The sequence below is a fragment of the Microbacterium sp. JB110 genome, from assembly GCF_003335195.1.
Taxonomy (GTDB): domain Bacteria; phylum Actinomycetota; class Actinomycetes; order Actinomycetales; family Microbacteriaceae; genus Microbacterium.
In genome coordinates this window covers 57,672-111,889 of record NZ_QPGM01000011.1, presented here as the reverse complement: position 1 = coordinate 111,889, position 54,218 = coordinate 57,672, and the positions used below count along the sequence as shown (strand labels likewise).

Here is a 54,218-nt window from a genome sequence, read left to right as displayed (position 1 = left end):
CCTGCGTCAGGACGTCGACACCGCCGCGCACCTGGCCGCTGCTCACCGACTCGGTCTCGGCCCCCGCACCACCGCCCTGCTCGCCTGAGGGCTGCGGGCTCGGCTGAGCCCTGCATCACACCTTCGGCGGCCCCTGCTTGGCACGTTCGAGCAGCCGTTCCGGAGTGACGGTCGCAGGATCCCACCACGACTCGATCCACCAGGTCGCGCCCGCGTCAGCCGCGGCCCGTGCCTGGTCGGCTGCGACACCAGGGTCGGTGTCGAGCCGCCCCTGGAACACGATGTCGAACGGCCCCCAGCTGCCGTCTCGGTGCGCGTCGACCCATTCGCCGAGAGCTGCGATGTCGGCGGGCGTCGGCTCGGCATCCTCCGGCGAGCTGCCGCCGCGCACCTGCGGCACGATGCCGTCCCAGCGCAGTGCGCGGTCGAGGCTGCGCCGCGGCGGTCGCTCTGCGTCCCACACGCCGACCGGCCACACGGGAATGTGCCCGTTCACAGGCGCCTGCGGGAACTGGAACTCACCGGTGCGCACGAACTCGCCCCGGAACTCGAAGGTGTCAGTGCTCCACGACCGCTCGAGCCATGCGAGGTGCTCGTCGAGCAGTCGCGCCCTCTCGCGCAATGGCTCGCGCTGCTCGGGAACCGACGTGAACGCCCTGTCGATCGGCACTCCGACGCCGACGGGGAGCACGAGGCGCCCGCCCGAGAGGTGATCGACTGTGAGCGCCTGCTGTGCGAATTCCCACGGCCTGCGCCGCGGCACCGCGAACACCATCGCCCCCAGCGTGATGCGCTCGGTGACGGAGGCGATGGAACCCAGCAGGGCGAATGGATCCCACGTGGGGCCCGCATCGAACTCCCCCGCGTCGAGGCTCATGCCATCCCAGGTGAAGAAGCCGTCCCAGCCGCTGTCCTCGCACTCCCGCGCCAGCCGCACCTGCTGCTGCGGGCTGCCGTAGCTTCCGATGAATCCGTATCTCATGCCTGAGACGGTACTACCGGCCTCGGACATTCTTTCCGATTCTGCTCAGATCGACACCGCAGCTGCCGCTTTTGCCGCGGCGGGAAGCGCGTCGGTGATCCTCGCCAGCGCCGCGTCGTCGTGCATGGCTGTGACGAACCACGCCTCGAAGACGCTCGGCGGCAGGTGCACGCCCTGCTCCAGCATCGAGTGGAAGAACGGCGTGAAGCGGAACGCGTCCTGCGCCTTCGCTGCGGCGTACGAACCCGGCTTCGCCTCGGAGAACGCGACACCGAACAGCGATCCCACCCGCGAGACCGCGTGCGCAACGCCTTCCGCGTCGAGTGCGTCGGTCAGTGCTTCCGTCACGACGTCGGCCGCCGCGTCGAGGCGGCGGTAGACCTCGTCCGTTGCGAGCTCGAGGGTCGCGATGCCCGCGGCCACCGACAGCGGGTTCCCCGACAGCGTGCCCGCCTGGTACACCGGACCGGACGGTGCGAGCTGCTCCATCACGGAGCGCTTGCCGCCCAGCGCGGCCAGCGGCATGCCGCCGCCGACGACCTTGCCGAAGGTGAACAGATCCGGTTCGTACGCCTCACCCGACTCGACCTCGCGCCCCCAGTTGCCCGCCGGGTGCACACGGAAGCCGGTCAGCACCTCATCGACGATCAGCAGTGCGCCGGAGGCATGGGCGATGTCGGCGAGGGATGCGTTGAATCCGGCTGGCGGTTCGATCACGCCCATGTTCGCCGGCGCCGCTTCGACGATGATCGCGGCGATGCGGTCGCCGTGCACCGCGAACACGTCACGCACCGCCCCGACGTCGCCGTAGGGCACGACGAGCGTCTGTGCGGCGACGGCATCTGGCACGCCGGCGGTTCCCGGAAGCGCCAAGGTGGCCACGCCGGACCCGGCAGCGGCCAGCAGCCCGTCGGAGTGGCCGTGGTAGTTGCCGTCGAACTTCACCAGCAGGTCGCGCCCTGTCGCACCGCGCGCGAGCCGGATCGCCGTCATCGTCGCCTCGGTGCCCGTCGAGACCAGGCGCACCTCTTCGACAGGGTTCAGTCCGCCGGCGCTCACGCGGGCCGAGATGAGCCCGGCCAGTCGACTCTCGGCCTCCGTCGGCGCCCCGAACGACAGCCCCCGCTCGGCGGCCTGCGTGACGGCGGCCACGACATCCGGATGCGCGTGCCCCAGCAGCGCAGGACCCCACGACGCGATCAGGTCGACGTACTCGCGCCCCGCCGCGTCGGTGACGTACGCACCCTTCGCGCTGGCGAGGAATCGCGGTGTGCCCCCGACCGATCCGTATGCGCGCACGGGGGAGTTCACGCCCCCCGGGATGACCTCACGTGCCTGGGTGAACAGTTCCTCATTGCGATCCGCCATGCCTCCATTGTCCCGGATCCCGGATGGGCGCGCGGCAGACGGCTCGTCAGTACAGCCCCACCGTCTCCCCGTTCTCGTCGATGTCGATCTGCTCGGCGGCCGGCGCGGAGCCCAGGCCTGGCATCGTCTGCATGTCGCCGCAGATGAGGTACACGAAGCCGGCCCCGGCCGACAGGCGCACCTCGCGCACGGGCAGCCGCCAGCCGGTCGGTGCCCCGCGCAGCGACGGGTCGGCCGACAGCGACAGGTGCGTCTTCGCCACGCACACGGGCAGCGACCCGTAGCCGCGGCGCGTGAACTCGTCGAGGTCGCGCCGGGCGCCAGGGCTGATGTCGACGCCGTCGGCACCGTACACCTGAGTCGCAATCGCGGTGATCTTCTCCTCGAGGCTCGCCTGCTCCGGGTAGAGGAACTCGAACCGCGCCGATTCCTGCGTCGCCTGGACCACCAGCTCCGCGAGCTCTGCCGCTCCCTCGCCGCCGTCGGCGACGTGCGTCGACACGGCGCAGGCCGCGCCCTCCTCCGCCGCCACGCGCCGGATCGCGTCATGCTCACTCGCGTGATCCGACGCGAAGGCGTTCACGGCGACGACGACCGGCACACCGTGCCTGCGCACGATGCCGATGTGGTGGCGCAGGTTGTCCGCGCCCTCGCGCACCTCATCCGGGTTCTCCGCGAGCATCTCATCAGGAAGCGGCCGCCCCGCCACGACCCGGTGCCTGCCGGAGTGCGCTTTGAGCGCTCGCACCGTCGTCACCACGACGGCGGCATCCGGCGCCAGCCCCGACACCCGGCACTTGATGTTGAAGAACCGCTCGGCCCCCATATCGGAGGCGAAGCCCGCCTCGGTGACGAGGAACTCGCCGCAGCGCTGACCGATGAGGTCGGCGACCACGGACGAGTTCCCGGTAGCGATGTTCCCGAACGGACCGCAGTGCACGAGCACGGGCGTGTGCTCGATCGTCTGCATCAGGTTCGGCCGCAGCGCCTGCTTCAGCAGCACCGTCATCGCACCGGCGGCCCGGATGTCCTCCGCGGTGACCGGGTCGCCGTCGCGCGTCCAGCCGACGACGATGCGGCCCATCCGCTCGCGCAGATCCGCCAGCGAACGCGACAGCGACAGCGCCGCCATCACCTCCGACGCCGCGGTGATGTCGAACCCGGTCTCGCGCACCGTGCCGTTGCCGCCCAGTCCGACGACGACACGGCGCAGCGGGCGGTCGTCGATGTCGACCGTCCTGCGCCACGTGGTGCGCGCAGGATCGAGCCCGGATGGCGCGCCGCGCATCAGGTGGTTGTCGACCTGCGCGGCGAGCTGATTGTGCGCCGCGGCGACGGCGTGGATATCACCGGTGAGGTGCAGATTGAGCCGCTCCATCGGCACGACCTGACTGCGGCCCGCGCCCGCACCTCCGCCCTTGATGCCCATGGTCGGCCCCAGAGACGGCTGCCGCAGTGCGAGCACGGCGCGGCGTCCGATGTGCTGCAGCCCCTGCCCGAGGCCGACGGTCGTGGTCGTCTTCCCCTCCCCGAGCGGCGTCGGCGTCACGGCGGTGACGAGCACGTACTTCGCCCTCGGCCTGTCCTGCAGCGCGTCGATCGCTGCGAGATCGATCTTGGCGACGCCTGATCCGTACGGCTCGACGAACTCGCCAGGCAGCCCCATCGCCTCGGCGATCTGCTCCATCGGCCGGATCTCGGCCCTCGCGGCGATCTCGAGGCTGTTCAGCCGCCCGCCGCTCATCCGGCCTCCTCCTCAGCCAGACTCACGAAGCGGCCGCCTCGTCTGATCGCATCGACTGCTTCGGTCGTTCCTTCGTCGGGTCGACGAAGGGCTTGGGCACCACGGTCGCCGATACGATCCCCGCGGGGGTCGCGACCTGCACGTCGGTGCCGATCTCGCTGAGCGACACCGGCACCATCGCCAGGCCGATGTTGCGTTCGAGCCGCGGCGAGAAGCACGCTGACGTCACCTCGCCGACGGGCATCTCACCGTCGAGCACGGTGAACGCCTCGATCATCGAACCGTCGTTGAACGTGCCGAGCCGGTCGCCGCCGATCTCGAGACCGACCATCCGGCGCGAGACGCCCTCCTGCTTGACGCGGCGCAGCGCCTCCTTGCCGATGAAGTCGGGCTCCTGGTCGACGTCGACCATCCAGTCGTAGCCCATGCCGACTTCGAACGGGTTCGTGTCGAGGGTGATGTCGCACCCGTACGACAGGATGCCCGCTTCGATGCGCCGGATGTGGCACGGCCCGACCACCTTGAGGTCGAACGGGCGGCCTGCCTCCCAGATCTTGTTCCACAGCTGCTGGCCGTCGCGGCTGGCGTTGCGCACGTAGATCTCGAAACCGAGTTCCGCGGTGTAGCCGGTGCGCGAGACGACGACGTGCATGCCGTCGATCTCGTACTCGCGCAGCCAGTAGTACCCGACGTCGAGCACGCCTGCGCCGAACACTTCGCTCATCAGCGCTCCGGCGAGCGGGCCCTGCACCTGCACGGGGCCGACATCGGCCTCGCGGATCGTGACATCGAGGCCGGAGTTCATCGCGAGGCCGCGGGCCCACAGCAGCACGTCGCTGTCGGCGAGCGAGAGCCAGAAGTGGTTCTCGCCGAGCCGCAGCAGCACGGGGTCGTTGATGATTCCGCCGTCTTCGGCCGTGAGGAACACTTACTTGCACTGGCCGACGGCGCATTTCGACAGGTCGCGCGGCACGAGCATGTTCGTGAATTCGAACGCGTCGGGGCCGGTGATCTCGATCTGGCGTTCGACGCCGACGTCCCAGAGCGTGACGCCGTTCACGAGCGCCCAGTACTCTTCAACCGGATCGCCGTAGTGGCGCGGGTGATACGTGTGGTTGTAGACGCTGTACATCGCCACACCGTGCTGTCGGGAGGCGTGGAAGAAAGGTGACTTCCGCAGCCTCGGGTAGAGCAGAATCCGTGGATCAGGGTTCACAGACATGAGGACCTCCTCGTCCGACACATCCATCTCATTCCGGTTTATCACCGGGGGTTTTCCGGCGCAAGAGGCGGGTCGCGCCGCTTGCGAGCGGGAGTCCGGATCCGTCAGGATCGCATGCGCGAACCGTCCGGATCGAACGCCCCGGCGCGGCCGTGTGAGACGACCTCGACGGGGTGGCGACGACCGAGATAGTCGACGCACAGCTGAGCGCCCACGACGGCGCGCTCCGGCGGCAGGTACGCCAGCATGACGTATCTGCCGAGCGAGGGCGCAGGGCCCGCACTCGTGACATAGCTGCGAGGACCGCGCGCATCCGTGATGGGCGCGCCGTCCGGTTCGTCCCCGCGTTCGGCGAGGTGCTCGGCTTCGATGATCAGCGACCACCGGCGCTGGTCCCGTTCCTGGGGGCGATCGCCGATGCGGCTCGCGTCGGCGCCGTCGATCTCGCTCCGACCGGGGAGTGAACCCATCGCCACCATCTCCCTCGACAGTGATCAGTGTGCCTGATCCGGTGACTCTACCCCCACGTATCGTCCGGATGGAAGAGCCGGATCAGGCGTGGTGGAGGTGCGGTTCGGACCCCCAGGGAAATTCGAGGTCGCCGTTTCCGGCCAGGAGCGCCCGGTAGGTCAGCTCTGCGGCGTTCTCGAGGTTCAGCGCGCGCCGCAGAGCCATGTCGCAGTCGTCACCGACCGTGGTCGAGCCGTGATTGCCCATGATGACGCAGTTGTGCTCGGCGAGCTGCTCAGCTGCCGTGTCGGCGAGTTCGTCCGAGCCGTTCGGGTGGTACGGCGTGCGGCCGATGGAACCGACGTAGTAGGCGTGGTCGAGCGTGACCAGACGAACGGGATGCCCCAGCGCGTCGAGCAGAATCGCGTGCGCCGGGTGCACATGCACGACCGAACCGATATCCGGCCTGGCCAGGTACGCACGCTGATGGAGCTTCCACTCGCTCGACGGCTTGTCCGCCCCCTCGACGACGTCGCCGGCGAGATCCATGATGCTGAACGATGTGCGGTCCAGGCGGTTCAGCCAGGTGCCGGACGCCGTCACCATGAAGTGGTCATCGTCCAGGCGGATCGACAGGTTCCCTGCGCTCGCCAGGGCGAGGCCCGAGTCGACGATCTCGGAGCCGGCGCGGATGAGCTGCTGCGCGATCTCTGTCGTGGAAAGAGGATTCGTCATCGGAAGCTTCCCCGGTGTCTGGCCGGGGTGCTGTCTCCCGGCACGTGGTCTGATCCATGGCGCCGGCGATGAGTCGACATCATGTTGTTAGACAACAGTACAACAGCTCGTAACATCCGAGGTGTCAGGCGTGCCGGATGATCGAGAAGGTGTAGCGGTCGTCGATGAAATACGTGCGAGAGTATGCGACCACGCGGTCGTCCTGGTCGTAGTGCACCTGATCGAGCAGGAGGGCGAGGCCGCTGCGACCGGGAGCGGTGTCCCACGTGACGTGTTCCGATACGACGGGATGGATCTCGGCGACGGCGCGGGTCGGGACGATTCCGCGGGCGTCGCGCAGGTAGGCGAACACCGACCCGTCGAGCACGTCGGGCGACTCCCCCTCGGGGAAGACGCCGATGGGGAGAAGGTCGTACGAGTAGGCGACGATCTCGTCGTCTGCGAGGATGACGCGTCGTGTCTCGAGCGCCGTGTCGTTCGTCGTCAGGTCGAGCTTCGCGGCCTCATCGGGCAGAAGGGGGCGAATCGTACGGCTGCGGTACCGCATGCTCGGTTCGCGCCCTGTGCGCCGGATCGACTCGGTGATCGACTCGAGCTTCTCGAGGCCGGCTGTGACGACCGGCGGCTCCGAGACGAACGTTCCGACGCCGTGCCTGGTGCGGACCAGTCCTTCGGTCTTCAACTCGCTGAGGGCGGCGCGCACCGTCGGGCGCGACACCTCGAAGGTCTCGCTCAGTTCCGATTCCGTGGGCAGGCGCTCCCCCACGGCGTAGGCGCCGTCGCCGATGCGCGCACGGATGCCCGCGGCCACCGCGTCGACACGCGAAGCCTTTCGTGCCATTGCGAACCCTTCCATCGCTCGATCTGCAGATGCGACCCCAGCCGCGACGATGCGGTCGGTTGACGTGAGACATTATGTCAGAGATACACGTTGTTAGAAGTTCTTGACTAAGTTGTCTGATCACTAGTAGCGTCTCGCTTTACATGACGAACGCGTGCGACGAGAGGAACCGGACAAGATGATTCAAGCGATCGAATGGATTGAGGACGACGCCCCCGCCGTCAGGATCATCGACCAGACGGTTCTGCCTGCCGTCGAGTCATATCTCGACCTGCGCACCGTCGACGAGCTCGTCGACGCCATCGCGCGGCTCGCCGTACGCGGCGCACCGGCTCTCGGAGCAGCCGGCGGCTACGGAGTCGCACTCGCCGAGCGGCAGGCTGCGCGCGAAGGATGGGGGCAGGCTCGGCTCGCGGCCGAGATCGAGCGCGTCGCGCTGGCACGCCCCACGGCCGTGAACCTCGAATGGGGTGCCAGCCGCGTCGACGCCGTCCGTCGAGAAGGGGAAGGACGGGCGCTCGAAGAAGCCCACCGCATCGTTCGCGAAGATGAGGCGGCCAACCGCGAACTGTCGCGGCTGGGTGCCGATTGGCTGCTCGCTCGCACCGAGAAGAAGGCGCTTCGGGCGCTGACGCATTGCAACACCGGGGCGCTCGCCACGGCCGCGTGGGGAACCGCGTACGGTGTGCTCAAGGAGCTTCACGATCGCGGCGCACTCGAGATGGTCTACGTCGACGAGACCCGCCCGCTCCTGCAGGGCACTCGTCTGACGAGCTGGGAGCTCGCCCAGGACGGCATCGCGCACATGGTGCAGGTCGATGGCGCGGCCAGCAGCACCATCCTGCGCGGCCTGGTCGACTTCGTCGTGATCGGCGCCGACAGGATCGCGGCGAACGGCGACACCGCCAACAAGATCGGCTCGGTCGCCGCGGCACTGGCGGCGCAGCGCGCTGGCATCCCGTTCCTCGTGGCAGCCCCGATGTCGACCGTCGATGTCGGACTGGCATCCGGCAACCTGATCGAGATCGAAGAGCGCGCAGAGAGCGAAGTGCTCGCGGTCAGCGGCACGAGCATGTCGGCGCCTGGCGTGCACGGCTTCAACCCCGCCTTCGACGTCACCCCCCACGACCTCATCGACGGAATCGTCACCGAACGCGGCGTCATCGAACCCCACCGCACCCAACCGGCGTTCACCTGAGCTCGAACCGCCGGTTCGTCCCACCATGAAAGGAATCGCAATGAAGCGCATGACATCCCCCTCTCCGCGGCGGCTCGCCGCAGCCGGTGCCGCCGGACTCGCCTCGGTGCTCGTCCTGTCGGCGTGCAGCCAGGGTGAGCCCGCGGCACAGGAGTCGTCCGACACCGGCACCGCGAGCGAGGTCACCGAAGAGATGCCCGCGGAGCTGGTCGGCGCGACGATCGCCATCGTCCAGCAGTCCGGCCAGGGCGACTACTTCCAGCAGTATCTCAACGGCACGCGTCAGCAGGCTGAAGCGCTCGACTTCGAGCTGTCCGTCTTCGATGCCCAGGGCGACAACGCCACGCAGGCGACGCAGCTCGAGCAGGCCGTCTCGTCCGGGGTCGACGCCATCATCGTCCGCCACGGCTTCCCCGACACGCTGTGCCCCGGTGTCAACGACGCCATCGACGAGGGCATCACGGTGGTCGCCTACGATGTGAACGTGTCGGAGTGCGCCGAAGGCGTCGTCCAGACACAGCAGTCGGACGAGATCATGGCGCAGCTCGTGCTCGACCGCATGCACCAGGACATCGGCGACGACGTGCCCGTCGGCTACGTGAACGTCGAGGGCATCGCTCCGCTGGATCGCCGCGACGCGGTGTGGCGCGAGTACGTCTCGGACAACGGCTGGGAGCAGCTGTTCAAGACCGGTTCGTTCACGAGCTCGTCGGCGAGCGACAGCGCACCGATGGTCGCCGCTGCCGCGCAGGCGAACCCGTCGATCACCGCCGTCTACGCCCCTTACGACGAGTTCACCAAGGGAACCCTGACCGGTCTCGACCAGGTCAGCGGCAGCGAGGACGTGCTCGTCTACGGTGCGGACATCTCCAATGCCGACCTCGAGCTGATTCGCGCAGACGGCAGTCGTTGGGTGGCCACCGGCGCAACCGACCCCAACGCGATCGGCGCCGCGGTGGTGCGCACCCTCGCACTGTCGATGGCGGGCGAGCTCGACGAGGAGCTGGTGGAGTTCCCGCCGGTGCTGGTCACGCAGGAGATGCTGCGCGAAGACGACATCCGGAACATGGACGACCTGCGTGCCGCAGTTCCCGAGCTGAACCTGTCGCAGGTGTCGACCGCGGGATGGCTCCCGGTCATCAGCTTCTGACACTCTCTCGTGGGGCGGCGGGACCGTCCGTCGCCCCACGCACCCGACGTCGACCCCGCTCAGCGAGGAGCAGCGAGACATGAGCACACAGCGCACCCCGACACCCCCCGTCCTCGAACTGCGCGACATCCGCAAGTCCTTCGGCACCAACGCCGTCCTCAAGGGCGTCGACCTCGCCTTGCGCCCCGGGCGCATCACGGCGCTCCTCGGCGCCAACGGAGCAGGCAAGTCGACGCTCATCAAGGCGCTGTCCGGCGTGCATGAGCCGACGAGCGGCGAGGTGCTCTTGGACGGCGACGTCGTGCAGCTGGAGAGTCCGATCGCGGCGTCGCGGCTCGGCGTGCGCACGGTGCACCAGCGCATCGACGATGTCATCGTGCCGGGTCTCAGCGTCGCCGAGAACCTCGTGTTCGAACAGATCGCACTGGGCGAGGCCCCTTCCGTCGCCCGCCTCGGCGCGCTCCTGCCGCATGCTCGCCGGGTCGCGGCCGCGCTCTCACTCGACTGGAGCGACGCGTTCCTGCGCAAAGACGTCTTCGAGCTGGGAATCGCCGACTGCCAGATGCTCCTGCTCGCCCGGGCTCTGGTGACCAAGCCCAAGGTGCTGATCCTCGACGAGCCCACCTCGACGCTGTCGCAGTCCGAGGCGGAGCAGCTGTTCGAGATGATCCTCAAGCTCCGTGACGACGGGGTCGCGATTCTTCATGTCTCGCACCGCCTCGCCGAGATCGACCATCTCGCTGACGACATCGTCGTGCTGCGGGACGGCCGGATCACCGCGACGCAGGAGCGCCCGTTCGACTTCGCCGCGGCCGTCACTTCCATGCTCGGCGAAGGCGCCGCACACGACATCGAGCGTCTCGAGCACCTCACCGGCGACCGGGTCGCTCTCCAGATCACCGGGCATCGGATCTTCCCCGAGTCGCCTGCGCTGTCACTCGAGCTGCGTGGCGGGGAGGTGACAGGGGTGATCGGTCTGGTCGGCGCAGGAAAGACCGAGTTCGCCGAGCACGTGTTCGGCGAGTCGAGAGGGCCGGACGCCGGAGCGATGACCCTGCATGGAACGCCGTATGCGCCACGCCACCCCAAGGATGCCATCGCGCGCGGAGTCTTCCTCGTTCCGGAGGACCGCGCGGCCCAGGGAATGCTCCCGAAGTGGTCGATCGCACGCACGTTCAGCCTTCCGTTCCTCTCTCGCTTCGCGCACGGCCCGCTTCTGCGGCCGGTGGCCGAGACGACGCGCGCCGCCCAGGCGATCGCGGACTACGGCGTCGTGGCAACCGGCCCTGGCCAGAGCGTGGATGCGCTCTCCGGAGGCAACCAGCAGAAGGTGATGGTCGCCCGCTGGATGCAGACACCGCCCGACGTGCTCCTGCTCGACGAGCCCTTCCGCGGGGTCGACATCGGTGCCCGTCGCGAGATCGCGCGCCGCGCGCGCGAACAGGCCTCGGCGGGCAGCTGCGTGGTGATGCTCTGCAGCGACGTCGATGAGCTCAGGGAGATCGCCGACCGAGTTCTCGTCCTCGTCGAGGGGCGCATCACCCTCGACGCCCGCATCGACACTGTGACCGACGCCGAGATCGTCCAGAGCATGACGGAGGTGGCCTGACATGGCCGACACGACAACCGTTCGCGCGCAGCGCGATTCCCGCACGGGCGACATCGTCCGCGACGCCGTGGTGAAGTACGGATTCATCGCCGTCACCGTCATCGCGTTCGTCTTCTTCGCCTTCACTCAGCCGGCGTTCGCGACGTCCGAGTCGCTGTTCTCCATGCTGAAGTTCGCTTCGGTGACGGCCATCCTCGGTCTCGGCGTGATGTTCAGCATGATCGTCGGCGGGCTCGATCTGTCCATCGGGTCCGTGGCCGGGCTGGCCGTCCAGCTCGTCGCGGTCACGATGGTGTTCTACAACCTGACGGGCGTCACAGCCGTCGGCGTCGCACTCGTCGCGGGTCTGCTGGTGGGGGTTCTCAACGCGTTCCTCATCGTCGTCTGCAAGATCCCCGACCTGCTGGCCACTCTGGGAGTCATGTTCGTCATCCAGGGCGTGAAGCTCATCCCCGTCGCCGGGCAGTCGGTGTCGTCGGGGATGATCCTCCCCAATGGCGATACTGCGCCGGGAAAGTTCGATCCGGCGTTCCTCCTGATCGATCGCGGCACCGTCGGGCCGGTCCCGATCCCCGTGGTGATCATGCTCGTGCTCGTCGTCGCATCGTGGTTCGTGCTGACCCGCACCTCCTGGGGACGCGTGCTGTACGCGGTCGGGGCCAACCCGGAAGCGGCACGGCTGTCTGGCATCAGGGTCGGGCTCTATCGCAGCGGTGCGTACGTCGTCTCGGCGCTGTTCGCGTCGGTCGCCGGCATCATCCTCGTCTCCCGCATCGGGCAGGGCGATGTGAACGCCGGTTCGTCGAGCCTGCTGGAGGCGGTGGCCGTCGCCCTCGTCGGCACCTCGGTGCTCGGCATGGCCAAGCCCAACGCGTGGGGCACGCTGCTCGGCGCCGTCCTCGTCGCGATCGTGTTGACGGGTATGACCATGGCGGGGTTCCAGTACTACTTTCAGGACACCGCGAAAGGGCTGGTGCTGATCGTGGCTCTGCTGTTCTCGTTCACCCTGTCGCGCCGCAAGTCGCGATACTCACCTGCCACATAGTCACGATCGCCGTCAGCCAGAACCCCTACGAAGGAACGGGTCCATGTCCACCGAATACGAATTCCTCACCGATGCGAACATCGGTGCGTACATCACCGCACATCCCGAGCTGCAGTCGCGCATCGACGGGAGCGACCTCGCCGAGGTGCGCGAGATCGGCGACGGCAACCTCAACGTGGTCTTCCACGTGACCGATCACGCGGGACGGTCGCTCATCCTGAAGCAGTCGTTGCCGTATGTGCGGATGACCGGCGAGGGGTGGCCGATGACGCCCGACCGGGCTCGTCGCGAAGCAGAGTCGCTCGCAGCTCACGGCGACATCCTGCCCGATCTGGTCGTCGAGGTCGTCAGGTACGACACCGATCGCTACATCCTCGCGCTCGAAGATCTGTCGGACCACAAGGTGTGGCGTGGGGCGCTCAACGACGGGGAGAGCCACGACGGCGTCGCCGTGCGGCTCGGTCGTTACGTCGCGGGAGTCGCCATCGGCACGTCGGTGCTCGGCCTCGAACGAGGGGACGTGGCCGCTGCCGCGGCGCGCTCGCAGAACGCCGAACTGTGCATGATCACCGAGGATCTCGTCTTCACCGAACCGGTTTTCGACATCGGCCGCAATTCGGTGCTGCCGGACAACGAGCCGGACGCCCGTGCCCTCGCGGCGGACGAGGCCTTCGCGGCCGCGATGAGCGAGGCGAAGTGGCGCTTCATGACGCACGCAGAGGCGCTCATCCACGGTGACCTTCACACGGGGTCGGTGATGGTGCGCGGCACCGGTGCGCGCGGAGACGAAGTCGACTCGGTGAAGGTCTTCGACTCGGAGTTCGCCTTCTACGGCCCTGTGGGGTTCGACCTCGGCGCGTTGTTCGCCAACTACGCATTCGCCGCGGCACGCGCCCGTGCGCTCGGCGACGACGCGCGAGCTGCGTGGGCGCTCGACCTCGTCGACCAGACGTGGGGCGGGTTCGAGGGCGCCTACCTGGAGCAGGCCGCGACCTGGCACGAGACGGAGCTGTTCGACGACGCATTCGCACGGCGCCGTGTGAACGAGATGCTCCGCGAGGCGGCGCTGTTCGCGTCGGCGAAGATGGCCCGCCGCATCGTCGGGGCCGCGAAGGTCGCCGACATCGAGACCCTCGAACCGTCGGTGCGCGCTCCGGCGGCGCGTACGGTGCTCCTGGCTGCCCGTGCCCTCGCCGCAGAGTGGGACGGGGTCGGCGCGGTGAGCGACATCCGTCGCGTCCTCGACGCGCACCTCCTCGGCGACGGAGAGTGAGCGCGGCAGCTCGTCGCCTGAGTCTTCGCCTGCGGCCTACAGCCCCTCGCGGATCCAGCCTGCGGCCTCGACGGCCCAGTAGGTGAGGATCGTGTCAGCCCCCGCGCGGCGGAACGCCGTGAGCGAATCCATGATCGTCGCCCGCCGGTCCAGCCAGCCGTTGGCCGCAGCCGCCTCGACCATCGAGTACTCGCCGGAGACCTGGTAGGCCCACACCGGCACGTCGACGCTCGCGCGCACCTCGGCGAGCACGTCGAGGTAGGGCAGGCCGGGCTTGACCATGACGGCGTCCGCGCCTTCTTCGACGTCGAGGATCGCCTCGCGCACGCCCTCGCGCGCGTTGGCCGGGTCCATCTGGTACGTCTTGCGGTCGCCGGTCAGCTGCGAGTCGACCGCCTCGCGGAACGGCCCGTAGAAGGCGCCGGCGTACTTGGCCGAGTAGGCCATGATCATCGTGTCGGTGAAACCCGCCTCGTCCAGCGACTCACGCACGACACGGGTCTGGCCGTCCATCATGCCGCTGAGTCCGAGCAGCTGCGAGCCCGCTCTTGCCTGCGCGAGCGCCGTCGATGCGTAGCGCTCCAGCGTCTGGTCGTTGTCGACGGCACCGGATGGCGTGAGCACGCCGCAGTGGCCGTGGTCGGTGAACTCATCGAGGCACAGATCGGTCTGCACCACGAGCTCGTCGCCCACCTCCGCGGCGACCGCCCTGGTCGCCGCGTTGAGAATGCCGTCCGGATCGTCCGCCGCAGAGCCTGTCGCGTCGCGCACGGCGGGAACGCCGAACAGCATCACGCCGCTCACGCCCGCTTCCGCCGCCTCGTTCACGGCACGGCGCAGCGAATCCATCGTGTGCTGCTGCGCGCCCGGCATGGACGAGATCGGGCTCGGCTCGTCGATGCCCTCGCGCACGAACATGGGCAGCACGAGCTGCGACGGCACGAGGTGCGTCTCCCGCATCATCCGGCGCACGGCTGGCGACTGGCGCCCACGACGCGGGCGATGAGTGGGGAAGCTCACCGCGCTCCCCCTGCCTTCCCGAGGGGCGAGACCGGCACCGACTGAGTGTCCTGCACCGTGACCTCCTCGGTCGGCGGAACCGCGAGGGCTTCCGCGGACGGCACTGGCAGCTCGATGCCGCTGAGCGTCTCGATCAGAGAATCGATCGTCTGCGTCGGGGCGACGACTCGGATCGGAAGACTCACGCGCTCGGCATCGCGCGCTGTGCGCGGACCGATCGCCGCGAGCAGCGTGGTGTCGGCGATGTCGGGGAACTGCTCGCGCACCTGCTCGGCGACGGATCCGCTGGTGACGAGGATGGCGTTGATGCGCCCGCTCGTGACATCCCTGACGACCTTGTCGATCGCGGGGACGCCGACAGTGCGGTAGGCGATGACGCTGCGCACGTCGTGCCCCGCCTTCTTCAGCGACGTCGAGAGCACCGGCTTGGCGATCTCGCTGCGCAGCGAGAGAATCCTGCGCGGCGACGGCTCGACGTCGTTCAGCTGACGCGCCATGCCTGCGGCGGAGTTGTCACGATCGGGAACGAGATCGACCGGGTAGCCGACGGCCTTGAGCGCCGCCGCTGTCGTCTCGCCGACCGCAGCCACCTTCGTCGAGGGCGGGATGGTCGCCTGGTACGAGTACAGCACGTCGACCGTCGTCGCGCTCGTGACGGTGAGCCAGTCGAACTGGCCTGCGGCGAGATCGCGGAGCGACTGTTCGAGCGTGTCTGTGTCGTCTGTGGAGGCGAAGTTGATCAGCGGCGCAACCACGGGCACTGCGCCTTTGCTGCGCAGCGTCGCTGCGACGCTGTCGCCCCACGGGCCGCCTCTGGGGACCAGCACACGCCAGCCGGTGAGCGGTTTCGAGGGCTTGGAGGGATTCTTGTTGCTCATGTGATTCAGGAAGGGTTGTCGGCTACCAGGCCGGCCGCCCCTTCAACGAGCAGCCGACGTGCGACATCGCTTCCGATGTCGCGTGCGCGCTCGGACGCGCCGGCGGTAGCTGCGTCGCTGCCTGAGACCCGACTATACCCTTCACCTGAAAAAACGCCAGGCGAGAGCGTCCAGGCTTCATCGAGGGTGACGTCGCCGTCGGCGTGCGGCGCGTACACGTCGGCGCGCACGCGCACCTCGTCTCCCGCGACGAACGCGTGGATGCCGACCGGTGCGTGGCAGCCCGCCTCGATCCCGCCGAGCGCGTGACGCTCGACGGCCTGACCGAACGCGGTGACCGGGTCGGTGAGCGGCTCGACCGCGTCACGGAGCGCCTCTTCCGCATCGTCACGGATCTCCACTGCGAGCACGCCCTGACCTGCGGCCGTCGGCCACGCGACGAGGTCCCGCGCCGCGACGTGCAGATCGATCTCCGCGCCGAGCCGACCGAGCCCCGCCGCGGCGAGCACGATCGCGTCGAGCTCGCCGTCGCGCACGCGCGCCATGCGCGATTCGACGTTGCCGCGCAGGTCGCGGACCTCGACGCCGGTGTTGGCCCTGCGCACCTGCGCCATCCTTCGCGGCGATCCGGTGCCGACGGTGCTGCCATGGGGCAGTTCCTCGAGAGGGGTGCCGTCACGCGTGATGATCACGTCGCGGGGGTCGACGCGCTTCGGTGTCGCGGCTATGACCAGACCAGGCGGCTGTGCCGTCGGGAGATCCTTCAGCGAGTGCACGAGCAGATCGCAGCGATCGGCGAGCAGCGCCTCTCGCAGGCGAGTCGCGAACACTCCCGTGCCGCCCATGCTCGCCAGCGACGCGCGATTCGTGTCGCCCTCGCTGGTGATCGGCACGAGTTCGACAGGCCTCCCCGACGTGCGCTCCAGCTCCCTCGCCACGATGCCCGACTGCGCCATCGCGAGGTTGCTGCGGCGAGTGCCGAGTCGGATGGCGTCTGTCACTGCAGGGTCTCCGGGATCTCTGCGATCGGAATCCGCCGCCCCGTGTAGAACGGCGTCTCCTCCCTCACATGCCGGCGGGCGTCGGTGTAGCGCAGGTCGCGCATCATGTCGACCAGGTCGGTGAGCTCGTCGGCCTCCATCGGCAGCATCCACTCGTAGTCGCCGAGCGCGAAGGCCGCCATCGTGTTGGCCGTGACGCCCTTGAAGGCCGCACCCTTGCGCCCGTGGTCCGCGAGCATCGCGCGACGCTCGTCGTCCGGCAGCAGGTACCACTCGTGGCTGCGCACGAACGGATAGACGGTCAGCCACCCCTTCGGCGCGATGCCGCGCAGATAGCCTGGCACGTGGGACTTGTTGAACTCAGCGTCGCGGTGCACCGACATCGCGTTCCAGGTCGGCAGCAGCGGGCGCAGCAGCTCGGTTCGGCGCAGGCGGCGCACGGCGCGCTGCAGGTCTTCGGCGACGGGGCCGTGCAGCCAGACCATCAGGTCGGCGTCGGCGCGCAGACCAGACACGTCGTAGAAGCCGCGCACTGTGACGCCCCGCTCTGCGAGGAACGTGACGATGTTCTCCAGCTCGGTCTCGTCGGTCTCCCGAACGGGCTGATCGGGGTTGCGACGCCACACGACGAACAGGCTGAAGTTGTCGCTGCTCGTCGCAGGGGATTCAGGAGAAGTCTCGGCCATGGGTTCATTGTCCCACCGACGCCCGCTCAGGCGAAAAGATCCGGATGGGCCGCAGCGGCCCATCCGGATCTCGTCGTCATCACCCGCGCTCAGGCACGTCGATCATCTCTTGGCGATGAGCTTCGCCACGCCCCACACCGCCGTGCCGATGCCCACAGCGACGCCTGCGGCGACGATCGCTGCGGCGACGGGCTCACGGCGGGCGAACCTGCGCGCCTCGTCGGCTCTGCGACCCGTGGCCTCGGCCGCGCGGGCCGGGAAGTTCGCCTTGCTCTCGATTGCGGCGAGCGCGGCCTTCAGCTCGACGCGCGCCCGCTCGACGGGGTCGGTGATGCCGCTCGGAACGACCGTCTTCGACTCAGAACTCATCCGCGAACTCCTTCACGATGCCGGCGTCGGTCTTCGCCGCCTGACCGGGGCTCTCCAGTTTCTGGATCTTCCTGATGTGCCCGATCCACGCCCACAGGCCGCAGATCGCAATGAAGACCACCCCGATGCCGAGCACGATGAGCGCTGCGGCCCACAGCGGCAGCCAGAGGTCCAGCAGGATGATCAGGAACGTGAGGAACGCCGGGATCGTCCAGAAGAGGAAGAACAGCGCGGCGATGGCCAGGATGGCCGTCCAGCTGCCGTGCTTGATCAGCTTGCCGAGGTAGACCTTCAGTGAGTTCCACTCGGCGACCAGCAGGTTCTTGACCAGGCCGGGCACGTCACCGATGAGGGTGAAGAGCCCGTCATCGTTGCGATCGCGGACCGGCGAACCCTTCTTCTTCTCGCGGGCCATCAGTCCGTCGCGGCTTTCTTGATATCGCTGGCGGACTCCTTGGTCTTCTCAATCGTGGCGTCGAGCTTCTCACCCGGCGTCGATCCTTGATTCGCCGCGGTCTTGGCAACCTTCGCGACGGCATCCCACGCAACGCGCGGAAGCTTCATGGCGCTGGACGCCGCGAAGTCCTTGGCCTTGCCCACCTGCTCCTGAACAGGGTCGAGGTTCCACACCTTCTGTGCGCCGGTCTTGATCTGTTCGTAGCGCTGACGCCCAGCACGTGTGCCCAGCACGTACCCCACGCCGAGGCCGATCACGAGTCCCACTTTCCCCCGCATGGGGTCTCCTCACGTCGTCCGGTCGAGTCTCGTCCCACGATAGCCGCACAGCACTGGCGCCGCATTCCTTCGACGGAATATCTCTTGTGCCGAATGGCGCACACCCGTGGGAATGCGCATCGAGGATGCGCCCTACGAGTCGTCTCCCCGCCACAGCACGGCGTGACGGAGGCGATCTGCCTCTGCCACGGCATCCGGAACGACCTGCGCCAGCCCCGTGCCCGCGACCCACGCGCCGGCGACGCCGAGGCCGTCCACCGCTATGACGCTGCTGCGAGCAGCCTCGACGGCCGAACGGCGCCCGATCGTGGCGGCAGGCTGCGACTGCGCAAAGCGCTCGATCCGGATGTCGACGAGCTGCTCCCGCGCGAGCTCCGCTCCGAGCATGGCCGAAGCCTGCTCCAGTGCGAGCTGCGCCGCCTCGTCCTCGGAGAGCTCGTCTGTGGCGGGCGCCTCGCCCTGCGCGCCGAACGACACTCGCACCACGTGACGGCTCCCCCCGAGCGCGTCGCCGACCCACGCCCATTTCGCGGTGACGTGGGTGAGCGCCTTGGCACGGAACGAACCGGGCACCGTGAGCACTCCCGTGCCGCGCGGGGCCGCATCGAGCTGAGGCGCGTCGAGCACGAGCGTCGCGACCGCGACAGAGGGGCCGTCGTGCGACGGTGCTGGCGCGAGGCCCTCGACGTGCGGAGCGAGCAGCCGCCGCGCCGTGCCCTCGTCGGTCGCGACGAAGACGGCGTCGTACGCCGGATCATCCGTTTCGTCGTCTCTGTCGTCGGCGCCTTCCGGTGCGTCGAGATCGACCGCATCCGGATCGAGCGGGGCAGCGTCCGGGTGTTCGCGTGCGACTGCGTTCGTCACCACCCGCCATGCGCCATCGTGTTCGAGCCGTTCGACCTGAGTCGCGGTGCGGAAGGTGACGCTGTGGGTGGCGAGGTCGTCGACGAGCGCGTCGATGAGGCGCCCCATGCCGCCAGTGATTCCCTGCACCGCCGAGCCGGGAGCCTTGGCGACCTCGCGCCGCTCGCGCTGAAGCCGGTCGACAGCGCTGAACAGCCTGCCCATCTTCGTGATGGCAGCGCCGAGACCGGGAGCGGCGACTTCCGGATCGATGTCGTCGGGGTCCGCGGAGTACACCCCACTGGTAACGGGGGCGACCAGTCGGTCGGCGATCGCGCCGCCGAGGCGCGATCGCACCAGTTTTCCGAGGCTGGCGGCATGGCCGATCGTGAGGACGGGCTTGAACGTGTCAACGAGGTATGCGCGCCACGCGCCGCCCCAGCCGATGATGCGCCGCACGTCTGCGGTGAAGGGCGTGGCGGGGATGCCCAGAATGCCGCCCTTCGGGAGCGGCGCCGTCCTGCCGCCGGGGAGCCCAGCCAGCCACGCGCCGCCGGCGCCCGTACCGGGTTCGACGACGTCGCCGCCCAAGCCGAGCTCGTCGATGAGCGCACGCACGTGCCCGCCGCGGGTGGCGAAGCTCTCGGCGCCGAGGTCGAGGCGGACTCCTGCGACCTCAGCGGTGCGCACGGCGCCGCCTGGGGTGTCCGCTGCCTCGTACACGTCGACCGCGAAGCCGACGCCGGCGAGCTCCCTGGCAGCGACGAGACCGGCCGCGCCGGCACCGATCACGGCGACGCGGATGCCGGCCGCGCGCCGACGCAGCTCTGCGAGGTCGGTTTCGCCGGCGGGTGCCGTGCGCTCCGCCATCACTGCGCCTCGTGCACCAGTTCGACGATGCGGGTCAGCACATCCGGATCCGTCTCCGGCGGAACGCCGTGGCCCAGGTTCACGATGTGCGCCCGTGCGGCTTCGCCGCGGTTCAGCACGTCGCGCACGTGCGCCTCGAGCATCGGCCAGGGTGCCTGCAGCATCGCCGGGTCGATGTTGCCCTGCAGCGTCACAGCGTCTCCGACGATGCCTGCCGCCTCGTCGAGCGGCATCCGCCAGTCGGCGCCGACCGCGTCGGCGACGCCGCCGAGGCGCATGTCGTCGAGGAACGGCCCCGTGCCGACGCCGAAGTGGATCACGGGTACGTCGTGCCCTGCGAGCGCCGCTGTCGAGTGCGGGGCGATGAACTCGCGGTACGCCGCAGGCGAGAGCGACCCGGCCCAGGAGTCGAACAGCTGCACGACGGATGCGCCCGCCTCGATCTGAGCGCCGAGGAAGGCGTGCGAGACCTGCGCGAGCCATCCGGCCAGCCGGTTCCATGAAGCGGGGTCGCCTGCCATCATGGCGCGGGCGCGCATGTGCTCCTTCGACGGGCCGCCCTCGACGAGGTAGGCCGCGAGCGTGAACGGTGCGCCGGCGAAGCCGATCAGCGGCACGTCGCCGAGCTCGTGGGTGACGTGCCGGATGGCCTCCTTGATGGGCCCTGCCGACTGGGCGACGACATCCGGATCGATCGACGTGAGTCGGTCGACGTCGGCTGCCGTGCGCACGGGGGAGGCGAAGACGGGGCCGCGGCCCGGCTCGATCTCGACCTCGACGCCTGCGAGGCGCAGCGGCACCACGATGTCGCTGAAGAAGATGCCTGCATCGACGCCGTGGCGGCGCACGGGTTGCAGCGTGATCTCGGCGGCGAGGTCCGGAGTGAGGCACGCGTCGAGCATGCGGGTGCCGACGCGCAGCTCCCGGTACTCGGGCAGCGATCTTCCCGCCTGCCGCATGAACCACACCGGAGTGCGCTCGGGTCGGTCGCCGTTGAGTGCCCGCAGCAGCGGCGCGTCAGGAGAAGCCATGCCGTCATTGTTCCAGCCCGTGCCTCGAGAGTGCTGTGTTTCTCGGACCGCCCTCGCTTCTCTGGAATCATTCAGAACTGCAGTTCGATGGGCTGTAGAATCTCTTCTGTGCTGCTGTGCCTGACTGCGAGTCACAAGACCGCCCCCTTCGATCTGCTCGAGAGGCTGTCTGCACCGGGCGACCCCATCTCCCCCCGCATCACCGACGCCGACGGCGTCAACGGCGCGATCGTGCTCGCCACCTGCAACCGCTTCGAGGCGTACCTCGACGTCGCAGACGGCGACATGAGCGGCGGCATCGACGCGGCACTCGACGCCATCGAGCAGGGCACCGGCGTGAGCGCGGATGCCCTCGCGGATTCCTACGAGGTGCTCTCGGCAGGCCGCGTCGCCGAGCACCTGTTCTCCGTCGCCTCCGGCCTCGAATCGGTCGTCATCGGCGAGGGTGAGATCGCCGGCCAGGTGCGCCGGGCCCGAGATGAGGCGCATGAGGCCGGCGCGACGTCACCGGAGCTGGAGCGGCTGTTCCGGCGCGCCACCGAGACCCAGAAGGGCGTCAAGAACGCCACAGCGATCGGGCGCGCCGGGCGCTCACTCGTGCGGCTCGCTCTCGAGCTCGCCGACAGCCGCGTGAGCGACTGGACCGCTCAGCGCACCCTGCTCGTCGGCACCGGCGCCTATGCCGCAGCAACGGTTGCCGCACTGCGCGATCAGGGCGTCACCGACATCACTGTGCACTCTCCCACCGGCCGCGGCGAACGCTTCGCGCTGAAGTACGACATCGACTGGGTCGACGACTCGGGGCTCGCCGCTGCCGCCGCCGATGCCGACCTCGTCGTCACCTGCACCTCGCGCGAGCAGCCGGTGATCACTGCCGACCTGCTGCGTCGCGGCGGCCGCACGTCTGGTGGTTTCGTGATCGACCTCGGCCTGCCCCGCAACGTCGATCCGGATGTCGCAGAGATCGATTCGCTGACACTGCTCGACCTCGAGACGATCCGACTGCACGCCCCGCTCGAGGAGCTGCAGGCGCACGACGACGCCCGCCGCATGGTGCGCGACGCCGCCACGAAGTTCGGCGTCGTCGGGCGCGAGCAGAGCGCGTCGCCGGCGATCGTGGCGCTGCGAAAGCACGTCTTCTCGCTGATGGAATCGGAGATCGCACGCGGGAAGGGCCGCGGCGACACCGAACGCACCGAGCAGGCCCTGCGCCACATGGTCGGCGTGCTGCTGCACGAGCCGACCTCGCGCGCCAGGGACTTGGCGGCATCCGGGAGGGCCGACGAGGTCTTCGACGCACTTGAGACACTGTTCGGCATCGACGCCCGCCCGGCCGCTGAGGCCGACCGCCCGGCGGAGGTCGACGGCCCCGCGCAGTGCCCGTTCGGGCACACGGCTTCGGCCTGAGGCGGACCAGCTGGTCACCGACAATCCCTCGCCCTGCTGGTGGTGATGCTGCTCGAACAGCAGGCCCGTTAGCCACGGGTACACCTCGACGCCTGTCTCGCGCCAGGCCTACGTAGGTCGTAGTCGTCACTCTCCGTCGCGAAGGCACTGCGACCGGCTGGCGTGCTCGACCAGCAGGTCGCTGCCATTCGGCGGTGAGCTTAGCGGTAGGGGCTCGCACTCCGGTCGACTGCCACGTTGGGCCAACCGATTCGCGCTAGCATCAACTCCACTGCGGCGACGTCCGCCGCGTCCGCACCAGGTCCAACCCGGACGTGCGTCAGCGCAGACCGTGGGATGGCAACGGGAACGTACGGGAGGAGTCGCCCCCCTCGAGCGCGAACGTCGACCGTGTCGGGATCGGCGTCGATGATGGTTAGACGCCACTCGCTCTCCTCCGCAAACGAGCCATGCTTGTAACGCGGGAGGTTGCGCAAGAGATATCCCGCATCGGCCTCAGTGAGTCGTCCGTGGTTGCCGAGCGCTCTCAACTCGAGCTCATGACGAAGGAACTGCTTCGCCTCCTGCCCGTACCTCACCAAGAACGGCTCCAGGGAAGGCTCACCCGGTTTCATGCCTACGGACACAAGTGCGTCCATTTTGAAGCCGAGCGCATACCCGGTGCCGCCAGCGTACCCACGCCACTGGCTGAGCTGGTCTCCCTCCGTGCTGAAACTGACAGCGTAGACGTCCACTGATGAGCGCTCGAGAGGAATGTTGCTGGGCCAGATATCGTCACGCCTCGATGAAGAATCCTTCGCAAGGTCTTCTAGCGCCTCCTCGAGCGATTCAAGGCCAAACGCGATCTCGCTCGCATCGTTGAGGTATCCGAGCGAAGAAGCCCACAGTTGCCGGTTCCGGAGGACGCCGAGCAATCCGCTTGCATCTGTGTAGTGCCACCACGTCTCGACTGTCATGCGGCAAGGTTATAGAAGGTGGCCTCCGCTGCAGTCCTCCGGAGCACGGCTCGCCCAAAATCACAGTCCCGGCAAGATGGAGCTATGCCTGCGCTGCACATCACCGATGATCCTGCCGCCGACGACCTGCTCACCCTGCTGATCGGCATGCTGCTCGATCAGCAGGTGCGCTAGCCATGGGCAGGGATGGTTCCACGGCACTCGACGTCATGCGCGAGTATGAGCGCCGCACGAACAGTCATGATCTCGGGCAACTCGCTCCGCTCATCGCGGAGGATGCGACCTACTGGTTCTCGAATGGCTCCTACACTGGACGCGCCGCGGTCTTGGCCGCCATCGGCGAGACCTTCGAGACGATTCAGGACGAGACCTACTCGATCGCTGATATCGAGGTCGTCGGCGAAGATTCAGGTCTGGTGGTCCTCCGCTACGCGTTCCACTGGTCGGGTCGCGTGGACGGATCACCGCGATCGGAGGGCGCGGAACGAACGTGGTCGTGCGCAGGGATGGCCGAGGGCTCATGCTTCACGAACATCTCAGCACGTAATCACGCGCTAGACGTCGGAACCGGACTCGGCTGCTTCCAGCACGGCCGAGAGTTGATCGACCAGTTCGGCGAGATCGTGCGTCGCCACGTCGTGAAGGAGCCTCACGTCGACACTCCAGTATCCATGCACGATCCGATTCCGCAGGCACGTGGGTTGGGCCCAGCCGACGTCCGGATGACGCTCCTTCACGTCTCCCGGCATCTGCGCCGCGGCTTCGCCGAGAACCGTGAAGTTCCACAGCACCGACTCCGTGCGGAGGTCATCATCACGGAGTGATTCGGCATCGAGATCTCCGACAACTTGGCGGATCCGCTCTACGGCGTCGATCATCTCCCGAAGGAGAAGAAGCTCACGCCGCATAGAACAGCCGAGCGTCGTGAAGGATCTGCGGACGGATGTGCTCGTTCACGGCGTCGCGTGCGACGAGATCCACGGGACGTCCGAACAGCTCCGTCAGTTCGTCCTCGAGTTCGAAGAAGGCGAACCCCAATCGAGTTCCGGGTTTGAGTTCGTACAGCAGGTCGAGATCGCTGTCACCGTGCTGGTCCCCTCGACCAACCGAACCGAACACCTCCAATCGCGCGACGCCGTAGCGCTCGCCGATCTCGCGGAGCCGATCCGCGTCGAAGGTGATCCCGCCCATGCGAACATGGTACGTGGTCATGCATGCGCCTGGCTTGATCCGACCGAATCGCGAGAAGATAGCCTCATGGCCCTTCACATCACCGGAGACACCGCCGCCGACGCTCTCCTCACCGACAACCCCCTCGCGCTGCTGGTGGGGATGCTGCTCGACCAGCAGGTCGCGATGGAGACCGCGTTCGCGGGGCCCCGCAAGCTGCACGAGCGGATCGGTTCCGTCGACGCGGAGACGATCGCGGGCTACGACCCCGAGGCCTTGGTCGAGGCGTTCCGGCAGACGCCGGCGGTGCACCGCTTCCCCGGCTCGATGGCGGGGCGCGTGCAGACCCTCTGTCAGAGGATCGTGGACGAATGGGGCGGCGATGCCGCTGCGCTGTGGACCTCGGGCGATCCGGACGGCCGCGAGGTGCTGAAGCGACTGAAGGCGCTGCCAGGCTTCGGCGAGCAGAAGGCGAAGATCTTCCTCGCGCTGCTCGGCAAGCAGTACGGGTATGCAGGCTCCGGATGGCACGAGGCGTCCGCCCCGTACGGCGAGGACGGCGCGTTCCGCTCGGTCGCGGACATCGTCAGCCCTGAGTCGCTGGCGAAGGTGCGCGAGACCAAGAAGGCGATGAAGGCCGCAGCGAAGGCGCAGAAGTGAAGCGCACCGGCTCAGATGTCACAGGGCTGATCGCACGCGCCACCCCCGCGGCGAGGCGGCGGGACGCGGAGGCGCTCATCGCACTCCTGCGCGACATCACCGGTCGCGAGCCCGAGGAGTGGGGCACGATCATCGGATTCGGATCGTGCCGCTACCGCTATCCGACCGGCAACGAGGGCGAGTCGCCCCTGCTGTGCTTCGCGCCGCGCAAGACGGCGACCACGATCTACCTGCTCGACGGCGTCGACGCACACGCCGAGGCGCTGGCACGACTCGGCGCGCACACGACCGGCGTGGGCTGTCTCTATCTGAAGGATCTGACGCAGGTCGATCTCGACGTGCTCCGAGGCATCCTCGAGCGCTCACTCGCGTGGACCGAAGCCGGCGGCTCCGAGTACGCGACGATCACCGTCGCCGACTGATCATCGCTCCACGCGCGAAGCGACCCGGCCCGCACTCCGCCGCTTCGCCCGTCCGACCATCCGGATGATCGAGTCGATCACGACGACGAGCACGATTCCTGCGGCGTACATCACGATGTCCCACCACGAGAACACCGTGCCGAAGACGAGCGTGAACAGCCGAGACGTCGCACCCCACTGCTCCGGGAGGCCCGTGAGCTGGAAGAACTCGATCGCCGTGCACCACGCCAACGCGGCCGCCCCGGATGCCCACACGGGCCAGCGCGGCACGACGAACGCCACGAGCAGGTAGATCAGAACGGCATAGAGCGCATCGCCCGACGCGTCGCTGACGAAACCGTCGGGCGCGAGGGCGTGGACCGCGAGACCGGCCGCGAGCACGCAGAAGGCGGCGAAGGCGAGTAGGAAGCGACGCATGCGGCGAGGCTACGCGACGCATGCGGGCGACGCGCTCAGGAAGATCGGTGCCGACTGAGGCGACCCGTGACAGCGCCGACGGCCCCGGCACCGTGGGATCATCACCATTCTGCGGCGCTCGGATCGAGGAGGCGCCGTTCGGCGACACCGACGATAGATACCTGGCTGCACGACTGGATGATCGCACCTGCACGTGACGCACACGACCTACCGGCCCGTGCGCTGATGGTGATTCATCCCCGACGAGAGACGGCTCCTGCCTCGTCGTTCGCAGGAGTGGCGCTCGCCTATGCGCCGCGCAGGCGCTCAGCCAGGTAGCCGTAGAGCCCGTCGAGCGAGACCCGCTCCTGGCTCATCGTGTCGCGATCGCGCACCGTGACGGCATCGTCGTCGAGCGAGTCGAAGTCGACCGTGACGCACAGCGGCGTGCCGATCTCGTCCTGGCGGCGGTAGCGACGTCCGATGGCGCCGGCGTCGTCGAAGTCGACGTTCCACGATGCGCGCAGGTCTTCTGCCACCTTGCGCGCCAGAGGCGAGAGCCTCTCGTTGCGACTCAGCGGCAGCACGGCGACCTTGTTGGGCGCGAGGCGCGGGTCGAGCTTGAGCACCGTGCGGGTGTCGGTGCCGCCCTTCGCGTTCGGCACTTCCTCCTCCGCGTACGCGTCGACGAGGAACGCCATCATCGAACGGGTGAGCCCGAAGGACGGTTCGATCACGTACGGCACGTACTTCTCGCCTGACGCCTGATCGAAGAACGACAGGTTGGCGCCGGACTGCTCGATGTGGTTCTTCAGGTCGAAGTCTGTGCGGTTGGCGACGCCCATCAGCTCGCCCCAGCCCTTGCCTGGGAAGCCGAAGTCGTACTCGAAGTCGATGGTGCGGTCCGAGTAGTGCGCGCGTTCGCCGTCCGGAACGTCGAAGCGGCGCATGTTGTCAGGCGTCACGCCGAGGTCGACGAACCAGTTCCAGCACGCTTCGACCCAGTGATCGAACCATTCGGCAGCCTCATCCGGTGCGACGAAGAATTCGATCTCCATCTGCTCGAACTCGCGGGTGCGGAAGATGAAGTTGCCAGGCGTGATCTCGTTGCGGAACGCCTTGCCGACCTGACCGATGCCGAACGGAGGCTTCTTGCGCGCGGCGGTGACCACGTTGGCGAAGTTGGTGAAGATGCCCTGCGCTGTCTCGGGGCGCAGGTAGTACAGACCCGATTCGTCGTCGACGACGCCGAGGTAGCTCTTGATCAGGCCGGAGAACGAACGGGGCTCGGTCCATCTACCGCGGGTGCCGCAGTCGGGGCAGACGATGTCGGCCATCCCGTTCTCCGGCTGACGGCCCTTCTTCTGCTCGAACGCCTCGATCAGATGGTCCTCGCGGTGTCGCTTGTGGCACTGCAGGCACTCGACCAGCGGGTCGGTGAACGTGGCGACGTGGCCGGATGCCTCCCAGACCTTGCTGGGCAGGATGATCGACGAGTCGAGGCCCACCATGTCACCGCGGCCGCGCACGAAGGTCTGCCACCACTGGCGCCGGATGTTCTCCTTCAGCTCCGTGCCGAGAGGACCGTAGTCCCAGGCCGACCGGGAACCGCCGTAGATCTCACCCGCTTGGAACACGAACCCGCGGTGGCGGGCGAGGGCGATGACCTTATCGAGGCGGGACTGTTCGGCCACGGTGGCTCCTATGGTCGCTGGGGTGCGGATCGCGCGCGGAATCCTCACACGCGCACGGTTCCTCATCCTACTTGCGCGGGCTGGGCGTGCTCTCCGCCCGAGAACCGGTGCGCAACAACGACGAAAGATCGACACCGGAAGCGCACGTGCCCGCCTCCCGCTTCCCGGATGCCGGCGCCGGGTACCTCACGGCAGAGGTAATGTGAAACGAATGAGTGGCAATGACGACAGACACCGTCTCACTCACTCCGTACCCAAGTGGCTCATCGTCTTCGCACTCGCCTTCACCGGCATGGCTTCTGCCTACATGTTCACGCTGGTGGTTCCGATCCAGTCCGAACTGCCTCGGCTGCTCGACGCGCCCCGTGAGGACACGGCGTGGGTTGTGACGATCACGCTGCTCGTCGCCGCATGCGCCACCCCCATCTCTGGTCGACTCGGTGACATGTACGGCAAACGGACTGTCGTGCTCGCCCTGATCGGGGCGCTCATCCTCGGGTCGGTCGTCGCCGCACTGTCACCGAACATCGCCTGGATCATCGTCGGCCGCGGCCTGCAGGGTCTCACGACCGGTGTCGTGCCGCTCGGCATCGCGATCATGCGCGACGTGCTCCCGCCCGGGCGCCTCGGCACCGCCGTCGCGCTGATGAGCGCGACGATGGGCGTCGGCGGCTCGCTCGGCATGCCGGTCAGCGCCTTCATCGTCGAGCACTTCGACTGGCACGCCCTGTTCTGGGTCTCATCCGGGCTCGGCGTCGTCGCGTTCCTGCTCGTGTTCCTCATCGTGCCCCAGAGCACGTTGCGCTCGCTCGGCCGCTTCGACGCGATCGGCATGATCGGGCTCACCGTCGGCCTCTCCGGCATCCTGCTCGCCGTCTCGCGCGGCGCCGAGTGGGGCTGGCTGTCGCCAGCCACGCTGCTGAGCGGCCTCGGCGGCATCGCGGTGCTGCTCGTGTGGGGCAGGTACCAGCTGCGCACGCGCGAGCCCCTCATCGATCTGCGCGTCGCCGCACGCCCCGCCGTGCTGTTCACGAACCTCGCGTCGATCTGCATGGGATTCGCCCTGTTCGGCAGCAACGTGCTGCTGCCGCAGATGCTCGAGCTCCCCGTCGAAAGCGGGGCGGGATTCGGCCTCGGCGTGTTCGAGACCGCACTGCTCGTGATGCCGGCGGGGCTCATCATGATGATCATCTCGCCGCTGTCCGGATGGCTCGAACGCACCGTCGGCCCGCGCATCATGCTGTCGGCGGGGACGGCGGCCGTCACCGTGTCATACATCGTGCTGCTGATCTGGTCGAGCTCGATCTGGCATCTGTTCATCGCCAACCTCATCGTCGGCGTCGGCATCGGTTTGAGCTTCGCCGCGATGCCGATGATGATCATGCGCTCGGTGCCCGCGGAGGAGACGGGCGTCTCGAACGGCATCAATGCACTCGCCCGCTCGCTCGGCACATCGAGCGCATCGACTGTGATGGCCGCCGTGCTCGCCGCGATGGCCGTCGATCTCGACGGCAGGTCCGTCCCCACGCCCGAGGCGTTCGTCACCTGCTTCTGGATCGGCGCGATCGTCGGCGTCGGGGCCGTGATCCTGTCACTGCTGATCCCCCGCGCGCCCTCGCAGGAGGCTCACCCCTCCATGCCAGGCCACACCTGACTCCGCCTCACGCTACAAGTCTTCATTTCTGGCACATCTCCGGGTGGGCACACCACCGGAGATGTGCCAGAAATGAAGAGTTACCGCGAGGTGGGTGGGGCGGGGCGCGGCGTCAGGCGCGCACGAAGAGGTAGCCGCGGGCGGCGTCGAAGCCGCCGATGCGCAGGCCACGGCCTTGCAGCACCGCCATCTCTCGGCGCACCTTCATTCGCCACTCGTGTGCGGCGACGGGATCGGCGTCGCGGAGCTGCTCGACATCGTCCGGGATCTCGAGCGTGGCCTCGACGTCATCGCCTGCGGGTGTCGGAGCCAGATCAGCGAGCGCCCACTTCACGTCGAGCCTGTCACTCTCGTCGCCCGCGTCGCCACCGCCGAAGATGCCGTACTGGTTCACCGCGTATTCGGTCACGCGGGCGCCGAGCACGCCGAGGTAGAAACGGGCGTTGCGCGCGACAAGGGGGTCGAACGTCCATGTGACGTTGCCGACGCCGCGCGAGAGCGCCCACTGGCGCTGGTGCTCCTTGAGCTCGCGCCCCCAGCCGCGGCCGCGGAACTCCGGCAGCAGTGCGGTGATGTGCGAGTGCATCGTGCGGTCGTCAGGGAGACCGAAGAAGGCCACGGATGCACCGACCATGCGCCCATCGTCGAAGTAGCCGGTGACGTAGTTGCCCGACTGCTGCAGAGCACGCATCGTGCCGGCGTCGATGACACGGGTGCCGCGGATGGCATCGAAGATGCCCTGTGCTTCGAGGATGAGTTCGACGGTGTCCAGGTCTTGGATCTCACGCATGCACACCAGCGTATCCGTCGTGCGAGCCCGATCGCTCGGGATAGCCCCACTCCCCACGACCCCGGTCGATCGCTAGCGTCGAATCATGCGCGATGCACTCACCTACGCACGCTCCGGTCCGCTCGAGCCGTGGGCCGCCCGATTCCTCTGGATCAGCGGTCTCGCACTGGCCGCGATCATGCTGATGATCTGCGCCCCGTTCTGGCTGACCGATCTCGACAGCGAGATCCTCACTGTGCTGACGCCTGCCGCACAGTGGCTGCCCTTCGCTGTCGTCCTGATCGTGCATCTCGCGATGAGACCACGCGGATCGGGCGGCGAGCGCGTGCGGTTCCGGCGCCTGCTGGCGGTCGGCGTGCGCCCCGTCGGCCGGATGTTCGCTGCGATCGGGCTGATGGTCATCACGTTCGTCGGCGTCCCGCTCGTGACGATCCTGGTCACCGCCGGAGCCGGCTTGGTCGACATCACGCGGGTGGAGGGGGCCGCGAGCGCTGGTCTGCTCGTGCTGCCGCTCGCGATCGGATTCATGGTGTTCACGTTCGGGGAGGAGGCGGGCTGGCGCGGCGTCGTCCAGTCGGTGCTCGCGCCTCTCGGCTTCTGGCGATCGACGCTTCTCATCGGCGCGTACTGGGCACTGTGGCACCTGCCGCTGACCCTGACGTACTACCTCGACGGCACCATGCCGCTGCGCGATGTGGCGACCACGACGGTGAATCTGCTGTTCGCCGCCGTCGCGATCAGCGCCGCCCGCTACCTCGGCTCATCCGTCTGGCCCGCAGTGTTCGCCCACGCGCTGATGAACATGATGGGCCAGTACGCGTACTCCAACCTGATCACGCCGATCGGGTCACTCGACGATGGCAGCTACTGGGGCTTCTCCGGCATCAGCTGGGTGGTGTGGGCCATCGCCGTCGCGCTTCTCTCCCTCGCCGTGAAGCGGCGAGCCGTGGTCACGGCGGGAACCTGACCCCGCGGAGGCGGTTCTCGCGCGACGACACGCACTCATGCGGGAGCCGTTCGCCCCTCGTGCATGCGATCGCTGGCGTGCTTCTTCGTGACCGGCTTCAGTGCGGTGGCCGCGCCGAGGCCGGTCGGCGGCATCGCGTAGTAGAGCGTCTCCGCGCGCTCGACGACGAAGGTCTCGTGCCAGATGCCGACCGATCCGTTCGCGGTGCGAGCCCGTCGGTTGAACGCACCCCAGGCAGGACGATGCTTCGCATCGGGGTTCGAGGCGTACTCGTAGAGCTTGTCGAGGCTGGTCCAGTAGAGCAGAACGCTGGGCGTGCGGGGCAGCCCGAACAGTCGATAGCCGACGGCGCCCGAATCCGGATCGCTCATCAGCTCTCTGATCATCGGAGGCATCGCTGTGAAGGTCGGCCACCAGTCCCTGACGCGCGACCAGCGGTTGATGCGCATGCCGATCAGGAAGACGACGAGCTCGCCGTCGTAGTCATGGGTCAGACGTTCGGGTTTCGAGCGCATGGGAGCTTCTCCTCTGGACAGTCAGTTGGGTAGTCTCACTATCCAATAATGGATAGTGAGACTACCCAATGTCAAGAGAACTTCGCCAGGCGCTCCCGAAACGGCGCTCCCGGTGCGTCCGCGAGGGGCGACGCGACCCGCCCGTCCACAATCGTGACGAGGTCGTCGAATGCGCCGCGGTGCACGAGGTCGTGCGTCACGAGCAGCGTGGCCGTACCGCGATCACGCGTGAGATCGGCGATGAGACACATCACCTCGGCGCCCCGTTCCTGGTCGAGGGCGCTCGTGGGCTCGTCCACGAGCAGCACCTCAGGCGCATGGACCATACCGCGCGCGATGGCTGCTCGTTGACGCTGACCGCCCGAGAGCTGATGAGGGCGCTTGCCGGCATGGGCGGAGAGGCCGACCGCGTCGAGCAGTCCGTCGACGCGTTCACGAATCCTCGTCGCCCGAGGAGAACGGCGAGAGCCGCCGAGCTCGGCCATGACCAGCAGCTGTTCCCGCACGGTGAGCGCAGGGAGCAGGTTCGCCTGCTGGAACACGATGCCTATGCGCTCCCGCCGGAGCGCGGTGGCCTCCTTCTTCGACAGCTGTGACGCGTCGACGATGCCTGAGCCGTCTCCGATGAGGACTCCTCCGGCATCGGGGCGGATCAGCGTGGCGGCGACGGCCAAGATGCTCGACTTCCCCGAGCCGGACGGGCCAGTGATGCCGGTGACGGTGCCGTTGTCTCCGCGCAGGGTGACGTTGTCGACAGCGGTGATGCGCTGCTCCCCGTCTGGGAATGTGAGGGTGACGTTCTGCAGTTCGATCATCAGTTGCTCCCGAGTGCGGTGAGGGGGTCGGCCTTGGTAACGGATCGCAGCGCGAAGGCCGCGCCGGCGAGGCCCAGCACGACCATCACGGCCGCCGGGACGAGGGTGGTGAGAACGCTCACCACGAATGGCAGCGCCTGGCCGGCGAGGGCGCCGAGACCGATCACGGCGAGAAGGCCCACCCCGATGCCTGCGCCCAGCACGATCAGCGCCTGCCCGAGTGCGTCGCGCACAAGCGATCCGGTCGTGGCACCGAGAGCTTTGAGGACGGCGATATCTCCCGCCCGCTGCATGGTCCACACCGTGAAGAACGCTCCGACGACGAGAGCGGAGATGCCGAAGAGCATCGCGATCATCAGGCCCAGCGAGCCGATCTCCGAGGTGAACGCCTCGAGCGCGGTGAGGCTCGCAAGCGGAGTCTCCGCGACGGTGCCGCTTCGATCCGCAGCTGCGGCCCAATCGACATCGCCCGCGACGGCGAGCACAGTGGCGTCACCGGTGCCTCCGATGCGCTTGCTGGCCTCACCCCATGCTGACGGCGTCATCGCGACGACGGGAGTATGGCTGTACCAGAGATCTTCACCGATGGATGCGATCGTGAACTCCTCGCCGATGATCGTCATCGTGTCACCGACACGCGCGTCGAGCGCCTCGGCGGCGCCCTGCGACAGACTCACGTCGTCATCGCTCGACGGCGCAAGTGCGAGCAGCGGATTCGACGCGGCATCCGGGGCGTCCTTCGGCAGACCGAAGAGGGCCACCCCCGTCGGATCTTCCGAATCACCGATCGAGGCACGTGATTGCGCGATGCCGATGGGCACCACCGATTCGGCCCCTTCTGCCTGCTGCCATGCCTCCACGGCACTCTCGTCGAGCGACGACGTCGCGAAGCTCGGCGACCCGCTCTCCGGCTGCTGCAGCACCACCCGATCCCCCGGAAGGTGCAGCACAGAGGAGATGTTCTGGGCGGCGAGGCCACCGGTGAGACCAGACAGGAACCCGACGAGCAGGGTGATGAGGGCGACGACCGACCCGATGAGCAGAAACCGCCCCCGGGCGAACCTGAGCTCTCTCCAAGCGACGAACACGTTTCACCTTTCCGTCCGCACACTCTGCACGAACTGCCTTCAAGCCTTGTCTCGCGCCCCGTTCGCCACATCGCCTCTTCCATGGGAATCGCACTCAAACTTTCGATTGATGCCCTGCCGGGATCGCCCGCCTAGTCTTGAATCGCCATGTCGCACACGTCCCTCGCCCCGATGTTCACCACGCTCCGCCTCGGGCTGCATCTCCTGCTCATCGGGCTCGTGGTCTTCGCCGTCGTGCGCGCCTTCGTGGTGTCGTCACCGCTGACGACATGGACTCTCGTCGTAGGAATCGCGTTCGTGGCGGTGTACGTCGCCGGCGCATGGGCTGCGCGCGAACGCGGCGGCGCGAGAAGGCCTGATCGCCGGTTCGCCATCGCCTGGGCGGCCGCACTGACGCTGCTCTGGGCGCTGCTGGTCTGGCTCAGCCCCGAGGGCGCCTACGTCGTCTTCCCTCTCTTCTTCCTCTATCTCCACCTGCTGCCTGGCGCGAGCGGCATCGTCGTGGTCGTGTGCGCGACCGGGTTCTCGATCGTCGCGCTCGGTATGCATTCGGGCTTCAGCGCCGGAGGCGCGGTCGGTCCCCTCATCGGCGCCGGAGTCGCGCTGCTGATCGGTCTCACCTACCGCGCCCTTGCGCGTGAGGCCGAGGAGCGGGAGCGGCTGCTGACAGAGCTGCTCAGAACACGCCAGCAGCTCGCCGAGTCCGAACGGGAACAGGGCGCTCTGGCCGAACGCGCACGACTCGCACGTGAGATCCACGACACCGTCGCCCAGGGCCTGTCGAGCATTCAGATGCTGCTGCGCGCCGCTGAACGTGATGCCGCCGAACCCGGCGCCGGCTATCTCAGACTGGCGCGCGAGACGGCGGCCGACAGCCTTGCCGACACGCGACAGATCATCCGCGAGCTCACCCCGAGCCGCCTCGACAACGGATTGGCAGCGGCCCTCCGCCGATTGGGGAACGATCAGTCCGAGCGCTCCTCCGTGCCGGTCGATGTGGCCGCCGACGAACTCGACCTGCCGATGGATGCTCAGACGGCTCTGCTGCGCGTGGCCCAAGGCGCTCTCTCGAATGCGACCCGCCATGCGGAGGCCTCCCACATCTGGATCAGCCTCACGTCAACGCCCGACTCGGTGAGTCTGGCCGTGCGCGACGATGGCCGCGGTTTCGTCTCATCGAGCGCCGAAACGGTCACGCACCGGGCGGACTCCTTCGGACTGCAGGCGATGCGGGAACGCGTGGAACAGCTGAGCGGCAGTCTCGAGATCGCGTCGACTCCCGAGCACGGCACCACGATCACCGCGCGGCTGGCCATCGCGCAGGAATCGGAGGGGCGAGGATGATCCGGATCGTGCTTGCCGACGACCACCCCGTCGTGCGCACCGGAATGCGCGCCATGCTCTCCGGCGACACCGACCTGGACGTCGTCGGCGAGGCCGCGACGCCTGACGAGGCGGTGGCGCTCGCCACCGAGCTCGAACCGGATGTCGTGCTCATGGATCTGCAGTTCGGCACCGAGAAGACCGGAGCGGATGCGACGCGCCTCATTCGCCTCCTCCCCGAACCGCCCGCTGTCCTGGTGCTCACCAACTACGACACCGATGGCGACATCTTGGGCGCCGTCGAGTCCGGAGCCAGCGGCTACCTGCTCAAGGACACCCCTCCCGCCGAACTCATCGCTGCGATCCGAGCGGCCGCTGCTGGCGAGACCGCGCTCGCCCCGGCGATCGCGGGGCGCCTGCTCGCGCGGGTGCGGGCACCCCGGCCCGTCCTCAGCTCACGTGAGACCGATGTGCTTCGGCTTGTCGCCGACGGCGCTTCGAACGGTCTGATCGCTCAGCGACTGCACATCAGCGAAGCCACGGTGAAGTCGCACCTTGTGCACGTCTTCTCCAAGCTGGACGTGTCGTCACGCACGGCCGCGGTGGCTGCCGCCCGCGACGCGGGAGTGCTGAGATAGCGGCCACCGTATTGGATAGTGATACTCTCCGATATCGAGAGGGGCTCCATGCGCATTTCCGAACTCGCCCGCCGCGGCGGTGTCACGACGGCGACCGCGAAGTACTACCTGCGCGAGGGGCTCGTGCCGCCTGGCGAACTCACGTCGACGACGCAGGCTCAGTACGGCGAGGAGCACGTGGCGCGCCTGCGGCTCGTGCGGGCGCTGCTCGGCCCGGGGAATCTCTCCATCTCGCAGGCACGCGAGGTGCTCAGCGTCATCGATGACCCGGGGGACGACATGTTCCGCGCGCTGGGGACGGCGCAGATGGCGACGTACGGTGCCGTCGAGGACGTCGACGCGTCGGCGGCGCTGGCACTCGTCGAGCGCTCCGGATGGCGCATCGACCCGTCCAGCCCGGAGATCGCCCAGCTCGCGCGCGCGCTGGATGCGCTCGAGGACGCAGGCTTCACCGTCCCCGACCTCGTCATGGACAGCTACATCGCCGCAGCGGAGCGGATCGGTGACGCCGAGATCGAGGCGATGCCGACCACCCCCTCCGCGGCGCTGCGGTACGCGGTGCTCGGCTCCATCCTCACCGAACCTCTCATCCTCGTGCTGCGCCGCTTGGCGGAGCAGCACGCCTCGGCCGAGCGGTTCGGTCAGGCCCCGCCGCAGAATCCGACGCCGGATATCTGATCAGCGCGGCCAGTTCACCTGGCGCCACGGACTCGCGGATGCCAGCGGCAGATGCCGGAGATCAGACGTGTCGCAGTTCGGCGTCGATGGTGTGCGTCGCCTCCCGCAGGGCAGGCAGGATCCTCTCACGCAGCGCATCGAGCGGCACGCGCGTCTTCGCGGTCGACACGTTGACCGCGGCGACCACGCGGCCGTCGCGTCCGCGGACCGGCGCGGCGACGGAGCGCACGCCCGGCTCCAGCTCGCCGTCGACGATCGCGTAGCCGTCCAGCGCCGCCTGCGCGACGGACGCTTCGAGCGCGCCTTCGTCGATGCGCTCCCCCGTCGCCGGTGAGATGAGCGGACCCGACGGCACACGCTCGCCGACGGCCAGCGACGCCAGCAGCACGCGCCCCATGCTGGTCGCGTGCGCGGGGAAACGTGTGCCGATGGTGATGCCGACGCTCATGATCCGCCGTGTCGGCACGCGGGCGACGTAGACGATATGGTCACCGTCGAGCACGGCTGCCGACACGCTCTCGTCGACGCGATGCGAGAGCCGCTCGAGGTGCGGCTGCACGATCTCGGGCAGTGACAGCGCGGAGAGATAGCTGAACCCGAGCTCGAGCACGCGCGGAGTCAGCGAGAAGTCCCGTGCCCGCGCCCGCACGTACCCCAGCGTCTCGAGCGTGTGCAGGAAGCGGCGCGCCGCCGCCCGTGGAATGCCGGCACGCTCGGCGACCTCGGTGAGCGTGAGCGACGGATGATCGGCGTCGAAGGCCCGGATGACCTGCAGCCCGCGCGCCAGCGACTGCACGAAGTCGCGCGATTCGGTGTCCATCATCCGGATCCTTTCACGTCGGCGCATCCTCCCGTGCTGATGCCGCAGCGAGCACGGGCGCGGGAGTCACCTCTCCAGGACGACGGCGAGCCCCTGCCCCACCCCGATGCAGAGGGCGGCGACGGCGACGCCTCCGCCACGGCGCTTGAGCTCGTGCGCCGCGTGGCCGACCACACGGCCGCCCGATGCGCCGAGAGGATGGCCGATGGCGAGCGCACCGCCGTGGATGTTGACCTTCTCCGGGTCGAGATCGGGCCATCCGGCGACACAGGCGAGCGACTGCGACGAGAACGCCTCGTTCAGTTCGACGACGTCGACATCTGCCCACGTCTTCCCTGCGCGCGCCAGCGCCTTGTTCGCCGCCTCGATCGGGGCGATCGGGAAATCATCCGGATCGACGCCGTGCCAGCCGCGGCCGGCGATGCGGGCGAGCGGCTCTCCGGGCAGAGCGCCCTCACCTCCGACGAGCACAGCCGAGGCACCGTCGTTGATCGACGAGGAGTTGCCTGCGGTGACGGAGCCGTCCGCAGCGAACAGCGGCTTGAGGCCCGCGAGCTTCTCGACGGTGGAGCCGTCGCGAATGCCCTCGTCGCGAGCCAGTTCGACACCGGGAACCTGCACGATCTCGTCGTCGTAGACCCCGGATGCCCATGCCTCGGCGGCGAGGCGGTGACTGCGCACGGCGAACTCGTCCTGCGCCTCGCGCGAAACGCCCCACTCGCGGGCGATCTTCTCGGCGGACTCGCCGTTCGAGATGGTCCAGTGCGTCGGCAGCTGCTTGTTGACCATGCGCCACCCGATCGACGTGTTCCACATCGTCTGGTTGCCGACGGCCGGCCACGGCTTCGGCGACTTCTCGACGATGAAGGGCGCACGGCTCATCGACTCCACGCCGCCGGCGAGGATGACATCGGCGTCGCCGGATTCGATCGCCCTTGAACCCTGGAACACGGCCTCCAGCGACGATGCGCACAGTCGGTTCACGGTGACGCCGGTGACGGATGTCGGAAAGCCCGCCAGCAGCGCACCGAAGCGCGCAACGTTGCGGTTGTCCTCCCCCGCCTGGTTCGCGTCGCCGAAGATGACGTCGTCGATCCTGGCCGGGTCGAGGCCCGTGCGCTCGACGGATGCCTTCATGACGACGGCGGCCAGATCATCAGGACGCACGCCGCTGAGGGCGCCTGCCGCGCGACCGAATGGTGTGCGCACCGCGTCGTAGACGAAGCTTGCGGTCATGGTTCACGCCTCCTTCAGGCTGAGACCGGTGAGTTCTGCGATCTCAGCGATGGTGTTGTCGCCGAACAACTCGCGCACTCGGAAGCCGTCGGGTGAGGTGTCGAAGACGCCGTGGTCGGTGTAGACGCGCGTGACGCATCCGACTCCCGTGAGCGGGTAGGCGCAGGTCTCGACGAGCTTCGACGCACCCTGCTTGGTGAGCAGATCGGTCATCACGAAGACCTGCTTCGCGCCGATGGCGAGGTCCATCGCCCCGCCCACGGCCGGGATCGCGTCGGGAGCGCCCGTCGACCAGTTGGCGAGGTCGCCGTTCTGCGCCACCTGGAACGCACCGAGCACGCACACGTCGAGGTGTCCTCCGCGCATCATGCCGAATGAATCGGCGTGGTGGAAGTACGCCGCCCCGGGAAGGGCGGTGACGGGCTGTTTGCCCGCATTGATCAGATCCGGATCGATCTGCCCCTCTGCGGGCTTCGCGCCCATGCCGAGCATGCCGTTCTCGGTGTGCAGGATGATCTCCTGCCCCTCCGGGAGCGCGTTGGCGACGAGGGTCGGCGCTCCGATGCCGAGGTTCACGTAGGCGCCCTCTGGAATGTCGGCCGCGATGCGCGCGGCGAGCTGGTTGCGGTCGATTCGCGTGGTCATTTCGATTCCTCCCCGGCGACGAGCGGTTCTCCCTCGAGCGTGACGCCCCCGACGAAGGCGCCGTCATCCAGCCAGCGCCGCTCGCCCACGGCGACGACGCGGTCCACGAAGATGCCTGGTGTGACCACGGACTCCGGATCGAGCGAGCCGAGGTCGACGATCTCGTCGACCTGCGCGACAGCGACGGTCGCGGCCGTGGCCATGATCGGGCCGAAGTTGCGCGCGGTCTCGCGGAAGACGAGGTTGCCCCAGCGGTCGCCCTTGAGCGCGCTGAACAGGGCGATATCGGCGCGGATCGGGTACTCGAGCACGTACTCGCGACCGTCGATTCGACGCTGCTCCTTGCCATCGGCGAGCTGCGTGCCGACCCCTGTCGGCGTGAAGAAGGCGCCGATGCCTGCACCGGCGGCGCGGATGCGCTCGGCGAGGTTGCCCTGCGGCACCAGCTCGAGCTCGACCTCCCCTGCGCGGTAGAGGCCGTCGAACACCCATGAGTCGCTCTGGCGCGGGAACGAGCAGATCACCTTGCGCACCCGCTTCTTGGCCAGCAGCGCGGCGATGCCGGTGTCGCCGTTGCCCGCGTTGTTGCTCACGATGGTCAGGTCGCCCGCACCCTGCTCGATCAGCGCGTCGATGAGCTCGACGGGCTGACCCGCCCTGCCGAATCCGCCGATCATGACGGTCGCGCCGTCTTCGATGCCTGCCACGGCGTCTGCGACGCCCGCGACGGTCTTGTCGATCATCCGGCCTCCTGTGGCTCTGGTCGACACGACTGCCCTGTCGACGTGTTCGCTGTGCGAACGTACGTTCGCTCTGCGCATACTTTACCGCACCTCGCCCTCGAGCGGAACCCCCGCGCAGTGCTTCGACAGCGCCGAACGCCCGGCCCTCGACGACGCGTGCGCCCGTCATGCAACGACATCCGGAGCACGCCGGCGCCGCCGCCGCACTACTCTCGAAGTGCACCGAGCCCAGGAGGACCCCATGTCGCGCATCCGCACCACGACCGCGGGCAGCCTGCCGCGAACGCAGGCACTCATCGACGCCAACGCCGCCCGCGAGTTCGAGGACGACGGCTTCACCCTGAAGAGCACGCAGCAGTACCGCGAGCTCGTCGCCGATGCGGTCAACGACGTCGTGGAGCGACAGCACCGCGCGGGCATCACCCATCCGGGCGACGGCGAGTTCGGCAAGGCGATGTCGAACCCCGTCGACTACGGCGCGTGGTGGGGGTACTCCTTCCAGCGCGTGAACGGCCTGTCGCTGACCGAGGTCGACGCGCTCAGCGAGCCGCCGCGCGCGTCGACGCCAGGCGACATCCGGCTCACCTCGTTTCTGAATCGGCGCGACCGGCAGGCCTTCGCCGAAGCGTACGGCGATCCGGATGCCGGCATCGGCACCGGACGCATCGCGACACGGTTCCCCTCGACGACGGGCCCGATCAGCTACCGGGGCCACGACGCGGTCGCCGCCGACATCGCGCACCTGAAGGCGGCGCTCGGCGACGGCGAGCCTGGCTTCCTCACCGCCATCGCGCCGGGCTCAGCCGCCCGCGTGCGCAACGCGTTCTACGCATCGGACGACGACCACATGGCTGCGTGGGCCTCCGCGCTGCGCGAGGAGTACCGCGCGATCACCGACGAGGGCCTCGTCGTGCAGCTCGACGACCCGTCACTGGCCGAGAACTGGGACCAGATCAACCCGGAGCCGACCGTCGCCGAGTACCTCGAGTTCACGCAGCGCCGCGTCGACGCCATCAACGACGCGATCGCCGGCCTGCCGCGCGAGCGGGTGCGTCTGCATCTGTGCTGGGGGTCGTGGCACGGCCCCCACACCACGGACATCGAGCTGAAGCACATCCTGAAGACGGTGCTGAGCGCGAACGTCGGGCAGATCTCCTTCGAGGCCGCGAACGCACGCCACGAGCACGAGTGGGCTGTGTGGGAGGAGAACCAGCACCTCATCCCGGATGACCTGGTCCTGGTGCCCGGAGTGGTCGGGCACTCGACGAATCTCGTCGAGCATCCGGATCTCGTCGCTCAGCGGATCGAGCGGTTCGCGAAGATCGTCGGCCCGGATCGCGTCATCGCCTCGACCGACTGCGGACTCGGCGGTCGCGTGCACCCGCAGATCGCGTGGGCGAAGCTCGAGTCGCTCGGCGAGGGCGCCCGCCGAGCCCGGGCCTGACGGGCGGGCCCGCCCGAGCGTCACCCGGCGTCGCTACGCGTAGAACCCCTCGCGCAGGTTGATGCCGTGCTCGACCCAGGCCTTCATCGCGCTGAGCATGCCGGTCCAGCCCTCGCAGTTGTCGAAGGCGCGGAGCGCACCGCCTTCGGTCGCACGCCATGACGATTCCGTGATCGTCACGAGTGTTCGGGTGTCGCCGTCGAGCGGTTCGAACTCGAAGGTGACCCGCGTCGTGTCACCGCCGTCGGCGGCCTCCTCCCCCTCCCACTCGATCACGATGCGTCGCGGCGACTCGCTTTCGACCACCGTGACGGGGAACGCGCCCGGGAAGTCGTGGAAGTCCCACGTCACTTCGCTGCCCGACTCGAGGCGCCCCTTCGCGCCCCCTGTGGTGAAGTACTTCGAGAGCCGCTCCGGGTCGGCCACCGCTTCGAAGACCTCGGCGCATGGCCTGGCGACCCTGCCGGAGACCGTGAAACTCAGCTCGGTCAGTTCGTTGTCTGCTTCACTCATGTGGTAAATATATAACATGTCTGCACACGAAGACAAGGATGAAAGCGATGACCTGGTCTTCAAGGCGCTCGCCTCCGCGACGCGCCGCCGCATCCTCGACATCCTCAAAGCGGAGTCGTGCAGCACCGGCCGCCTGTGCGAACAGTTCCCGGACCTCGATCGCACGACCGTGCTGCAGCACCTGCGCGTACTGGAGCGCGCTGAACTTGTGACAGGGCGCCGAGTCGGCCGCGAACGCCGGCTGGCACTCGCTCCCCTGCCGATCAAGCGCATCCACGACCGCTGGATCGGAGAGTACGCGCGCGCCGCGGTGGAGCTGTTGGACTCCCTCTAGCGACCAGATGCTCCGCTGCACCTCCTCCGCGCTGATGTGTCGCCGCACCCTTATCGTGGAGGCATGAGCGACTACAAGATCACCGAACTGGGCCCCGTCGACGAGTGGCACGCGCTCGAGGGCGGGAAGGGAATGACCGGCAAGGTCTTCGTCGACGGCCTGGTCGAATCCCGCAACGCCGGGCTCAGCATCAACGGCCTCGCCGCAGGCCACAGCTCGCCGTTCTGGCACAAGCACGCCCGTATCGAGGAGATCTACGTCTTCCTGGGCGGCGAGGGCAGGATGGCACTCGGCGACGACGTCGTCGATGTCACCGCAGGCACGACGGTGCGCGTCGCACCCGACACCATGATGGCGGTGCACGCCGACGCGGACAGCCCCACCGACCTGCGCTTCATCTGCGTGCGCTCCGCCCCCACCCCGCTCGCCGAGGTCGGCAACGACGCGGAGATCTCCCAGGAGCCGTTCCCCTGGAGCTGACCCCGACATGACGCCAGTTGCTCCGAACCCCGCGGTTTCGGAGCAACTGGCGTCATGCGAACGTGCGCTTGCGCGGCGCCGGGCGGGGCCGAGCCGGCGGGAGCGGCGGTGCGGGCACAGCCGCTCCGACCCGGCCGGTGAGCTCGCCGACGCCCTCGACGACCATCCGGACCTCATCGCCCTCGGCCAATGGTGGCAGGTCGTAGCCGCGACCCCACAGCTCACCGAGGCAGCCGCCGTTGCCGACGGTGCCCGAGCCGAGGACATCGCCCGGCGCGACCCGTGACGCCCGCGATGCGTAGGCCACGAGTTCAGCGAAGGGCCAGCCCATGTTCGAGACGAGGTCTTCGCCGACACGCTCACCGTTGACGAAGACCTCTGCGCGCACGGCGAGGAAGCCCTCATCGTCGCCGTACGGCTCCAACTCGTCGGCCGTCACGATCCACGGGCCCAGCGTCGTGCCGAAGTCCTTGCCCTTGCACGGGCCGAGACGCACCTTCATCTCCCTGGCCTGCAGGTCTCTGGCGGACCAGTCGTTCATGATCGTGTAGCCGAAGATGTGCTCCGCGGCCTCGTCAGCGGTGAGGTTGCTGCCCGTCGAGCCCGGAACGCCGCCGATCACCGCGGCGAGTTCGAGCTCGAAGTCGAGCCGCTGTGTCACCGGAGGCACAACCGGATCGGTCGGGCCGAGCACCGTGTGCGGGTTGGTGAAGTAGAAGGTCGGAGCCTCGTACCACTCGTCGGCGACGTGACTCTTCCCCTCCACACCCGCGCTGACGCCCTCGACGTGCTCTTCGAAGGCGACGAAGTCACGGACGGCGCCCGGCTTCACCGGGGCGAGCAGCGTGACGTCCGTCAGCGGCGTGCCCGCATCGGCAGCGACGCGGTCGTGCAGTTCGCGCGCCGCGCCGAGACCGGCCGCGAGCACCGACGTGACATCGCGAGCATCCGGAAAAGCGACGACGGCGTCGCCGATGACGAAGCCCTCTGCGGTGCCGTCCCCCGACCTCCACCGTGCGATTCTCATGCGCTGCTCCCTTCAGTCACGATCTGCTGCCGCGCACCGACGCCGTCGAGCAGCTCAGCCGCGTTCCCGCCGAGCACACGGTCGGCGGCTTCACCGGACAGCCCCGCTCCGCGCACGAAGTCGACCGGATCGTCGAGCCCCATGTCGAACGGGAAGTCGCTGCCGAGCACGACTCGGCCGGCGCCTGCGATATCGATCAGATCACGCAGCCCTCGCTCGTCGTGCACGACGGTGTCGAACCACAGTTTCTTCAGGTACGTCGAAGGCGCGTGCGCGCAGCGCTGCGCCTCCGGTCGCACTCGCCACGCGCGGTCGGAGCGGCCGATCGCCGTCGGGAGGTATCCGCCGCCGTGCGCGGCGATGAGCTTCAGCCCCGGATGCCGATCGAGCACTCCGGCGAAGATGAGGTGAGACAGTGCGACGGCGTTCTCTGCCGGCTGGCCGACCGTGTTCGCCAGGTAGAAGCGGTCGAGACGCTCGTCGAGACTGCATCCGAACGGGTGCAGGAAGACGACGGCGCCCAGCTCCTCCACCCGCGACCAGAACGGCTCGAGTCGCTCGTCGGAGAGCTCCACGTCACCCGCGAACGACGAGATCTCGATGCCGGCGAGCCCGCGACCCAGGATCGCGTCGTCGACGCATTCCAGAATGCGCGATGGGTGCTGCAGCGGCACCACGCCGAGACCGACGAGCCGGTCCGGCGCCTGTGCGACGTGCTCGGCGATGAGCCGATTCGCCTCGGTCGCCGACCAGACGGCGAGCTGTTCGCCCGCCCACGGGTAGAAGTGATTCGGGGAGGCGCTCACCCACTGCCGCTGCACGCGCTGCGCGTCCATCGACGCCAGCCGCTCGCCGACATCCGTGAGCTTGCCGAACCTGTCGCCGACCATCGGACCTGAGACCGCCTGGCTCTCCTCGCCGTTGCGGCGCAGGTCCAGAGCGGCGGCGCCTGCGACGCCATCCGGATCGCGCCGCTCGACCTCGGCCTGCAGCGACGGCATCAGCAGGTGCGCGTGTACGTCGGTGACCACGACCTCGCTCATGCCGGTTCCGCCATCTTCTGCGCGATGCCGAAGATCAGCCCGCCCGCGTCGGCGTCGCGATCGCCGTCGATCTGCCACTGCCCGAGCTGCACCGATGCCTCGACGACGGCGCGTGCCCGCGGCAGTCGTCGCGCGTGGAACTCGTCCCACAGGGTCTCGTCGATCGCGTCTCGACCTGTGATCAGCTCGGTGAGCACGAGGGCGTCCTCCAAACCCTGCGCCGCGCCCTGCGCGATGGTGGGAGGGCAGCTGTGCGCTGCGTCGCCGATCACCACGACGCGCCCGCGGTTCCACGGCTCTTCGACGACGTGCGAGGTGAACCAGGTGTAGTTCACCTGCGCGTCTCCCGAGCGCAGATCCTCCCGGATGTGATCCCACGGCCCGTGGTAGGCCGCTGACTCCTCCAACATGATCTGCACGGCTTCCTCATCGCTGACATCCGAGCGGTCCTGCGCCCTCTCGACGAGGAACGCGTACATGGTGTCATCGCTGGTCGGCGTGTACCCGGCGATGTAGACCGGTCCGCCGTAATAGAGCTCGCTGCGGCCGACCTCGGCGGGGCGCGAGACGAAGGTGCGCCAGATGCCCATGCCTGTCGGCTCCGGATGCGTGTCGACGCCGACCAGCCCGCGGACCGTGGAATTGACACCATCGGCGCCGACGACGAGGTCGTACTGGCCGACCGACGCGCCGTCGACGAACAGCTCCACGGCATCATCCGTCTGCCGAAGGTCCGTGACGTTCGCGCCGAACCGCACTGAGGCCCCGGCCTTCTGGGCGTGGTCGAACAGGATGCGCGCGAGCTCCGGGCGAGGCATACCCATGGCGGCGGGGTAGTCGGGCCCGCCGGTCTTGACGTCGGGCAGCTCGGCGACGATCGGAGCATCCGGGCCCGGAGCCCTCAGCGCCAGGCCCTCGAAGGGGTAGCCTGCGGCCCGGATGTCGTCCCATGCGCCCAGCGCATCGAACACGCGCAGGGCGTTGCCCTGCAGCGAGATGCCGGAGCCCAGCGCGGGCAGGCCGTCTTTGGCCTCGAAGATGTCCACGTGCACCCCGGCCTTCGCCAGCTGGATGCCTGCGGCCAAACCTGCGACGCCGCTTCCGGCGATGGCGACCCTGTTCACTGCGGTCATGTCAGAACCTCCTTGTTCTCGTCTGCTGCGGCGCTACAGGACCGCGATGGGGTTGATCGGGGAACCGACGGCTCCGGTGATCGGAAGCGGCGGAGCCGAGAGGAAGAACTCCCATCGACCGAGCTCGGCGCACGCGTGGGCGAGTTCGTCGAGGTTCCACATCTCGCCGATCGTGAGACCCATGTTCGGGATCACGACCTGATGCAGCGGCTGGAACGATGGCACGTCGAACTCGTTCGGGCGCACCTCGAAGCCCCAGGTGTCGGTGGCGATGGCGGCGATCTCGGTGCGGTGCAGCCACCCCGCCGTGGTCAGCGAGAGCCCTGCGGCCGGGCCGCCAGCGTATTCGCCCCAGCCATCGCGGACCGTGCGCGTGTAGCGGCCGGTGCGCACGAGCAGGATGTCGCCGCGGCGCACCTCGACGCCCTGCGCGGAGGCACACGCATCGAGATCGGCGGCCGTGATGGCGTACCCGTCTTCGAGTTCGCCGTCGGCGAGGTGGCGGGCGACGTCAAGAAGCACGCCGCGCCCGACGATCGTGGCGCGGGAGGTCTCGATGCCGGTGACCTGGTCACCGTCACTCGTGACGACCTCCCCTGCGGCGCGCCCGTTCCATGCCTTGCCATGGTCGAAGATGTGACCGAGGCCGTCCCACTGGGTCGAGCACTGCAGCGGCATGGTGATGTAGTCGTCGGCGCCGCCGATGCCGTGCGGGAAGCCCTGAGAGCCGCGCTCGGCGTCGGTGCCGGTGTCGGTCATCGTGTGCACCGGGTTGATGCGCCGGCGCCAGCCCTTCTGCGGGCCGTCGGTGTCGAAGCGCTGCGCGAGCGACACGGTGCGCCCCGTCTTCACCAGGGCCGCCGCGGAGGTGCGCACCTGTTCGTCGATGAAGTTGAGTGTGCCCAGCACGTCGTCCTGGCCCCAGCGCCCCCAGTTGCGGAACGCCTCGGCGCGCGAGGCGATCTCGCGTTCTGGGTCGGTGCGGTCGAGATCGAGCGGGTTATCGGATGGCAGCGTCATTGCGTCTCCTCCTTGTCCTCTGCGACGCAGCGCACGACCTGCGTGCCGAGCCCTGCGATGGATCCGGTCATCACGTCGCCGTCGCGCAGGAACCGCTTCCAGTGCTGCCCGTTGCCCGCGGGACTGCCCGTGAGCAGCAGGTCGCCTGGCAGCAGCGGGTGCGTCTGCGAGGCGGCGGAGATCAGGGCGGGGATGTCGAAGAGGAGGTCCGACGTCGACGCATCCTGCATCGTCTCGCCGTTGAGATCGAGTCGTACGTGCGCGTTCGCGCCGTCGATCAGCTGCGCCGGCACCAGGAACGGTCCCGTCGGCAGGAAGCCAGGCGAATTCTTGGATCGGTACCAGTCGGAGCCGATCTCCTTCATGTCCTTGCGGAAGGTGAACTCGCGTGTGGAGATGTCGTTGACGATCGTGTAGCCGGCGATATGGTCGGCGGCATCGTCTCGCGAGACACGGAATGCCTCCCGTCCGATCACGATCGCGAGCTCCACCTCCCAATCGTGGGTCTCGCTGGAGGCGGGCAGCGTGAGCGGCACGTCGTCGCCGACGACGCAGGTCGGCAGGCCGATGAAGAAGTACGGCTCGCCGTTGGCGGCGCGGTCGTCCATCAGCTGGGCCGCGCGTTCGCGCGCTTCCTCCGGAGTCGCGTCGGTGTTGGTCGAGAGCCCGGATGCAACCAGCTCGATCACATGCTGGCGGTAGTTCGCGCCGGTCTGCAGCACCTGGCGCGGCTCGACCGGCGCCGTCAGGACGACGTCCGCCAGCGGACGCCACGGTCCGTCCGCGTCGACGAGGGCGCCGACGCGCTCCCATCCGGCCTCGCCCTCCGCGAGGAAGGCGTTCAGATCTTCGGCGCCGAGGTCATCGGCATCGAGCGGCCGGATGCGGTCGCCGGCCGCGAGACCGAGGCGAGTGGTGTCGCCGTCGCGGTAGCGCGCGAGAGCGAAACGATTGTCGAGCGAGTGATGTGACGACATTGTCTGATCCTGACGAGTGAGGGATGACGGAGCAAGGAGGGCGCCGCCGCGGCTCCGAATGGAACCGCGGCGGCGGGTGCTCAGCTCTGGCCTTCCTTGGCGTACGGGTTCAGCAGCGCGCCCTTGATCTCATCCGGAACACCCTCCTCCGTGGCGCTGGGGCCGTCGGCTGGCGGGAACGACTCCGTCATCGACATCGGCATCGTGCCGTTGCGATAGAAGTTGTTCGAGCCCTGAGACGGCTTCCAGGTGTTCGCCTGCCAGTCCGGCACGTAGTTGCGGTAGCCGCCGGTGTTCAGCTCGATGCGCAGAGTCGACGGCTCGCGGTAGTAGAGGAAGTTCTGCTCGCCGATGCCGTGGATGGAGGGGCCGTACTCGATGTCGGTGCCGTTCTCCATCAGCACGTCGGCGGCGATCAGCAGCTCCTCGCGAGTGTCCACCCAGAACGCGAAGTGGTTCACACGGCCGTCGCGACTCGAGCCGTCGAGCACGACGCCCAGGTCGTGCGACTTCTCGTTCGTGGTCAGCACGCTGAACACCGAGATCGGCGCCTCGTCGAGCACGGTGCGCGCCATGAAGCGGAAGCCGAGCATGCGGACGTACCACTCCACGAACGCGTCGACGTCGCGGGCGGCGATCGTGACGTGGTCGAGCTGGCGCGGGGCGCCGGCATGCGAGGAGCGACGCTGCGGGCGGTCAGGGTAGATCGAGGCGAGGTCGGCGCCTGAGGAGTGGTGCTCGACATCCCAGTGCAGAGTCATCGGGTGGCCCTGCGGGCCGACGAAGCGATAGGCGCGGCCGATGGTGTGGCCGTCGAACCATTCCCCATCGACGCCCTCGGCCTCGAGGCGCTTCACGGCCTCCTCGAGGGCCTCGGGGCTCGACGTGCGCCATCCTGCGGTGTCGAGCGCGGGCTCGTCGCCGGGCACGACGACGAGGCTGTAGCGATAGTAGTCACCCCAGCAGCGCAGGTAGACGGAGCCGTCGATGCGGTCGACGACCTGCATCCCCACCTGCTCCTCGTAGAACTTCACGGATGCGTCCACGTCAGGCGTCGTCACGGAGACGAATGACAGGTGCGACAGCAGTTTGATCATCTTTGATCCCTTCTCGGGTGGCTTCGATACCACTCTCGGGGGTGACGCAGGTATCAGGAAAGACGATTTAAGTGATCGACGTCATCAACGACACTTATGTCTTGGAGATTCGGGACATCATTCGACTCCGAGGTCGCTCACCGATACAGGATCGCCTTCGTCCGCCCAGCTCTCACCGTCGAACCGGGTGCGCTGATACTCGAGGATCACGCGCCCGCCGGGGCCATTGGTGAGTGTCAGGCCGTCGCGCAGGAAGGGGTTCTCCTCGCCCGAGAAGTCATCCCACGCCGCGACGATGCCCTCGCTCGTGACCTCGTCGGCCGTTTCGATCGCTGCCACGAGCGCGGCCGCCATGCCGTAGGAGTTCAGGGCGAGCGCGATGTCGGTGTCGTCGCTGTGCCCCGACTCATCCATCGCCTCAAAGAACTCGACCAGAGCCGGGTCGTCGGCGTAGCGCGGGTCGGCGGGATCTTTGCCGAATTGGAACGCGTACGCCCCGTCGACGATCTCCTCACCCGTTGGACCGACCGTCGTGTGGAAGTCGGACATCGTCGACGTGACGCTGATCGTCGGGTCCCACCCGATCTGGTCGATGTAGGTCAGTGCCGAACTGATCGTCGGTGAGCCGACGGCCAAGACAAGCGCGTCGACCCCTGCAGCTTCGAACTCAGTGATCTGGGCGCTGACATCACCGGTCCCCGGCGGGATCTCCGCGACGAGGCGAGGCTCAATACCACCTGCCTCAAGGCCGTCGACGAGACTGTGGGTGAGGTCATTGTTGAGCCCCATGACACCGACCGTCGCCTCGGGCTGCTCTTCCGCGAGCCAAGCAGCCTGCGCCCGGCCCTCCCACGCAAGGTCGGGCCACCACGCACGGTGCAATGGGTATTCGTCGACCTCTCCGAAGGGTGAGTTGGCCGCCAGTGTGAACCCGGCGATGCCGGCTTCGGCCAGGTAGTCGCGGCCCGCTATCGCGATACCCCCGAAATTGATCACGGCGACCGCACCGTCCTCGGCGAATTGACGCTGATTCTCAACGAGACGAGCAGGGTCGTATGCATCGTCGGCGACACTCAACTCGATCGTGCGACCATCGACACCGCCGTCCGCATTGACTCTGTCGAAGTACGCCTCGATGCCCGAGAGGCCCGGAGCGACGTCGGCAAGAGGCCCGCTCAGGGGCCAGCTCGCGCCGATCACGATCGACTCGCTCGGGTCAGCCTCCCCGCCGTCGTCGTCACCGCGACCCGTGCAGCCGACGACCAGTCCGGCCGTCGCGATCAGGGCGAAGGTGCTCAGCGCGAAGTTGCGCCTGCTGCGTTGCATACTCATGAGATCTCCTTCTCATCCGGTGCTGTGTGACGTGTAGGTCTGCGCGCGGTCATCCGGCGCACGAATGCGACCACCGATCCGACTAGTCCGTTCGGGGCGAAGAGCACGCACAGGGCGAGGATGATCGCGAAGATGAGGTCAGCAAGGTGCCCGGATGCCTGGCCCGCGATGAATCCGCTGGTCATCGTCGGCAGATAGACGACGAGCGCTCCGCCGATGATCGCGCCGATCCACGATCGAGTGCCCCCGACCACGGCGGCGACGAGCAGCGTGATCGAGAACAGCAATGGGTAGGAATCCGGCACGACGAGGCCGAGCACGAGCCCGTAGAGCCCGCCGGCGAGCCCCGCGACGGCGGCGCTGACGACGAAGAACTGCAGCTTCACGCGGTGGACGTCGATGCCGCTCGACGCGGCGAGGATCTGCCCCGACCGGATTGCGGCGAGCGCCCCGCCTGCGCGTCCCGAAACAAGCCGCTGCAGCAAGAACAGAACCGCGATCAGAATCGCGAAGACCACGAGGAACATCCACTGCGCCTCGGTCAGCCCGTCCGATGGCGACGAGAACGCTCCCATCGCAACGATCCCCGACTGCCCTCCGGTCACCTCCGAGAATCGGAACAGCGCGATCGGGAAGACTGCCGCGATGACGATTGTGAACAGTCCGAGGTTGAAGCCTCCCAGTCGCACCGCGGGGATGCCGATGACCAAGCCGACGACGGCGCTGACGAGCACCCCGACGAGAATGCCGACGACAGGCGAGACGCCGAGATCGCGCATCGACATGAGCGTCGCGTACCCGCCGATCCCGAAAACGGCGCCGTGCCCGAGACTGACCTGGCCGGTGAAGCCCAGGACGAGGTTGAGACTCGCGACGCACATCGCGACCGTCACGATGCGGCTGAGGTTGTACAGATCGTAGTCACTGACCAGGAAGGGCAGGGCGAACCCGATCAGGATGGCGAGCGTGACAGCGCCACGCCCGATCAGGGCCGGGATGTCTCTGGCCTGGGCGTTCATGCGCGCACCACACTTCCTCGGCCGAACAGACCGGCGGGTTTCACGAGGATCACGACGATCACGACGACGAAGGCGAAGACGACGTTGAGGTCGCCTCCGAGACCTGGCACGTAGCGACCTCCGAGAGCCGTGAGGATTCCGATCAGGAGTCCACCGATGACAACGCCGACACGGCTCGAGAGGCCGCCGAGGTTCGCGGCGGCGAGGGCCATGAGCAACGGCACGAGCATCATGCCCGGAGTGAGGCCCGACGTCGGCGCCGCGACGAGGCCGGCGACGGCGCCGACGGCGCAGGCCACGGCCCATCCGGCCGACCGCCACAGCCCCGGTCGCAGACCGAGAAGCGCTGCGGAGTCGCCGTTCTGCGCGACGGCACGCAGCCGCAGACCGAAGGACGTGCGCGTGAACAGCAGGGACATGGCGATCATCGTGACGAGCACGAGGCACACGCCGCCGATCTGCTGGCTGGTCACGCGCACATCGCCGAACATGACGACCCACGAACCGAACGGGTTCGGGAACGATCGCGGGTCGGTGCCCCACAGCATCGCGACGGCAGCGTGAATCCCGAGCAACAACGTCACGCTGAGTGTCATGAGCGAATCCTCGCGCTTCGGCGGAATCCACCGAACGATGCCTTGGTAGGTGACGACACCGAGCAGCGCCGATCCCCCGATCGCGATGATCATCGCGGGCCAGACCGGAATGCCAGCCATGATCGCAGCCCATGCGACGTACGCGGCCACTACCGCCATCTCGCCCTGGGCGAGGTTGATCATGCCGGTGCCCTGAAAGACGACGGCGAGCGCGAGCGCGAGCGCGGCGTACACCATGCCCGTCATGAGGCCGTCCAGGACGATCTGCAGCAACTCGATCATCGCCGCCCCTCCCCGGTCTGAGTGGCTTCGGGGGCCGGCGGTCGCGAGCCCGAGGGGTGCGCGTCGACCGCGTCGGCCGCGCCACCGAAGTAGATGCTCTGGATCGCGTCGACAGTCGCGGGATCGCTCGTGCTCCCCTCGTGCACGGCCAATCCGCGGGCGAAGATGACCGCGCGATCCGCGACCTTCACCGAGAGACGCGCATTCTGCTCGGCGAGCACGATCGTCAGGGCCCACTCGTGGCGCACCTGCTCGAAGCGCTCGAAGAGGTCACGAGAGGTCAGGGGCGCCAATCCCAGCGACGGCTCGTCGATGAGGAGCAGCTTCGGTCGTGCCAGCAGGGCTCGCGCGATCGCGAGCATCTGAGCCTGGCCACCCGAGAGCGCCCCGGCAGGCCGACGACGGAAATCTTTCAGGATCGGGAAGGTCGCGAAGACCAGACCGAAGTCCTTCGCAGTCTCGCTCCTCCTGTCACGCGGACGGGAGAGTGCACCCAGGCGCAGGTTCTCCTCGACCGTCAGGTCGGTGAACGTACCGCGGCCTGCGGGCACGTGCCCGATACCGAGACGCGCGATCGCCGCGGTGGTGCGACCTGCGAGATCCTCGCCGTTGAAGCGCCGTGCACCCGACGCCGAGACGCCCCCGGTGACGGCACGCAGGAACGAGGTCTTGCCCGCGCCGTTGGCGCCCAGGATGGCGATGATCTGCCCTTCGTCAACTGTCAGGTCGACCCCGTGAAGCACTTCGACACGGCCATAGGAGGCCCGCAGACCACTGATCTCAAGCAGACTCATGCGGCCTCCTCATCGTCATCAGGACCGAGATACGCGGCGATCACCGCGGGGTCCGTGCGCACGTCCTGGGGTGCCCCGACAGCGAGCAGCTTCCCCGCGTCGAGGACAGCCACCTGGCGGGCGACGCGCATCACGAGCGAGACGTCGTGCTCGACCAGAAGCGCTGTCATCCCGCTGTGCTCACCGTGCGCGATGATGAGGTCGAGCAGCTCGTCGGCCTCCGCCGCGCTGAGCCCGGCGGCCGGCTCGTCGAGCATCAGCAATCGTGGCTTCGCCACGAGCGCCCGCGCGATCTCCACTCGGCGCCGGTCGGCGTGTGCGAGCTCCGACACCCAGCGGCCCAGGATGTCCTCCGACAGACCGACATCGGCGGCGATCTCGAGCGTGCGGTTCCGTGCGTCCGTCGCCTCGCGCCGCGACCGCGGCAGGGCGGCGGCCGTACCGAACGCACCCGTTCTCGTCCACGGGAGCGCGCCGAGCGCGACGTTGTCGTAGACGGTCGCCTCCTCGATGAGCATCGGCGTCTGGAAGGTCCGGGCGACTCCGGCTCGCGCACGTTGATCAGCGCGCAACGAGCGGATCTGCCGGTCGCCGAGCGCGATCTCGCCTTCGTGACGGTAGATGCCGCTGATGCAGTTGAACAGCGTCGTCTTGCCGGCACCGTTGGGGCCGATCACTGCTGATATGCCGCCCTGAGGGATGTCGAAGGTGACATCGTCCAGTGCGCGCACGCCGCGGAAGGCAATACCCACGTGCTGAAGCCGTACAGCGGGGCCGAGCCGGTCGTCACCTGCATCAGGTCTGCCAGGAGCCGACGCGGAGTCGGGAAAGGTCGTGTTCATCGTCGAACCTCCATTGCCTTCCATCACCGCACGCGACGCGGAATCCGAGAAGATGATTTCCGTTATTCCAGTTATCGGCGAGACTGATAGCGCGTCCTCGTCGGGCGCCTCTGTATGATCGGGCTCGCTGATGCGTCTCGCCGCCGGATCTGCGCCACCGATATCGAGAACGGCAGTCAGGGAGGAGCACACCACCATGTCCGAAACGCCCTACCTGTCCCGTCTCGACCTGAATCTGCTCGTCTCGCTCGATGCCCTTCTCAGCGAGCGCAGCGTCACCCGGGCCGCGGAACGGCTCCGGCTGAGCCAGCCGGCGCTCAGCGCATCGCTCGCAAGGCTGCGCACGCATTTCGGCGACCCGCTTCTCGCGCGCCGCGGCAACACCTACGAACTCACTCCCCTCGCGGTTCGCCTCGCTGAGCACACCAGCACCGCGCTGGATTCAGCGCGACGCGTGTTCGAGAGCCAGGCGATGTGGACACCGCACGAGTCCACACGAGAGTTCACCATCTTCGGATCCGACTACGGATTCACGACGATCGGCCCGCGCGTGACCGCCTTGGCTTCCCGCGCCGCCCCCGGAGTGAGGTTCCGCTTCGTCCTGCACACACCGGCTGT

60 protein-coding genes and 2 pseudogenes (2 of these 62 cut by a window edge) are annotated in these 54,218 nt (G+C 68.2%); 20 read left to right on the top strand and 42 right to left on the bottom strand.

Annotated features, from left to right (window positions below):
• Positions 1-88 carry the 3' portion of a hypothetical protein gene (locus CIK77_RS16925; RefSeq protein WP_087055127.1) on the top strand. Its footprint begins 593 nt before the window's first position, so only the last 88 of its 681 coding nucleotides appear in the window; its start codon lies off the left edge, out of view; the stop codon is at positions 86-88.
• 27 nt (positions 89-115) lie between these two features.
• Here the strand turns inward: CIK77_RS16925 and CIK77_RS16920 are convergent, their stop codons facing one another.
• From CIK77_RS16920 to CIK77_RS16890, 8 genes are all read right to left on the bottom strand, one after another.
• Entirely contained in the window at positions 116-982 is an 867-nt protein-coding gene (locus tag CIK77_RS16920) for an LLM class flavin-dependent oxidoreductase (protein ID WP_087055128.1), read from the bottom strand.
• Positions 983-1,027: 45 nt separating this feature from the next.
• Positions 1,028-2,350 (bottom strand): glutamate-1-semialdehyde 2,1-aminomutase, encoded by a 1,323-nt coding sequence (hemL, locus tag CIK77_RS16915; protein WP_087055129.1) that lies wholly within the window; start codon positions 2,348-2,350, stop codon positions 1,028-1,030.
• A gap of 46 nt (positions 2,351-2,396) precedes the next feature.
• Positions 2,397-4,094: a formate--tetrahydrofolate ligase gene (locus CIK77_RS16910; protein ID WP_087055130.1), complete on the bottom strand. Its 1,698-nt coding sequence runs from the start codon at positions 4,092-4,094 to the stop codon at positions 2,397-2,399.
• A 22-nt stretch (positions 4,095-4,116) separates the two neighbouring features.
• A complete protein-coding gene (locus CIK77_RS18255) occupies positions 4,117-5,022 on the bottom strand; it encodes a glycine cleavage T C-terminal barrel domain-containing protein (RefSeq protein WP_332841620.1) in 906 nt (301 codons plus the stop codon).
• Positions 5,023-5,316: a hypothetical protein gene (locus tag CIK77_RS18250; RefSeq protein WP_332841619.1), complete on the bottom strand. Its 294-nt coding sequence runs from the start codon at positions 5,314-5,316 to the stop codon at positions 5,023-5,025.
• A gap of 104 nt (positions 5,317-5,420) precedes the next feature.
• Positions 5,421-5,786: a glycine cleavage T C-terminal barrel domain-containing protein gene (locus CIK77_RS16900; protein WP_249268602.1), complete on the bottom strand. Its 366-nt coding sequence runs from the start codon at positions 5,784-5,786 to the stop codon at positions 5,421-5,423.
• A gap of 82 nt (positions 5,787-5,868) precedes the next feature.
• Positions 5,869-6,501 carry a class II aldolase/adducin family protein gene (locus CIK77_RS16895; RefSeq protein ID WP_087055132.1) on the bottom strand — a complete coding sequence of 211 codons (633 nt, stop codon included), beginning with the start codon at positions 6,499-6,501 and terminating at the stop codon, positions 5,869-5,871.
• 124 nt (positions 6,502-6,625) lie between these two features.
• Entirely contained in the window at positions 6,626-7,342 is a 717-nt protein-coding gene (locus CIK77_RS16890; protein ID WP_170934144.1) for a GntR family transcriptional regulator, read from the bottom strand.
• Between the two features lie 178 nt (positions 7,343-7,520).
• Between CIK77_RS16890 and mtnA the strand changes: the two genes are divergently transcribed.
• The 5 genes from mtnA (at position 7,521) to mtnK (ending at position 13,617) form a co-directional block, all read left to right on the top strand.
• Positions 7,521-8,540 carry an S-methyl-5-thioribose-1-phosphate isomerase gene (gene mtnA / locus CIK77_RS16885; RefSeq protein ID WP_087055134.1) on the top strand — a complete coding sequence of 340 codons (1,020 nt, stop codon included), beginning with the start codon at positions 7,521-7,523 and terminating at the stop codon, positions 8,538-8,540.
• A gap of 40 nt (positions 8,541-8,580) precedes the next feature.
• Positions 8,581-9,690, top strand: coding sequence for a substrate-binding domain-containing protein (locus CIK77_RS16880; RefSeq protein ID WP_087055135.1), 1,110 nt, complete (start codon positions 8,581-8,583; stop codon positions 9,688-9,690).
• 79 nt (positions 9,691-9,769) lie between these two features.
• Positions 9,770-11,299: a sugar ABC transporter ATP-binding protein gene (locus tag CIK77_RS16875; RefSeq protein WP_087055136.1), complete on the top strand. Its 1,530-nt coding sequence runs from the start codon at positions 9,770-9,772 to the stop codon at positions 11,297-11,299.
• A 1-nt stretch (position 11,300) separates the two neighbouring features.
• The gene (locus CIK77_RS16870; protein WP_087055137.1) at positions 11,301-12,344 is read left to right on the top strand and encodes an ABC transporter permease; all 1,044 of its coding nucleotides are present in this window, start codon (positions 11,301-11,303) and stop codon (positions 12,342-12,344) included.
• Positions 12,345-12,387: 43 nt separating this feature from the next.
• Positions 12,388-13,617, top strand: a complete 1,230-nt coding sequence (gene mtnK, locus CIK77_RS16865; RefSeq protein ID WP_087055138.1) for an S-methyl-5-thioribose kinase — start codon at positions 12,388-12,390, stop codon at positions 13,615-13,617.
• Positions 13,618-13,653: 36 nt separating this feature from the next.
• Here the strand turns inward: mtnK and hemB are convergent, their stop codons facing one another.
• From hemB to hemE, 9 genes are all read right to left on the bottom strand, one after another.
• Positions 13,654-14,637: a porphobilinogen synthase gene (gene hemB, locus CIK77_RS16860; protein ID WP_087055139.1), complete on the bottom strand. Its 984-nt coding sequence runs from the start codon at positions 14,635-14,637 to the stop codon at positions 13,654-13,656.
• Complete coding sequence (locus CIK77_RS16855) at positions 14,634-15,515, bottom strand: uroporphyrinogen-III synthase (protein ID WP_087055140.1); 882 nt, start codon at positions 15,513-15,515, stop codon at positions 14,634-14,636. The genes hemB and CIK77_RS16855 overlap by 4 nt, the downstream gene beginning before the upstream one ends.
• A gap of 5 nt (positions 15,516-15,520) precedes the next feature.
• A complete protein-coding gene (gene hemC, locus CIK77_RS16850; protein WP_087055141.1) occupies positions 15,521-16,516 on the bottom strand; it encodes a hydroxymethylbilane synthase in 996 nt (331 codons plus the stop codon).
• A complete protein-coding gene (gene hemQ / locus CIK77_RS16845; RefSeq protein WP_087055142.1) occupies positions 16,513-17,202 on the bottom strand; it encodes a hydrogen peroxide-dependent heme synthase in 690 nt (229 codons plus the stop codon). Before hemQ ends, hemC begins: the two co-directional genes overlap by 4 nt.
• 102 nt (positions 17,203-17,304) lie before the next feature.
• Complete coding sequence (locus tag CIK77_RS16840) at positions 17,305-17,571, bottom strand: hypothetical protein (RefSeq protein ID WP_087055143.1); 267 nt, start codon at positions 17,569-17,571, stop codon at positions 17,305-17,307.
• Entirely contained in the window at positions 17,561-17,986 is a 426-nt protein-coding gene (locus tag CIK77_RS16835) for a phage holin family protein (RefSeq protein ID WP_087055144.1), read from the bottom strand. Before CIK77_RS16835 ends, CIK77_RS16840 begins: the two co-directional genes overlap by 11 nt.
• Positions 17,986-18,306 carry a hypothetical protein gene (locus CIK77_RS16830; RefSeq protein ID WP_114347293.1) on the bottom strand — a complete coding sequence of 107 codons (321 nt, stop codon included), beginning with the start codon at positions 18,304-18,306 and terminating at the stop codon, positions 17,986-17,988. Before CIK77_RS16830 ends, CIK77_RS16835 begins: the two co-directional genes overlap by 1 nt.
• 132 nt (positions 18,307-18,438) lie before the next feature.
• Entirely contained in the window at positions 18,439-20,019 is a 1,581-nt protein-coding gene (locus tag CIK77_RS16825; RefSeq protein WP_087055146.1) for a protoporphyrinogen/coproporphyrinogen oxidase, read from the bottom strand.
• Positions 20,019-21,050: a uroporphyrinogen decarboxylase gene (gene hemE, locus CIK77_RS16820; RefSeq protein WP_087055147.1), complete on the bottom strand. Its 1,032-nt coding sequence runs from the start codon at positions 21,048-21,050 to the stop codon at positions 20,019-20,021. The genes CIK77_RS16825 and hemE overlap by 1 nt, the downstream gene beginning before the upstream one ends.
• A gap of 108 nt (positions 21,051-21,158) precedes the next feature.
• Between hemE and CIK77_RS16815 the strand changes: the two genes are divergently transcribed.
• Positions 21,159-22,457, top strand: a complete 1,299-nt coding sequence (locus CIK77_RS16815) for a glutamyl-tRNA reductase (protein ID WP_087055148.1) — start codon at positions 21,159-21,161, stop codon at positions 22,455-22,457.
• A gap of 200 nt (positions 22,458-22,657) precedes the next feature.
• Here the strand turns inward: CIK77_RS16815 and CIK77_RS16810 are convergent, their stop codons facing one another.
• Complete coding sequence (locus CIK77_RS16810) at positions 22,658-23,413, bottom strand: DUF2971 domain-containing protein (RefSeq protein ID WP_087055149.1); 756 nt, start codon at positions 23,411-23,413, stop codon at positions 22,658-22,660.
• Positions 23,414-23,497: 84 nt separating this feature from the next.
• On the opposite strand from CIK77_RS16810, the pseudogene CIK77_RS18390 reads away from it, so the two are divergent.
• Positions 23,498-23,581 (top strand): annotated as a pseudogene (locus tag CIK77_RS18390) (HhH-GPD-type base excision DNA repair protein); the annotation flags it as partial.
• A gap of 8 nt (positions 23,582-23,589) precedes the next feature.
• Positions 23,590-23,895 (top strand): annotated as a pseudogene (locus tag CIK77_RS18385) (nuclear transport factor 2 family protein); the annotation flags it as partial.
• A gap of 72 nt (positions 23,896-23,967) precedes the next feature.
• Here CIK77_RS18385 and CIK77_RS18380 read toward each other — a convergent pair.
• On the bottom strand, positions 23,968-24,291 hold the full coding sequence (locus tag CIK77_RS18380; RefSeq protein ID WP_170934145.1) for a HepT-like ribonuclease domain-containing protein: 324 nt from the start codon (positions 24,289-24,291) through the stop codon (positions 23,968-23,970).
• A 19-nt stretch (positions 24,292-24,310) separates the two neighbouring features.
• Entirely contained in the window at positions 24,311-24,604 is a 294-nt protein-coding gene (locus CIK77_RS16790) for a nucleotidyltransferase family protein (RefSeq protein ID WP_087055249.1), read from the bottom strand.
• 66 nt (positions 24,605-24,670) lie between these two features.
• On the opposite strand from CIK77_RS16790, the gene CIK77_RS16785 reads away from it, so the two are divergent.
• Together CIK77_RS16785 and CIK77_RS16780 are read left to right on the top strand one after the other, a co-directional pair.
• Positions 24,671-25,243: an HhH-GPD-type base excision DNA repair protein gene (locus tag CIK77_RS16785; RefSeq protein ID WP_087055151.1), complete on the top strand. Its 573-nt coding sequence runs from the start codon at positions 24,671-24,673 to the stop codon at positions 25,241-25,243.
• Positions 25,240-25,665: a DUF1801 domain-containing protein gene (locus CIK77_RS16780; protein WP_087055152.1), complete on the top strand. Its 426-nt coding sequence runs from the start codon at positions 25,240-25,242 to the stop codon at positions 25,663-25,665. Before CIK77_RS16785 ends, CIK77_RS16780 begins: the two co-directional genes overlap by 4 nt.
• Here CIK77_RS16780 and CIK77_RS16775 read toward each other — a convergent pair whose 3' ends face one another.
• Positions 25,666-26,082 (bottom strand): ribosomal maturation YjgA family protein, encoded by a 417-nt coding sequence (locus tag CIK77_RS16775; RefSeq protein ID WP_087055153.1) that lies wholly within the window; start codon positions 26,080-26,082, stop codon positions 25,666-25,668.
• Positions 26,083-26,369: 287 nt separating this feature from the next.
• Complete coding sequence (locus CIK77_RS16770) at positions 26,370-27,755, bottom strand: glycine--tRNA ligase (RefSeq protein WP_087055154.1); 1,386 nt, start codon at positions 27,753-27,755, stop codon at positions 26,370-26,372.
• Positions 27,756-27,966: 211 nt separating this feature from the next.
• Here CIK77_RS16770 and CIK77_RS16765 point away from each other — a divergent pair, with 211 nt between their 5' ends.
• The gene (locus CIK77_RS16765; protein WP_087055155.1) at positions 27,967-29,409 is read left to right on the top strand and encodes an MFS transporter; all 1,443 of its coding nucleotides are present in this window, start codon (positions 27,967-27,969) and stop codon (positions 29,407-29,409) included.
• A gap of 112 nt (positions 29,410-29,521) precedes the next feature.
• Here the strand turns inward: CIK77_RS16765 and CIK77_RS16760 are convergent, their stop codons facing one another.
• Complete coding sequence (locus tag CIK77_RS16760) at positions 29,522-30,199, bottom strand: GNAT family N-acetyltransferase (protein ID WP_087055156.1); 678 nt, start codon at positions 30,197-30,199, stop codon at positions 29,522-29,524.
• 85 nt (positions 30,200-30,284) lie between these two features.
• On the opposite strand from CIK77_RS16760, the gene CIK77_RS16755 reads away from it, so the two are divergent.
• Positions 30,285-31,166 carry a CPBP family intramembrane glutamic endopeptidase gene (locus CIK77_RS16755; RefSeq protein WP_087055157.1) on the top strand — a complete coding sequence of 294 codons (882 nt, stop codon included), beginning with the start codon at positions 30,285-30,287 and terminating at the stop codon, positions 31,164-31,166.
• Between the two features lie 35 nt (positions 31,167-31,201).
• On the opposite strand, the gene CIK77_RS16750 is transcribed toward CIK77_RS16755, so the two are convergent.
• From CIK77_RS16750 to CIK77_RS16740, 3 genes are all read right to left on the bottom strand, one after another.
• The gene (locus CIK77_RS16750; protein WP_087055158.1) at positions 31,202-31,681 is read right to left on the bottom strand and encodes a DUF4188 domain-containing protein; all 480 of its coding nucleotides are present in this window, start codon (positions 31,679-31,681) and stop codon (positions 31,202-31,204) included.
• A gap of 71 nt (positions 31,682-31,752) precedes the next feature.
• A complete protein-coding gene (locus tag CIK77_RS16745) occupies positions 31,753-32,496 on the bottom strand; it encodes an ABC transporter ATP-binding protein (protein ID WP_087055159.1) in 744 nt (247 codons plus the stop codon).
• Positions 32,496-33,584 (bottom strand): ABC transporter permease, encoded by a 1,089-nt coding sequence (locus CIK77_RS16740; protein ID WP_087055160.1) that lies wholly within the window; start codon positions 33,582-33,584, stop codon positions 32,496-32,498. The genes CIK77_RS16745 and CIK77_RS16740 overlap by 1 nt, the downstream gene beginning before the upstream one ends.
• A gap of 147 nt (positions 33,585-33,731) precedes the next feature.
• On the opposite strand from CIK77_RS16740, the gene CIK77_RS16735 reads away from it, so the two are divergent.
• The 3 genes from CIK77_RS16735 to CIK77_RS16725 are packed head-to-tail and all read left to right on the top strand — an operon-like array spanning position 33,732 to position 36,223.
• On the top strand, positions 33,732-34,928 hold the full coding sequence (locus tag CIK77_RS16735) for a sensor histidine kinase (RefSeq protein ID WP_087055161.1): 1,197 nt from the start codon (positions 33,732-33,734) through the stop codon (positions 34,926-34,928).
• On the top strand, positions 34,925-35,545 hold the full coding sequence (locus CIK77_RS16730) for a response regulator (RefSeq protein WP_087055162.1): 621 nt from the start codon (positions 34,925-34,927) through the stop codon (positions 35,543-35,545). The genes CIK77_RS16735 and CIK77_RS16730 overlap by 4 nt, the downstream gene beginning before the upstream one ends.
• A 48-nt stretch (positions 35,546-35,593) precedes the next feature.
• Positions 35,594-36,223, top strand: coding sequence for a MerR family transcriptional regulator (locus CIK77_RS16725; RefSeq protein WP_087055163.1), 630 nt, complete (start codon positions 35,594-35,596; stop codon positions 36,221-36,223).
• Positions 36,224-36,284: 61 nt separating this feature from the next.
• Here the strand turns inward: CIK77_RS16725 and CIK77_RS16720 are convergent, their stop codons facing one another.
• The 4 genes from CIK77_RS16720 to CIK77_RS16705 all read right to left on the bottom strand — a co-directional run bounded on the left by CIK77_RS16720 (position 36,285) and on the right by CIK77_RS16705 (position 39,667).
• Entirely contained in the window at positions 36,285-37,046 is a 762-nt protein-coding gene (locus CIK77_RS16720; protein ID WP_212647493.1) for an IclR family transcriptional regulator domain-containing protein, read from the bottom strand.
• A 63-nt stretch (positions 37,047-37,109) separates the two neighbouring features.
• Complete coding sequence (locus CIK77_RS16715) at positions 37,110-38,279, bottom strand: thiolase family protein (RefSeq protein WP_087055165.1); 1,170 nt, start codon at positions 38,277-38,279, stop codon at positions 37,110-37,112.
• Positions 38,280-38,282: 3 nt separating this feature from the next.
• Positions 38,283-38,924, bottom strand: coding sequence for a 3-oxoacid CoA-transferase subunit B (locus tag CIK77_RS16710; protein ID WP_087055166.1), 642 nt, complete (start codon positions 38,922-38,924; stop codon positions 38,283-38,285).
• Entirely contained in the window at positions 38,921-39,667 is a 747-nt protein-coding gene (locus CIK77_RS16705; RefSeq protein WP_087055167.1) for a 3-oxoacid CoA-transferase subunit A, read from the bottom strand. The genes CIK77_RS16710 and CIK77_RS16705 overlap by 4 nt, the downstream gene beginning before the upstream one ends.
• Before the next feature lie 241 nt (positions 39,668-39,908).
• On the opposite strand from CIK77_RS16705, the gene CIK77_RS16700 reads away from it, so the two are divergent.
• Positions 39,909-41,111, top strand: coding sequence for a cobalamin-independent methionine synthase II family protein (locus CIK77_RS16700; protein ID WP_087055168.1), 1,203 nt, complete (start codon positions 39,909-39,911; stop codon positions 41,109-41,111).
• Positions 41,112-41,144: 33 nt separating this feature from the next.
• Here the strand turns inward: CIK77_RS16700 and CIK77_RS16695 are convergent, their stop codons facing one another.
• Positions 41,145-41,624, bottom strand: coding sequence for an SRPBCC family protein (locus tag CIK77_RS16695; protein ID WP_087055169.1), 480 nt, complete (start codon positions 41,622-41,624; stop codon positions 41,145-41,147).
• 16 nt (positions 41,625-41,640) lie between these two features.
• On the opposite strand from CIK77_RS16695, the gene CIK77_RS16690 reads away from it, so the two are divergent.
• Both CIK77_RS16690 and CIK77_RS16685 read left to right on the top strand, forming a co-directional pair.
• Complete coding sequence (locus CIK77_RS16690) at positions 41,641-41,958, top strand: ArsR/SmtB family transcription factor (protein WP_087055170.1); 318 nt, start codon at positions 41,641-41,643, stop codon at positions 41,956-41,958.
• A gap of 63 nt (positions 41,959-42,021) precedes the next feature.
• A complete protein-coding gene (locus tag CIK77_RS16685) occupies positions 42,022-42,438 on the top strand; it encodes a cupin domain-containing protein (protein WP_087055171.1) in 417 nt (138 codons plus the stop codon).
• 52 nt (positions 42,439-42,490) lie between these two features.
• Here the strand turns inward: CIK77_RS16685 and CIK77_RS16680 are convergent, their stop codons facing one another.
• The 11 genes from CIK77_RS16680 to CIK77_RS16630 form a co-directional block, all read right to left on the bottom strand.
• Positions 42,491-43,465 (bottom strand): fumarylacetoacetate hydrolase family protein, encoded by a 975-nt coding sequence (locus CIK77_RS16680; RefSeq protein ID WP_087055172.1) that lies wholly within the window; start codon positions 43,463-43,465, stop codon positions 42,491-42,493.
• On the bottom strand, positions 43,462-44,508 hold the full coding sequence (locus CIK77_RS16675; RefSeq protein WP_087055173.1) for an amidohydrolase family protein: 1,047 nt from the start codon (positions 44,506-44,508) through the stop codon (positions 43,462-43,464). The genes CIK77_RS16680 and CIK77_RS16675 overlap by 4 nt, the downstream gene beginning before the upstream one ends.
• Positions 44,505-45,641, bottom strand: coding sequence for an FAD-dependent monooxygenase (locus CIK77_RS16670; protein WP_087055174.1), 1,137 nt, complete (start codon positions 45,639-45,641; stop codon positions 44,505-44,507). The genes CIK77_RS16675 and CIK77_RS16670 overlap by 4 nt, the downstream gene beginning before the upstream one ends.
• Before the next feature lie 33 nt (positions 45,642-45,674).
• Positions 45,675-46,661 (bottom strand): cyclase family protein, encoded by a 987-nt coding sequence (locus CIK77_RS16665; protein ID WP_087055175.1) that lies wholly within the window; start codon positions 46,659-46,661, stop codon positions 45,675-45,677.
• Positions 46,658-47,638 carry a fumarylacetoacetate hydrolase family protein gene (locus CIK77_RS16660; RefSeq protein WP_114347292.1) on the bottom strand — a complete coding sequence of 327 codons (981 nt, stop codon included), beginning with the start codon at positions 47,636-47,638 and terminating at the stop codon, positions 46,658-46,660. Before CIK77_RS16660 ends, CIK77_RS16665 begins: the two co-directional genes overlap by 4 nt.
• Before the next feature lie 80 nt (positions 47,639-47,718).
• Complete coding sequence (locus tag CIK77_RS16655) at positions 47,719-48,735, bottom strand: VOC family protein (protein WP_087055177.1); 1,017 nt, start codon at positions 48,733-48,735, stop codon at positions 47,719-47,721.
• Positions 48,736-48,852: 117 nt separating this feature from the next.
• Positions 48,853-50,067: an ABC transporter substrate-binding protein gene (locus CIK77_RS16650; RefSeq protein ID WP_087055178.1), complete on the bottom strand. Its 1,215-nt coding sequence runs from the start codon at positions 50,065-50,067 to the stop codon at positions 48,853-48,855.
• On the bottom strand, positions 50,064-51,086 hold the full coding sequence (locus CIK77_RS16645; protein WP_087055179.1) for a branched-chain amino acid ABC transporter permease: 1,023 nt from the start codon (positions 51,084-51,086) through the stop codon (positions 50,064-50,066). The genes CIK77_RS16650 and CIK77_RS16645 overlap by 4 nt, the downstream gene beginning before the upstream one ends.
• On the bottom strand, positions 51,083-51,964 hold the full coding sequence (locus tag CIK77_RS16640; RefSeq protein ID WP_087055180.1) for a branched-chain amino acid ABC transporter permease: 882 nt from the start codon (positions 51,962-51,964) through the stop codon (positions 51,083-51,085). The genes CIK77_RS16645 and CIK77_RS16640 overlap by 4 nt, the downstream gene beginning before the upstream one ends.
• Entirely contained in the window at positions 51,961-52,758 is a 798-nt protein-coding gene (locus CIK77_RS16635) for an ABC transporter ATP-binding protein (protein ID WP_087055181.1), read from the bottom strand. Before CIK77_RS16635 ends, CIK77_RS16640 begins: the two co-directional genes overlap by 4 nt.
• Positions 52,755-53,600 carry an ABC transporter ATP-binding protein gene (locus tag CIK77_RS16630; protein ID WP_170934147.1) on the bottom strand — a complete coding sequence of 282 codons (846 nt, stop codon included), beginning with the start codon at positions 53,598-53,600 and terminating at the stop codon, positions 52,755-52,757. Before CIK77_RS16630 ends, CIK77_RS16635 begins: the two co-directional genes overlap by 4 nt.
• Before the next feature lie 196 nt (positions 53,601-53,796).
• Here CIK77_RS16630 and CIK77_RS16625 point away from each other — a divergent pair, with 196 nt between their 5' ends.
• Positions 53,797-54,218 carry the start of a LysR family transcriptional regulator gene (locus tag CIK77_RS16625; protein WP_087055182.1) on the top strand. 505 nt of this gene lie beyond the right edge of the window, so only the first 422 of its 927 coding nucleotides appear in the window; its start codon is at positions 53,797-53,799; its stop codon lies off the right edge, out of view.

What these genes read in the sequence shown, in the direction of transcription:
- CIK77_RS16645 (WP_087055179.1), bottom strand. Translation starts at nt 51,086, where the DNA reads ATGAACGCCCAGGCCAGAGACATCCCGGCCCTGATCGGGCGTGGCGCT.
- CIK77_RS16685 (WP_087055171.1), top strand. Translation starts at nt 42,022, where the DNA reads ATGAGCGACTACAAGATCACCGAACTGGGCCCCGTCGACGAGTGGCAC.
- CIK77_RS16825 (WP_087055146.1), bottom strand. Translation starts at nt 20,019, where the DNA reads ATGGCGGAGCGCACGGCACCCGCCGGCGAAACCGACCTCGCAGAGCTG.
- CIK77_RS16680 (WP_087055172.1), bottom strand. Translation starts at nt 43,465, where the DNA reads ATGAGAATCGCACGGTGGAGGTCGGGGGACGGCACCGCAGAGGGCTTC.
- hemL (WP_087055129.1), bottom strand. Translation starts at nt 2,350, where the DNA reads ATGGCGGATCGCAATGAGGAACTGTTCACCCAGGCACGTGAGGTCATC.
- mtnA (WP_087055134.1), top strand. Translation starts at nt 7,521, where the DNA reads ATGATTCAAGCGATCGAATGGATTGAGGACGACGCCCCCGCCGTCAGG.
- CIK77_RS16750 (WP_087055158.1), bottom strand. Translation starts at nt 31,681, where the DNA reads ATGCGCTCGAAACCCGAACGTCTGACCCATGACTACGACGGCGAGCTC.
- CIK77_RS16660 (WP_114347292.1), bottom strand. Translation starts at nt 47,638, where the DNA reads ATGTCGTCACATCACTCGCTCGACAATCGTTTCGCTCTCGCGCGCTAC.
- CIK77_RS16920 (WP_087055128.1), bottom strand. Translation starts at nt 982, where the DNA reads ATGAGATACGGATTCATCGGAAGCTACGGCAGCCCGCAGCAGCAGGTG.
- CIK77_RS16670 (WP_087055174.1), bottom strand. Translation starts at nt 45,641, where the DNA reads ATGACCGCAGTGAACAGGGTCGCCATCGCCGGAAGCGGCGTCGCAGGT.
- CIK77_RS16720 (WP_212647493.1), bottom strand. Translation starts at nt 37,046, where the DNA reads ATGATGGACACCGAATCGCGCGACTTCGTGCAGTCGCTGGCGCGCGGG.
- CIK77_RS16710 (WP_087055166.1), bottom strand. Translation starts at nt 38,924, where the DNA reads ATGACCACGCGAATCGACCGCAACCAGCTCGCCGCGCGCATCGCGGCC.
- CIK77_RS16910 (WP_087055130.1), bottom strand. Translation starts at nt 4,094, where the DNA reads ATGAGCGGCGGGCGGCTGAACAGCCTCGAGATCGCCGCGAGGGCCGAG.
- CIK77_RS16900 (WP_249268602.1), bottom strand. Translation starts at nt 5,786, where the DNA reads ATGGGTTCACTCCCCGGTCGGAGCGAGATCGACGGCGCCGACGCGAGC.
- CIK77_RS16675 (WP_087055173.1), bottom strand. Translation starts at nt 44,508, where the DNA reads ATGAGCGAGGTCGTGGTCACCGACGTACACGCGCACCTGCTGATGCCG.
- CIK77_RS16870 (WP_087055137.1), top strand. Translation starts at nt 11,301, where the DNA reads ATGGCCGACACGACAACCGTTCGCGCGCAGCGCGATTCCCGCACGGGC.
- CIK77_RS16840 (WP_087055143.1), bottom strand. Translation starts at nt 17,571, where the DNA reads ATGAGTTCTGAGTCGAAGACGGTCGTTCCGAGCGGCATCACCGACCCC.
- CIK77_RS16835 (WP_087055144.1), bottom strand. Translation starts at nt 17,986, where the DNA reads ATGGCCCGCGAGAAGAAGAAGGGTTCGCCGGTCCGCGATCGCAACGAT.
- CIK77_RS16880 (WP_087055135.1), top strand. Translation starts at nt 8,581, where the DNA reads ATGAAGCGCATGACATCCCCCTCTCCGCGGCGGCTCGCCGCAGCCGGT.
- CIK77_RS16760 (WP_087055156.1), bottom strand. Translation starts at nt 30,199, where the DNA reads ATGCGTGAGATCCAAGACCTGGACACCGTCGAACTCATCCTCGAAGCA.
- CIK77_RS16690 (WP_087055170.1), top strand. Translation starts at nt 41,641, where the DNA reads ATGTCTGCACACGAAGACAAGGATGAAAGCGATGACCTGGTCTTCAAG.
- CIK77_RS16700 (WP_087055168.1), top strand. Translation starts at nt 39,909, where the DNA reads ATGTCGCGCATCCGCACCACGACCGCGGGCAGCCTGCCGCGAACGCAG.
- CIK77_RS16665 (WP_087055175.1), bottom strand. Translation starts at nt 46,661, where the DNA reads ATGACGCTGCCATCCGATAACCCGCTCGATCTCGACCGCACCGACCCA.
- CIK77_RS16735 (WP_087055161.1), top strand. Translation starts at nt 33,732, where the DNA reads ATGTCGCACACGTCCCTCGCCCCGATGTTCACCACGCTCCGCCTCGGG.
- CIK77_RS16695 (WP_087055169.1), bottom strand. Translation starts at nt 41,624, where the DNA reads ATGAGTGAAGCAGACAACGAACTGACCGAGCTGAGTTTCACGGTCTCC.
- CIK77_RS16745 (WP_087055159.1), bottom strand. Translation starts at nt 32,496, where the DNA reads ATGATCGAACTGCAGAACGTCACCCTCACATTCCCAGACGGGGAGCAG.
- CIK77_RS16875 (WP_087055136.1), top strand. Translation starts at nt 9,770, where the DNA reads ATGAGCACACAGCGCACCCCGACACCCCCCGTCCTCGAACTGCGCGAC.
- CIK77_RS18250 (WP_332841619.1), bottom strand. Translation starts at nt 5,316, where the DNA reads ATGTCTGTGAACCCTGATCCACGGATTCTGCTCTACCCGAGGCTGCGG.
- CIK77_RS16855 (WP_087055140.1), bottom strand. Translation starts at nt 15,515, where the DNA reads ATGAGCAACAAGAATCCCTCCAAGCCCTCGAAACCGCTCACCGGCTGG.
- hemQ (WP_087055142.1), bottom strand. Translation starts at nt 17,202, where the DNA reads ATGGCCGAGACTTCTCCTGAATCCCCTGCGACGAGCAGCGACAACTTC.
- CIK77_RS16635 (WP_087055181.1), bottom strand. Translation starts at nt 52,758, where the DNA reads ATGAGTCTGCTTGAGATCAGTGGTCTGCGGGCCTCCTATGGCCGTGTC.
- CIK77_RS16790 (WP_087055249.1), bottom strand. Translation starts at nt 24,604, where the DNA reads ATGGGCGGGATCACCTTCGACGCGGATCGGCTCCGCGAGATCGGCGAG.
- CIK77_RS18380 (WP_170934145.1), bottom strand. Translation starts at nt 24,291, where the DNA reads ATGATCGACGCCGTAGAGCGGATCCGCCAAGTTGTCGGAGATCTCGAT.
- CIK77_RS16785 (WP_087055151.1), top strand. Translation starts at nt 24,671, where the DNA reads ATGGCCCTTCACATCACCGGAGACACCGCCGCCGACGCTCTCCTCACC.
- CIK77_RS16705 (WP_087055167.1), bottom strand. Translation starts at nt 39,667, where the DNA reads ATGATCGACAAGACCGTCGCGGGCGTCGCAGACGCCGTGGCAGGCATC.
- CIK77_RS16730 (WP_087055162.1), top strand. Translation starts at nt 34,925, where the DNA reads ATGATCCGGATCGTGCTTGCCGACGACCACCCCGTCGTGCGCACCGGA.
- CIK77_RS16765 (WP_087055155.1), top strand. Translation starts at nt 27,967, where the DNA reads ATGAGTGGCAATGACGACAGACACCGTCTCACTCACTCCGTACCCAAG.
- CIK77_RS16630 (WP_170934147.1), bottom strand. Translation starts at nt 53,600, where the DNA reads ATGAACACGACCTTTCCCGACTCCGCGTCGGCTCCTGGCAGACCTGAT.
- CIK77_RS16830 (WP_114347293.1), bottom strand. Translation starts at nt 18,306, where the DNA reads ATGCGGGGGAAAGTGGGACTCGTGATCGGCCTCGGCGTGGGGTACGTG.
- CIK77_RS16890 (WP_170934144.1), bottom strand. Translation starts at nt 7,342, where the DNA reads ATGGCACGAAAGGCTTCGCGTGTCGACGCGGTGGCCGCGGGCATCCGT.
- CIK77_RS16810 (WP_087055149.1), bottom strand. Translation starts at nt 23,413, where the DNA reads ATGACAGTCGAGACGTGGTGGCACTACACAGATGCAAGCGGATTGCTC.
- CIK77_RS16755 (WP_087055157.1), top strand. Translation starts at nt 30,285, where the DNA reads ATGCGCGATGCACTCACCTACGCACGCTCCGGTCCGCTCGAGCCGTGG.
- mtnK (WP_087055138.1), top strand. Translation starts at nt 12,388, where the DNA reads ATGTCCACCGAATACGAATTCCTCACCGATGCGAACATCGGTGCGTAC.
- CIK77_RS16655 (WP_087055177.1), bottom strand. Translation starts at nt 48,735, where the DNA reads ATGATCAAACTGCTGTCGCACCTGTCATTCGTCTCCGTGACGACGCCT.
- hemE (WP_087055147.1), bottom strand. Translation starts at nt 21,050, where the DNA reads ATGGCTTCTCCTGACGCGCCGCTGCTGCGGGCACTCAACGGCGACCGA.
- CIK77_RS16640 (WP_087055180.1), bottom strand. Translation starts at nt 51,964, where the DNA reads ATGATCGAGTTGCTGCAGATCGTCCTGGACGGCCTCATGACGGGCATG.
- CIK77_RS16775 (WP_087055153.1), bottom strand. Translation starts at nt 26,082, where the DNA reads ATGCGTCGCTTCCTACTCGCCTTCGCCGCCTTCTGCGTGCTCGCGGCC.
- CIK77_RS16650 (WP_087055178.1), bottom strand. Translation starts at nt 50,067, where the DNA reads ATGAGTATGCAACGCAGCAGGCGCAACTTCGCGCTGAGCACCTTCGCC.
- CIK77_RS16895 (WP_087055132.1), bottom strand. Translation starts at nt 6,501, where the DNA reads ATGACGAATCCTCTTTCCACGACAGAGATCGCGCAGCAGCTCATCCGC.
- CIK77_RS16725 (WP_087055163.1), top strand. Translation starts at nt 35,594, where the DNA reads ATGCGCATTTCCGAACTCGCCCGCCGCGGCGGTGTCACGACGGCGACC.
- CIK77_RS16715 (WP_087055165.1), bottom strand. Translation starts at nt 38,279, where the DNA reads ATGACCGCAAGCTTCGTCTACGACGCGGTGCGCACACCATTCGGTCGC.